General features: G+C 69.0%; 52 protein-coding genes and 3 pseudogenes (1 of these 55 cut by a window edge). 35 read left to right on the top strand and 20 right to left on the bottom strand.

Going from position 1 to position 56,890, the window contains the following annotated elements:
* The 5 genes and pseudogenes from ABZ453_RS35995 to ABZ453_RS35975 form a co-directional block, all read right to left on the bottom strand.
* A protein-coding gene (locus ABZ453_RS35995) for a hypothetical protein (RefSeq protein ID WP_359021800.1) crosses the window boundary here: on the bottom strand, positions 1–413 show its 5' portion. Its footprint begins 544 nt before the window's first position; 413 of the gene's 957 nt are visible here — the first part of the coding sequence; its start codon is at positions 411–413; the stop codon falls past the left edge of the window.
* Entirely contained in the window at positions 410–1,051 is a 642-nt protein-coding gene (locus tag ABZ453_RS35990) for a cytochrome b N-terminal domain-containing protein (protein ID WP_359021798.1), read from the bottom strand. The genes ABZ453_RS35995 and ABZ453_RS35990 overlap by 4 nt, the downstream gene beginning before the upstream one ends.
* Positions 1,048–1,236 carry a hypothetical protein gene (locus ABZ453_RS35985; protein WP_359021796.1) on the bottom strand — a complete coding sequence of 63 codons (189 nt, stop codon included), beginning with the start codon at positions 1,234–1,236 and terminating at the stop codon, positions 1,048–1,050. The genes ABZ453_RS35990 and ABZ453_RS35985 overlap by 4 nt, the downstream gene beginning before the upstream one ends.
* Positions 1,237–1,818: 582 nt before the next feature.
* Positions 1,819–3,264: pseudogene (locus tag ABZ453_RS35980) on the bottom strand (gluconate:H+ symporter).
* A 101-nt stretch (positions 3,265–3,365) separates the two neighbouring features.
* The gene (locus ABZ453_RS35975; protein ID WP_359021794.1) at positions 3,366–4,352 is read right to left on the bottom strand and encodes a tripartite tricarboxylate transporter substrate binding protein; all 987 of its coding nucleotides are present in this window, start codon (positions 4,350–4,352) and stop codon (positions 3,366–3,368) included.
* Between the two features lie 98 nt (positions 4,353–4,450).
* Here ABZ453_RS35975 and ABZ453_RS35970 point away from each other — a divergent pair, with 98 nt between their 5' ends.
* Positions 4,451–6,100, top strand: a complete 1,650-nt coding sequence (locus ABZ453_RS35970) for an ATP-binding protein (RefSeq protein WP_359021792.1) — start codon at positions 4,451–4,453, stop codon at positions 6,098–6,100.
* Entirely contained in the window at positions 6,097–6,789 is a 693-nt protein-coding gene (locus ABZ453_RS35965) for a response regulator (protein ID WP_359021790.1), read from the top strand. The genes ABZ453_RS35970 and ABZ453_RS35965 overlap by 4 nt, the downstream gene beginning before the upstream one ends.
* A 115-nt stretch (positions 6,790–6,904) precedes the next feature.
* On the opposite strand, the gene ABZ453_RS35960 is transcribed toward ABZ453_RS35965, so the two are convergent.
* Complete coding sequence (locus ABZ453_RS35960) at positions 6,905–7,588, bottom strand: NAD(P)-binding domain-containing protein (protein ID WP_359021788.1); 684 nt, start codon at positions 7,586–7,588, stop codon at positions 6,905–6,907.
* A gap of 73 nt (positions 7,589–7,661) precedes the next feature.
* On the opposite strand from ABZ453_RS35960, the gene ABZ453_RS35955 reads away from it, so the two are divergent.
* On the top strand, positions 7,662–8,120 hold the full coding sequence (locus tag ABZ453_RS35955) for a helix-turn-helix domain-containing protein (protein ID WP_359021786.1): 459 nt from the start codon (positions 7,662–7,664) through the stop codon (positions 8,118–8,120).
* Here ABZ453_RS35955 and ABZ453_RS35950 read toward each other — a convergent pair.
* Positions 8,025–8,713, bottom strand: a pseudogene (locus ABZ453_RS35950) (IS5 family transposase); the annotation flags it as partial. The gene ABZ453_RS35955 and the pseudogene ABZ453_RS35950 sit on opposite strands and share 96 nt — an antisense overlap.
* Positions 8,714–8,971: 258 nt before the next feature.
* Between ABZ453_RS35950 and ABZ453_RS35945 the strand changes: the two are divergent.
* The 15 genes and pseudogenes from ABZ453_RS35945 to ABZ453_RS35875 all read left to right on the top strand — a co-directional run bounded on the left by ABZ453_RS35945 (position 8,972) and on the right by ABZ453_RS35875 (position 24,111).
* Positions 8,972–9,973 (top strand): lytic murein transglycosylase, encoded by a 1,002-nt coding sequence (locus ABZ453_RS35945; RefSeq protein ID WP_359021784.1) that lies wholly within the window; start codon positions 8,972–8,974, stop codon positions 9,971–9,973.
* A 114-nt stretch (positions 9,974–10,087) separates the two neighbouring features.
* Entirely contained in the window at positions 10,088–11,107 is a 1,020-nt protein-coding gene (locus ABZ453_RS35940; protein ID WP_359021782.1) for a sigma-70 family RNA polymerase sigma factor, read from the top strand.
* Positions 11,108–11,626: 519 nt separating this feature from the next.
* The gene (locus ABZ453_RS35935) at positions 11,627–12,565 is read left to right on the top strand and encodes an ABC transporter ATP-binding protein (protein ID WP_359021780.1); all 939 of its coding nucleotides are present in this window, start codon (positions 11,627–11,629) and stop codon (positions 12,563–12,565) included.
* Positions 12,562–13,332 (top strand): ABC transporter permease, encoded by a 771-nt coding sequence (locus ABZ453_RS35930; protein WP_359021778.1) that lies wholly within the window; start codon positions 12,562–12,564, stop codon positions 13,330–13,332. Before ABZ453_RS35935 ends, ABZ453_RS35930 begins: the two co-directional genes overlap by 4 nt.
* Positions 13,333–13,335: 3 nt before the next feature.
* On the top strand, positions 13,336–14,139 hold the full coding sequence (locus ABZ453_RS35925; RefSeq protein WP_249839090.1) for an ABC transporter permease: 804 nt from the start codon (positions 13,336–13,338) through the stop codon (positions 14,137–14,139).
* A 5-nt stretch (positions 14,140–14,144) separates the two neighbouring features.
* Positions 14,145–15,377 carry an MCE family protein gene (locus ABZ453_RS35920; RefSeq protein WP_359021776.1) on the top strand — a complete coding sequence of 411 codons (1,233 nt, stop codon included), beginning with the start codon at positions 14,145–14,147 and terminating at the stop codon, positions 15,375–15,377.
* Positions 15,374–16,411 carry an MlaD family protein gene (locus tag ABZ453_RS35915; RefSeq protein ID WP_359021774.1) on the top strand — a complete coding sequence of 346 codons (1,038 nt, stop codon included), beginning with the start codon at positions 15,374–15,376 and terminating at the stop codon, positions 16,409–16,411. The genes ABZ453_RS35920 and ABZ453_RS35915 overlap by 4 nt, the downstream gene beginning before the upstream one ends.
* 203 nt (positions 16,412–16,614) lie before the next feature.
* Positions 16,615–17,655: an MCE family protein gene (locus tag ABZ453_RS35910; RefSeq protein ID WP_359021772.1), complete on the top strand. Its 1,041-nt coding sequence runs from the start codon at positions 16,615–16,617 to the stop codon at positions 17,653–17,655.
* An 8-nt stretch (positions 17,656–17,663) separates the two neighbouring features.
* Positions 17,664–18,770: an MCE family protein gene (locus ABZ453_RS35905; protein WP_359021843.1), complete on the top strand. Its 1,107-nt coding sequence runs from the start codon at positions 17,664–17,666 to the stop codon at positions 18,768–18,770.
* Entirely contained in the window at positions 18,767–20,044 is a 1,278-nt protein-coding gene (locus tag ABZ453_RS35900; RefSeq protein WP_359021770.1) for an MCE family protein, read from the top strand. Before ABZ453_RS35905 ends, ABZ453_RS35900 begins: the two co-directional genes overlap by 4 nt.
* Positions 20,041–21,318, top strand: a complete 1,278-nt coding sequence (locus ABZ453_RS35895) for an MlaD family protein (RefSeq protein WP_359021768.1) — start codon at positions 20,041–20,043, stop codon at positions 21,316–21,318. The genes ABZ453_RS35900 and ABZ453_RS35895 overlap by 4 nt, the downstream gene beginning before the upstream one ends.
* On the top strand, positions 21,291–21,815 hold the full coding sequence (locus ABZ453_RS35890) for a hypothetical protein (protein ID WP_359021766.1): 525 nt from the start codon (positions 21,291–21,293) through the stop codon (positions 21,813–21,815). Before ABZ453_RS35895 ends, ABZ453_RS35890 begins: the two co-directional genes overlap by 28 nt.
* A 41-nt stretch (positions 21,816–21,856) precedes the next feature.
* A complete protein-coding gene (locus ABZ453_RS35885) occupies positions 21,857–22,543 on the top strand; it encodes a hypothetical protein (RefSeq protein ID WP_359021764.1) in 687 nt (228 codons plus the stop codon).
* A 160-nt stretch (positions 22,544–22,703) separates the two neighbouring features.
* A pseudogene (locus ABZ453_RS35880) lies at positions 22,704–22,973 on the top strand (amidohydrolase); the annotation flags it as partial.
* Positions 22,974–23,310: 337 nt separating this feature from the next.
* A complete protein-coding gene (locus tag ABZ453_RS35875; protein WP_359021762.1) occupies positions 23,311–24,111 on the top strand; it encodes a TauD/TfdA family dioxygenase in 801 nt (266 codons plus the stop codon).
* Between the two features lie 32 nt (positions 24,112–24,143).
* Here ABZ453_RS35875 and ABZ453_RS35870 read toward each other — a convergent pair whose 3' ends face one another.
* Positions 24,144–24,749, bottom strand: coding sequence for a TetR/AcrR family transcriptional regulator (locus ABZ453_RS35870; protein WP_359021761.1), 606 nt, complete (start codon positions 24,747–24,749; stop codon positions 24,144–24,146).
* A gap of 708 nt (positions 24,750–25,457) precedes the next feature.
* On the opposite strand from ABZ453_RS35870, the gene ABZ453_RS35865 reads away from it, so the two are divergent.
* The 8 genes from ABZ453_RS35865 (at position 25,458) to ABZ453_RS35830 (ending at position 32,480) form a co-directional block, all read left to right on the top strand.
* The gene (locus ABZ453_RS35865) at positions 25,458–26,498 is read left to right on the top strand and encodes an aromatic ring-hydroxylating dioxygenase subunit alpha (RefSeq protein WP_359021759.1); all 1,041 of its coding nucleotides are present in this window, start codon (positions 25,458–25,460) and stop codon (positions 26,496–26,498) included.
* A gap of 9 nt (positions 26,499–26,507) precedes the next feature.
* Complete coding sequence (locus ABZ453_RS35860) at positions 26,508–27,542, top strand: PDR/VanB family oxidoreductase (protein WP_359021757.1); 1,035 nt, start codon at positions 26,508–26,510, stop codon at positions 27,540–27,542.
* A gap of 117 nt (positions 27,543–27,659) precedes the next feature.
* Positions 27,660–28,766 carry an ABC transporter substrate-binding protein gene (locus ABZ453_RS35855; RefSeq protein WP_359021755.1) on the top strand — a complete coding sequence of 369 codons (1,107 nt, stop codon included), beginning with the start codon at positions 27,660–27,662 and terminating at the stop codon, positions 28,764–28,766.
* 81 nt (positions 28,767–28,847) lie between these two features.
* Entirely contained in the window at positions 28,848–29,711 is an 864-nt protein-coding gene (locus ABZ453_RS35850; RefSeq protein ID WP_359021753.1) for an ABC transporter ATP-binding protein, read from the top strand.
* A complete protein-coding gene (locus ABZ453_RS35845) occupies positions 29,708–30,487 on the top strand; it encodes an ABC transporter permease subunit (RefSeq protein ID WP_359021751.1) in 780 nt (259 codons plus the stop codon). The genes ABZ453_RS35850 and ABZ453_RS35845 overlap by 4 nt, the downstream gene beginning before the upstream one ends.
* Positions 30,484–31,329 (top strand): ABC transporter permease subunit, encoded by an 846-nt coding sequence (locus ABZ453_RS35840; protein WP_359021749.1) that lies wholly within the window; start codon positions 30,484–30,486, stop codon positions 31,327–31,329. The genes ABZ453_RS35845 and ABZ453_RS35840 overlap by 4 nt, the downstream gene beginning before the upstream one ends.
* A 72-nt stretch (positions 31,330–31,401) precedes the next feature.
* Positions 31,402–31,686: a hypothetical protein gene (locus ABZ453_RS35835; RefSeq protein WP_359021747.1), complete on the top strand. Its 285-nt coding sequence runs from the start codon at positions 31,402–31,404 to the stop codon at positions 31,684–31,686.
* A 206-nt stretch (positions 31,687–31,892) separates the two neighbouring features.
* Positions 31,893–32,480, top strand: coding sequence for an NAD(P)-binding domain-containing protein (locus tag ABZ453_RS35830; RefSeq protein WP_359021745.1), 588 nt, complete (start codon positions 31,893–31,895; stop codon positions 32,478–32,480).
* 29 nt (positions 32,481–32,509) lie between these two features.
* On the opposite strand, the gene ABZ453_RS35825 is transcribed toward ABZ453_RS35830, so the two are convergent.
* From ABZ453_RS35825 to ABZ453_RS35800, 6 genes are all read right to left on the bottom strand, one after another.
* Positions 32,510–33,304: an aldolase/citrate lyase family protein gene (locus ABZ453_RS35825; RefSeq protein WP_359021743.1), complete on the bottom strand. Its 795-nt coding sequence runs from the start codon at positions 33,302–33,304 to the stop codon at positions 32,510–32,512.
* Entirely contained in the window at positions 33,301–34,083 is a 783-nt protein-coding gene (locus tag ABZ453_RS35820) for a fumarylacetoacetate hydrolase family protein (protein ID WP_359021741.1), read from the bottom strand. The genes ABZ453_RS35825 and ABZ453_RS35820 overlap by 4 nt, the downstream gene beginning before the upstream one ends.
* A 10-nt stretch (positions 34,084–34,093) precedes the next feature.
* On the bottom strand, positions 34,094–34,999 hold the full coding sequence (locus tag ABZ453_RS35815) for a dioxygenase (protein WP_359021739.1): 906 nt from the start codon (positions 34,997–34,999) through the stop codon (positions 34,094–34,096).
* Positions 35,000–35,366: 367 nt separating this feature from the next.
* Complete coding sequence (locus ABZ453_RS35810) at positions 35,367–36,500, bottom strand: FAD-dependent oxidoreductase (RefSeq protein WP_359021737.1); 1,134 nt, start codon at positions 36,498–36,500, stop codon at positions 35,367–35,369.
* A 2-nt stretch (positions 36,501–36,502) separates the two neighbouring features.
* Positions 36,503–36,697, bottom strand: a complete 195-nt coding sequence (locus ABZ453_RS35805) for a ferredoxin (RefSeq protein WP_359021735.1) — start codon at positions 36,695–36,697, stop codon at positions 36,503–36,505.
* 16 nt (positions 36,698–36,713) lie between these two features.
* Complete coding sequence (locus ABZ453_RS35800) at positions 36,714–37,895, bottom strand: cytochrome P450 (RefSeq protein ID WP_359021733.1); 1,182 nt, start codon at positions 37,893–37,895, stop codon at positions 36,714–36,716.
* A 171-nt stretch (positions 37,896–38,066) separates the two neighbouring features.
* Here ABZ453_RS35800 and ABZ453_RS35795 point away from each other — a divergent pair, with 171 nt between their 5' ends.
* Positions 38,067–39,077 (top strand): LysR family transcriptional regulator, encoded by a 1,011-nt coding sequence (locus ABZ453_RS35795; protein ID WP_359021731.1) that lies wholly within the window; start codon positions 38,067–38,069, stop codon positions 39,075–39,077.
* A gap of 333 nt (positions 39,078–39,410) precedes the next feature.
* Complete coding sequence (locus tag ABZ453_RS35790) at positions 39,411–40,544, top strand: PQQ-binding-like beta-propeller repeat protein (protein ID WP_359021728.1); 1,134 nt, start codon at positions 39,411–39,413, stop codon at positions 40,542–40,544.
* A gap of 287 nt (positions 40,545–40,831) precedes the next feature.
* Here the strand turns inward: ABZ453_RS35790 and ABZ453_RS35785 are convergent, their stop codons facing one another.
* The 5 genes from ABZ453_RS35785 to ABZ453_RS35765 all read right to left on the bottom strand — a co-directional run bounded on the left by ABZ453_RS35785 (position 40,832) and on the right by ABZ453_RS35765 (position 49,446).
* Complete coding sequence (locus ABZ453_RS35785) at positions 40,832–41,446, bottom strand: pyridoxal-phosphate dependent enzyme (protein ID WP_359021726.1); 615 nt, start codon at positions 41,444–41,446, stop codon at positions 40,832–40,834.
* Positions 41,447–42,055: 609 nt separating this feature from the next.
* On the bottom strand, positions 42,056–43,660 hold the full coding sequence (locus ABZ453_RS35780) for a carboxylesterase family protein (RefSeq protein WP_359021724.1): 1,605 nt from the start codon (positions 43,658–43,660) through the stop codon (positions 42,056–42,058).
* A gap of 140 nt (positions 43,661–43,800) precedes the next feature.
* Positions 43,801–46,254, bottom strand: a complete 2,454-nt coding sequence (locus tag ABZ453_RS35775) for a glycoside hydrolase family 3 C-terminal domain-containing protein (protein ID WP_359021722.1) — start codon at positions 46,252–46,254, stop codon at positions 43,801–43,803.
* 157 nt (positions 46,255–46,411) lie between these two features.
* Positions 46,412–47,806: a PHB depolymerase family esterase gene (locus ABZ453_RS35770; RefSeq protein WP_359021719.1), complete on the bottom strand. Its 1,395-nt coding sequence runs from the start codon at positions 47,804–47,806 to the stop codon at positions 46,412–46,414.
* Between the two features lie 170 nt (positions 47,807–47,976).
* The gene (locus ABZ453_RS35765) at positions 47,977–49,446 is read right to left on the bottom strand and encodes a citrate:proton symporter (RefSeq protein WP_359021717.1); all 1,470 of its coding nucleotides are present in this window, start codon (positions 49,444–49,446) and stop codon (positions 47,977–47,979) included.
* A 179-nt stretch (positions 49,447–49,625) separates the two neighbouring features.
* Between ABZ453_RS35765 and ABZ453_RS35760 the strand changes: the two genes are divergently transcribed.
* From ABZ453_RS35760 to ABZ453_RS35745, 4 genes are all read left to right on the top strand, one after another.
* Positions 49,626–50,552: a LysR family transcriptional regulator gene (locus ABZ453_RS35760; protein WP_359021715.1), complete on the top strand. Its 927-nt coding sequence runs from the start codon at positions 49,626–49,628 to the stop codon at positions 50,550–50,552.
* Positions 50,553–50,781: 229 nt separating this feature from the next.
* Complete coding sequence (locus ABZ453_RS35755; RefSeq protein WP_359021713.1) at positions 50,782–51,999, top strand: CoA transferase; 1,218 nt, start codon at positions 50,782–50,784, stop codon at positions 51,997–51,999.
* 25 nt (positions 52,000–52,024) lie between these two features.
* Positions 52,025–52,972 (top strand): CoA ester lyase, encoded by a 948-nt coding sequence (locus ABZ453_RS35750; protein WP_359021711.1) that lies wholly within the window; start codon positions 52,025–52,027, stop codon positions 52,970–52,972.
* 65 nt (positions 52,973–53,037) lie between these two features.
* Entirely contained in the window at positions 53,038–53,736 is a 699-nt protein-coding gene (locus ABZ453_RS35745) for a transposase (protein ID WP_359021709.1), read from the top strand.
* On the opposite strand, the gene ABZ453_RS35740 is transcribed toward ABZ453_RS35745, so the two are convergent.
* Positions 53,632–54,537 carry an AraC family transcriptional regulator gene (locus ABZ453_RS35740; RefSeq protein WP_359021707.1) on the bottom strand — a complete coding sequence of 302 codons (906 nt, stop codon included), beginning with the start codon at positions 54,535–54,537 and terminating at the stop codon, positions 53,632–53,634. The two genes, ABZ453_RS35745 and ABZ453_RS35740, sit on opposite strands and share 105 nt — an antisense overlap.
* 144 nt (positions 54,538–54,681) lie before the next feature.
* Here ABZ453_RS35740 and ABZ453_RS35735 point away from each other — a divergent pair, with 144 nt between their 5' ends.
* From ABZ453_RS35735 to ABZ453_RS35725, 3 genes are all read left to right on the top strand, one after another.
* The gene (locus ABZ453_RS35735) at positions 54,682–54,999 is read left to right on the top strand and encodes an antibiotic biosynthesis monooxygenase (RefSeq protein WP_359021705.1); all 318 of its coding nucleotides are present in this window, start codon (positions 54,682–54,684) and stop codon (positions 54,997–54,999) included.
* Positions 55,000–55,071: 72 nt separating this feature from the next.
* Entirely contained in the window at positions 55,072–56,100 is a 1,029-nt protein-coding gene (locus tag ABZ453_RS35730) for an alpha/beta hydrolase (protein WP_359021703.1), read from the top strand.
* Positions 56,101–56,175: 75 nt separating this feature from the next.
* A complete protein-coding gene (locus tag ABZ453_RS35725) occupies positions 56,176–56,799 on the top strand; it encodes an SDR family oxidoreductase (RefSeq protein ID WP_359021842.1) in 624 nt (207 codons plus the stop codon).
* Positions 56,800–56,890: the final 91 nt, after the last annotated feature.

The raw sequence follows: 56,890 nt of genomic DNA, 5'->3' as shown, positions 1-56,890 counted from the left end.
GCGGCGAGGGCCGCGCTGACGGCGGGCGGTTCGGGCGCGTCACGCAGCGGGCGCAGCACGAAGTCGTTCGCCGTGTCCACCGGGATGCGGACCCCCGCGGCGCTTTGCAGCCCGACCGGCCCGAGTTTCTGGGCCGCGCCTGGCGTGTGGTTGTACGGCGGCCCGTACTCGGCCGTACCGCTGGTCCCGCCGAGCTCGGACACGGCGGTCGTGGTGAAGTCGGCGCCGTCGGCCCTCGACCAGGAGGCCAGCGTCACCGGCTTGACGTCGGGCGAGGAGAAGATGGCGGCCAGGCCCACGGTGAGCAGCGCGACCACCACCAGCGCGATCGTGAACTCCTTGATCAGGTCGTACGGCCTGGCCGGAAAGGCGGCCGGGTCCGGCACGGCGGCTTTGCGCCTGCGTCGGTTCATCGCGCCGCCTCCTCGTCGGTTCCGTCCAGGGGAGGGACGGCGTCGATCGGCGGCACGATCCCGCGCAGCCGGACCAGCAGGATGTGCCAGACCGTCAGGAGGCCGAGGGCGAAAGGCAGCAGGACGATGTGCCACATCAGCATCTGGCCGAAGTCCAGCACGTTGAAGAACGCGCCGATGCCGACCGAGTTGAGCCCGTCCTTGGCCTGCCCGGCGATCCACTGGGAGTCGAAGTTCTGCTGGATCAGGTAGCCGGTGAAGGCCGTGCCGATCGAGGCGAAGAAACACACCGCACCGGTGACCCAGGTCAGCGCCCGCCGACCGCGCCAGGCTGCCATGAAGAACTTGCCCCACAGGTGGATGACCATGAAGAACATGAACAGCTCGACGCTCCACAGGTGCAGGCCGTTCACGTACTTGCCGGTTCCCGAGACATGCCACCATGCGGGCCCCTTCAGGGCGAGCACCCCGCCGGTGACCAGGACGACGATCAGTGCGGCCACGGTGAGCACACCGAAGACGTAGATCCATGAGGCCATGTACGCGGGCTGGGTGTCCGGCAGCAGCCTGTCCGGGGGCAGTGCCCGCACCGCTCGCCGCCGGACCGCTCCGGTCCAGCCTCCTCCCACCTCGCTCATCCTCGGCCTCGCCTCCGGGGGAAGGGCAGGAGTACGGCCGCCACGAAGACGACCAGCATCACCCCGATGACCACGAGGTTGGCGACAGACAGCTGCACCACTCCCCAGTGCACGTAGTGCCCAGTCCCGTTGAGATCGATGGGCGCGGAAAGCGCGCGCTCGACGGATGGCGGATGTCCTGTCATGGGCCGGCTCCCCTCGAAGTCCGAGAGCAAGTAGAGCGCCTTGTACGACCCTCGGCCTGCTGACCGGGCCGGCCATGGGCCGAACGGCTCAATCGCGCAACGGCAGCCCCGCGTACCCGGCGGCCACGCTGCCGCGGGCGCTGCCCGTGCCGGCCGGCACCAAGGTCGCCAACTGGCAGACGATCTTGTCCGCAGACAGCCGCCCGCGACCCGCACGAGGACACGATCAACAACCCACACCTGCCCCATGACCAGCAACTTCAGGTCGGCGAAGGCTCGCTCAACCCCGCCCTGCCCCTCGCGCTCGCCCTCTGGGTGGCACTGGCCGTCTTCCTGAAGCTGTGACCCCATTGCGAACCACGCCGATGCCACTGCCCGCACAGGCCAGCTCAACGAGAACGGCCGACTCCTCGACAGCCGCCTCACCCTGCACCAGGCCACAGCAAGTGCCGGTAGGGAAGGCGGTAGGGAGCCTTGTGAGCCGTTGGCCGCCGCATAGCTGGGCAACCGAGCCGAGGGCGCTTTTCCGATTGAGTCACTGAGCGGTGTGCACCCTTCACGATGCACACCGCTCAGTGGCCGTCAGGCGAACACGGACAGGAGGAGTGCCATTCCGAGGCCGAGCACGCTCACCAGGGTCTGCACCACGGTCTGTGTCTTCGTGGCCTGAGTGAGATCCATGCCGAAGGATTCCTTGACCAGCCAGAAGCCGGCGTGGTTCACGTAGTTCAGCCCGAGGGAGCCTGCCCCGATGGCCACCACGAGCAGCGATGCCTCCAGGCCGCCTCCGCTGACCATGGGGGCGATGATGCCGGTGGCGGAGACGATACCGACGGTGGCGGAACCGGTGGTCAGCGACAGCAGGAGTGCGATCAGCCAGCCCAGTACGATGACGTTCAGATGTGCCCCCTTGGCGGCGGAGGCGATCGCGTCGCCGATGCCGGAGTCCTGGAGAACCTGCTTGAACGCACCACCGCCACCGATGATGAGCAGGATGGCGGCGATGGACTTCAGGCTGTCCGTCAGGGATGCGCGGACCTCCTCGCCGGAGCGGCCCGTGCCCAGAGCGGTCACGCCGAGAGCGAAGAGCAGCCCGGCGAGCATCGCCACCACGGGCTCGCCCAGGAAGGTCAGCGCGGAACTCACGGTGCTCGTCTCGTCGAGCACCGTTTCGGCGAGGGTACGCAGCAGCATGAGGGCGACAGGGACGAGCACCGCGGTGACGGCCAACCCGGTCGGTATCCCGGAACGTGACGTGACGTCCGTTTCCGCCGATGACGCATTAGAGGCGCCGACCGTCACGCTGACGGGCGACCTCTCTCGGACAGACTGCGACGCACCCGTGAACTGCGCGACAAGAGCCTCGTCCGGGCGGACCTCGGCAAGGCGCGGCGCGATCCACCGGGCGTAGACGGGGCCGGCCAGGATCACGGTGGGGACGGCGCAGACGAAGCCGACGACCATGGTGAGGCCCAGGTCGGCGTGGAGACCGGTCATGGCGGTGAGCGGTCCCGGGTGCGGCGGCAGCATGCCGTGCAGGGTGGACAGCGCTGCGATGGCCGGTACGCCGAGCAGGACGTACGGGGAGCCCTTCGTGCCGCCCTAGGCCTCCAGCCTGCGCGCCACGCTGAAGATCAGCGGCAGCAGCACGATCAGGCCGACCTCGAAGAACATCGGGATGCCGATCACGAACGCCGCGGCCGTGACCAGCCAGGGCAGCCTGCGGGTGCTGGAGCGGTCGATCAGGGCGTGGGCGAGGGCGTCGGTGGCGCCCGAGTCGGACAGCAGGCGCCCGAGCATGGCGCCCAGGGCCAGTGTGATGCCCACGTCCCCGAGGGTGCCGCCGGCACCGTCCTCAAGGGAGGCCACCAGTTTGGCGGCGGGCTCACCGGCGGCGAGGCCGGTACCGACAGCGACGACGATGAGCGCGACGAACGGATGGATGCGCAAGCGGGAGTTGATGAGGCAGATCAGGGCCGTGATCGCGAGGGTGAGGATGAGCAGCAACCACCAGGTGTGCGTGGTCATGCGGGTGCCTTTCGACGGACGGTGACGGGCATGGCGAAGTGAGCCGCAGCGCAGAAGGGTCGTTGTGCGGCTGGTGTCAGGAGGGGCGGGCGGCAGCCCGGTCAGTCCAGTCCGAGATCCTGGACGAGACGGGCCACTGATGTGTCCTGTTCGGACAGGTACGCGGCGAAGGCGTCGCCGGTGCTGAACGCATCGGTCCAGCCATGGCGGCGCAGTTCCGCTTTCCATTGCCGGGACCGGTGCATCGCTGTCAGCGCTTCGATCCACCGCCTCCGGTCGGCGCCTTTGATGCCGGGCGGCGCCACGACTCCCCGCCAGTTGCTGAAGACCAGGTCGATACCGGACGCCTTGAGGGTCGGTACTCCGGGCAGTGCGTCGATCGGTCGTGGGCTGGTCACCGTCAGGACCCTGAGCTGACTGGCGTCGATCTGGTCGAGGAACTCGCCGAAGCCGGTGGTGGCGAAGTCGACCTTGCCGTCGAGGAGAGCGGGCAGCAGGTCGCCGCCACCGCCGCCGTAGGCGACGTAGCCGACCCGGTGCGGGCCGATACCGACGGCCTTGGCCAACTCCATGGCCAGCAGGTGGTCCGGGCCGCCAAGTGAGGATCCGCCCCCGACCTTCAAGCGCGCGGGGTTCCTCTTCCAGGCGGCGATCAGATCGTCGATCGACCGGTAGGGCGAGTCACGGCGCACGACCACCGCGCCGGCCTCCTCAACCAGCCGGGCCAGCGGAGTGGTCTCGATGATGGACGCCTTCGTGTGTGCCACGTGCGACGCACCGATCACTCCGAGACCCATCTGCAGGACGAGTTGGCCGTTGCCCCGCTCGTTCACGATGCGCTGCAGGCCGACCGTGCCGCCTGCTCCCGGCAGGTTGAAGACCTGCACGCCGGAATCCACGCCGGTCTCCTGCAGCACACGGGCCACTGTCCGGGCCGTGGTGTCGTATCCGCCACCAGGGGTGTTCGGAACCATGATCCGCAGCCCGGTGTCGGCCGATTCCCCGTCGGGCAGCACCTGGCACCCGGCAAAGAGAAACAGTGACAGCGCGAGGAGGGCGCCGCGAATGGCGTGCGATCGACCTCTCATGGCACCTCTCTTCCGCTGCCGTCACGATGGACGTCATGATTGTGCGGCCCGTGGTGCGAGCCGCCCAGTTTGTGTCAGCAGTAGAGATTGAGTTCGTTGTGGTCATCAGTTTTCGGCGTCATACCCTCGCGGGCCAGATGCTGGCGCTGCAGCTCGCCATCGTCGTGGTCGTGCTACTGGCGGTCGCGGCACTCTCGCTCGCCCAGTCGGAGGCCACCTTCAGCCGGGTCGAGGGCCGCCGCGTGAGTGCGCTGGCCGAGCAGTTGGCTGCCAATCCACTGGTGCGCAACCAGCTCCCGCGACCGGCGCCGGAGGAGACGCTGGCCCCGCTGACGCATTCCACGCTGGTGCAGTCCGGGGTCACTTCCGTGACGATCGCCGACTCCTCCGGTCGCATCGTCAGTTCGACCAACCCGACGGTCATCGGTGACCGGCTGCGGCTCGGACCGGGGGTGGCCCGCGGACGAGGCTGGTCCGGCTCGCTCACCTGGGACGGCAGCCGCGAACTGGTGGCGCAGGTGCCGGTGCTTGGCGCGGCGAGCGGTGACCTGGGGCGGACCCTGGGCATCGTCATGATCGGGGAGGCCTCCCCGACGGTGTGGCAGCGGCTCAGTGGTGCGTCTTCCTATCTCCTCGCCTACCTGGGCATCGCCAGCGGGCTGGGCCTCGCCGGCTCCTGGCTGCTGGCCCGACGGGTCAAACGGCAGACGCTCGGTCTGGAGCCGCGAGAGATCACCGGGCTCGCCGAACACCGCGAGGCCATGCTGTACGGGATCGCCGAGGGCGTGGTCGCCTTGGATCCCCAGCAGCGCCTCACCCTGGTGAACGAGGTGGGCAGGCAGCTGCTCGACCTGCCCGAGGAGTGCGTGGGCCGGACGCTGGACGAGCTCGGCATCGACGGCCGTCTGCACGACGTACTCACCGGCACCCGGCCCGAAGCGGAGCACGGACCAGACGAAGTGGTCATACGGCACGGTCGCGTGTTGGTGATGAACAGGATGACCGTCACGAAGAACGACCGCCTGCTCGGCTCGGTCACCACGCTGCGGGACCGCACCGAACTGGCCCGGCTGGAACGCGAGATCGGCTCCTTCCGCAGCACGTCCGAGCTGCTACGGGCCCAGACACACGAGTTCGCCAACCAGCTGCACACCATCTCCGGACTCATCCAGATCGGCGAGCAGGACGAGGTCGTACGCTACGTCCGGGCGCTCACCCGGCGCCGCCAGTCCCTGGACATGGCCATCGGCCGCCGCATCCACGATCCCGCCATCGCCGCCCTCCTCATGGCGAAGGACTCCCTCGCGGCCGAACGCAAGATCACCCTGAAGATCTCCGACGTCACCTCCCTCGGCCGGCTCGCCTCGGAGGACGCCGCCGACGTGGCGACCGTGGTCGGCAACCTGGTCGACAACGCCATCGACGCCGCAGCCGGAAGCGACCTCGACGACCGGCAACCCTGGATCGAGGTCGAACTCCGGCAGGACGCCTCCAGCGTGGAGATCGTGGTGTGCGACTCGGGCCCGGGCGTAGCTCCCGAACTCGCCCAGGAGGTCTTCCACCACGGTTTCACCACCAAGGCCGCCGCGGAGGGCGAGCGGGGCATCGGCCTGGCCCTCACCCAGCTCGTCTGTGAACGACGTGGCGGGGAGATCAGGGTGACCAACACCGCCGAAGGCGCCCGGTTCACCGCGCGCATGTCCGTGAGCCACTCAACGCGAGCGATCGAGGAAGCAGCAGCACATTGACGGACACCTCCGGCACGATCGACGTTCTCGTCGTCGACGACGACTTCATGGTGGCTCGGGTCCACCGCACCTTCGTCGAGAGGGTGCCTCCGTTCAGGGTCGTCGGCACCGCGGGCACTGGTGAGCAGGCCATCACCGCCGTCGACGAACTGCGCCCGGATCTCGTTCTCCTCGATCTTTATCTGCCCGATGTCTTCGGCCTGGACGTCATCCCGCGGCTGCGCACCGCGGGACACGACTGCGACATCATGGTCATCAGCGCCGCGCGCGAGGCCGACACCGTGCGCGGCGCGGTCCGCCACGGTGTTGTGGACTACCTGCTCAAACCCTTCGACTATGAGGACCTGAAGCCCCGCCTGGACCGGTACGCCGCACGGCGCGGCCGGCTTCTCACCACGGTGGTGCGCGGCCAGGCCGACATCGACCGGGCTCTGTCCGCAGGGCCTGTCCCCGCTGCTGTCGCCAGACTCCCGAAGGGCCTGAGCGTGGAGACCGCCGAGCTCGTCGAACGCACGCTTCGCGATGCGGACGGCACCCTGTCGGCCGCCGAATGCGCGGCCGCCACCGGTATCTCCCGTGTCAGCGCCCGCCGTTACCTGGAGCACTTCCACACCACCGGCACAGCGGATGTCTCCCTGCGTTACGGCGCCGCCGGCCGGCCCGAGCGGCGCTATGGCTGGCGAGACTGAGCGATGGGTGCTGCCGAGCGTACGTTCACGCGGGCACCCCATAGGGGCGCCTGGACGGAGGAGCCCACCCAGCAGCCAGTTGGGCGCTACCTCCAAGCCCGGTCCTTTAGAACCCCTAACAAAAGGACTTTTCGACGTCTTCTGGCTCCTCGTGTCTCGGTCCGGTGGCATAGGCCAGCGGGGGTGCGATTGCTTGGACATCGGCTCCCTCCCCGACCCATAGCCCGATGAAGACCGCGGCGGTCGCTTCCAGGAGTCCGGCTCGTTCGAGACCGCCGCCGGCCACGGGCTCGCAGCCGGCATGCCGCACCAGCTGGTGCACAAGCGCGAGGGCCGTTTCGTCGTCTCCGCAGACCGGAACGGCCAGTGGTCGCCCGTCGAAGATGGGTGGGGACATGCGCCACACGTCTTCGTGGCAGAGATTGAACGCCTTGATCACATGAGTTCCCGGGGCCGCCGCGGCCAGTTGCTGTGCGGCCGAGAGCCCACCCTGTGTCAGCAGCCGGAAGCCCGGACCAACCGGATTGGAACAGTCGATCAGCACCTTGCTGTCCAGGACCGCCCGCAGTTCCCTCGCCACGCTCGCCCCCGCGCCGAAGGGCAGCGCGGCCAGAACCACTTGGCCGAACTCGGCCGCCGCGCGGAGACCAGCAGGCTTCGCGCTGCCCCCGAGGCGCCTCGCGAGCCCCTCCGCCTTGTGCACGTCCCGGCCTCCGATGGCCACGTCGTGCCCAGCCCGGACCCAGTGGGTGGCAAGCGCGTCCGCCATGCTGCCCGTGCCCAGTACACCGATTCTCATCACGCATTCCTCCCAGGACCTGCTCGGACCGTTTGCACCGACGCTAGAAGGTCAGTCGGGCACCATTTGGTACGTGACGACCGACGCTTTCCTCGCCGACTGCCGTGCCCGCCTCGCCTTCGACCTCCTCTCCAACACCTGGAACCCCGTCCTACTCTGGGCACTGCGCGACGGTCCCAGACGCCCGGTCGAATTACGCGAGCAGATCGGGGGAATCAGCTCCAAGGTCCTCACCGAGACGCTGCGACGCCTGCAGTCCAAAGGACTGGTGGACCGGCAGGCTCATCCCGGAGCGCCGCCGCGAGTTGAGTACCAACTCACCAAGCTAGGGCGGACTTTGCTGGCACCCATCGACGCTGTCGGAGCATGGGCCTTCGACCACGGCGACGAGGTCATGGCCGCCCAGGAAACCGAATGCACCGCCTCCCAGTCCCCCTCAGAGGGAGCGCAGGCGCCGCCAGCAGATGAGGGCGCATCCGAGGGTGAGGAAGGCTTCGTGGATGTCGTCGCGGATCTCCCAGCGGATGCGTAGGCGGCGGAACCAGTGCAGCAGCGCGAAGCTCTGTTCGACCACCCACCGGTGCACGCCGAGACCGGATCCGTGTTGGGTGCCGCGGCGGGCGATGATCGGAGTGATCCCGACCGCTTTGACCTTCTTGCGGTACTTGTCGTGGTCGTAGCCGCGGTCGGCGTACAGCGCCTCGGGTCGTCGGCGGGGCCGTCCGCGACGGCCGCGTACCGGCGGGACGGCCTGGATCAGCGGCATGAACTGGGTGACGTCGTTGCGGTTGCCGCCGGTCAGCGTCACTGCCAGCGGGATGCCGTGCGCTTCGGTGATCAGATGGTGCTTGGAGCCTGTTCGGGCACGGTCGACCGGGCTCGGTCCGGTTTTGGGCCGCCCTTCATGGCCCGCACGTGGGAGCCGTCGATCACCGCCCTGAACCAGTCCAGTGCGCCAGCGGCGTTCAGTTCGGCCAGCAGTGATTCGTGCAGACGCTGCCAGACTCCCGCGTCGTTCCAGTCACGCAGGCGGCACCAGCAGGTCATGCCAGAGCCGAAGCCCAGTTCCTGCGGCAGGAACTCCCACGGAATACCGGTGTAGAGCACGAACAGGATGCCCGACAGGATCTTAGGGCCGGGTCAAGTTGACGGTAGGGCCTGCCCGGCGGATCAAGCCGGGCGCGAGTAACCGAGCCTCTCAGCCTCTCCAAACGGGGTCATGGGGCTACCCCCGCTCGAACGAAGCCGAGAGGTGGGGAAGCGTGCCGCTGCAATGCCGAGGAGGCTGATCCGCGGCAGGCCCTGAGCACACCGACGGACGTGCCGCCCATCCCCGTAGAGCAGTCGAGAGCAGCTCACCGCTCATCGGGAGGAGATCGGGACATGGCAGGGCAGAGGGTCAGACGTGTCAGGGCTACGGCGGTCGCGGCGGCGGCGATGGCAGCGCTCACGGCGTCGCAGGCGCCAGCGGCGACCGAGGCGCGGGCCGCCGTGCCGACTCTGGAGACCGCAGAGCACGGGCCGAGCGTGTCCGGTGACACTCCGTACCGCACGGATCTTCCGCCGCTCACACGCAGGCACCAGGGCACGGCGTCGGTGGCGACAGGCGGAGCGGTGCCCGCCACCGTCTTCGCCGCCTACCGGCACGCCGAGGCCGAGCTCGGCCGCACCGCTCCCGGCTGCGGGCTGCGCTGGCAGTTGCTGGCCGCGATCGGTCAGGTGGAGTCGGGGCAGGCGGGCGGTGGGCGGGTGACCTCCGACGGTACGACGGTGACGCCGATCCTGGGTCCGCGGCTGGACGGCGGTGCCTTCGCCGTCGTGCGGGACACGGACGGTGGTGCCTACGACGGGGACGCGGTGTACGACCGGGCGGTGGGGCCGATGCAGTTCATCCCGTCGACGTGGGCGCGGTGGGGTGCGGACGGGAACGGCGACGGGCGGTCCGACCCCGACAACGTCTTCGACGCGGCGCTTGCTACGGGGCGGTATCTGTGCGCGGCCGGACGGGACTTGTCCGAGGCCGCCGGGCTGGACCGGGCGATCCTCGGCTACAACCACTCGGCGGCGTATCTGCGGACAGTGCGGGCCTGGTACGCGTACTTCCTGGAGGGGCATCGGGTGGTGCCGGACGGTTCGACGGGTACGGCGGATCCGGCGCTGCGGACCTCGACGGGCCCCGAGCCTTCACGGCCGAAGCCGAAGCCGAAACCGTCCCCTCGCCCGAGCACCACCCCTTCCCCGGCCCCGACGCCGTCCGTCTCTGCTTTGCCGACTCCCTCCAACTCCCGCCCGGCGAGCGGGAGTACGGCGGAACCGGTCGCTCCCGTACCCACCCCGAGTATCGACCTCCCCGTCGGTGACGTGCTCCCCAGCACCGGCCCCTGACCAGTAACGGCGCGGACTCGATGGCCTCCTCCCCCTCCACAAGCGCGGCTACCCGGCGGTAATGTCGCAACCCGCCGGACCGGGACACCGGCGAGTGAGCGCGAAGGGGCCCTCATGGCGACGGAGATACCTGCGGAGATGGATGCCGCCGACGAACGTTGGCGGCGCATGTGGAGCCACCGCGAGCAGTTGCTCAAGGTGGCTCGGCGCAGGTCGATGAGCCAGGAGGACGCCGAGGACGCCGTGCACGACGCGATGCTGCGCGCGGCCGAGCGGCCGGATCTCGACGAGGAGCGGCTCGGTGCATGGCTGACGACGGTGACCATGCGGCTGTGCGTCGACCGGTACCGGCAGGTCAACCGCGAGGCCGAGGTCCGCGTCAGCCCGAGGTTGATAGCGCCGGATCCGGTGCCGGTGGAGGAGACGGTGTGCGACCGGGCGGAGGCGAAGTGGCTTGCGGTGCGCAGCGGTGAGCTGCCCGCCCGGCAGGCGGAGGCGCTGTGGCTGAAGTCGGAGGACCTGGACGTCGGCCAGGTCGCCGTGAAGATGGGACTGAGCTACCGCACCGTTGAGTCTCTGCTCGCCCGGGCCCGCCGAACCCTGCGCAACTCCCTGGCCGCGACCCTCGGCTTTGTGCTGTTCCTGCTCGGCCGGGGGCGCCTCAAGGCCGGCGGCAAGGCACAGGCTGTAGCGGTCGCGTCGACGGCGGCGACGCTGGCGGTGGCGGGGTTCGTGCTGCCGTACGCACTGGACGGGGGCCGCACCACCACGACGGCTCCGCATCCGTCGGTGACTCCCGGCGCGGGGGCCCTGCGGAGCGATGGCACCAGCACGAGCCGGGCCCGGCAGGCACCGGCCTCCTCGGCCACGTCGACCACTCCCCCGGCGGCCGAGTCCCCAAGCGACGGAACGCAGGTGGTACCGCTGTCGGTCCCGCCTCTGCCGCAGGTTTCGGCGCCGACGGTCCCGAAGGTGCCCGGGATACCCAGCGTGCCCAGGGTGTCCGCACTGCCGACGGTGACGGAACTCCCCGACCTGCCCACCACGCCGGTCGCGCCCGCTGTCCCCACCCCCGCGGTGCCGTCCGCCTCACTGCCGACCTCCGCCCTGAGCGCGCTCCCGTCGGCCCCTTGACGTGCTCCCTGGCCCAAAGTCCAGGGATTCCGGCCTGAGTCGTCCGACCCTTCCGAGGGCTGCCTGCTTCACCGCGCTGTGCCGGGACTTTCGTCCTGGTCTTACCGGCGCTCCACGCGGCGTCTAGTGTCTCCGCCCGTCCGGCGGCGACGATGCGGCGTCCTTCGAAGAGGACGTTGCGTGCTGCTTCGTGGTCGCGGTCGTGCACGGTGCCGCGTGCGCCGCACGTCCACACACTGACCTGCAGGGGCTTGGGGCCGTCCCGGAATCCGCGGGCCGAGCAGACCTGTGCCGCGATCCCTCCTGCATCAACACCACAAGGCCACCCGAACCGCCCCTGCGGGCCCGCTCGAACGGTCCGCGGGCCGTGCCCGAACCGACCCGCAGAGCCCCCTCAGACCCGCCCAGACTCCGCCCCGCAGACCCACCCGAAAAAATCTCCCTTCCGAGCGACGGACCGCCCGCCCCTCCCCGTAGAGCAGATGTCGGAGCAGCTCCACGGGCCGAGAGGTGGACCGGATGGGTGTCGAGATCTGTGTGGAAGGGCTGACCAAGTCCTTCGGTCACCAGGTCATCTGGCAGGACGTGTCGCTGACGCTGCCCGCCGGGGAGGTGTCCGTCATGCTCGGCCCCTCCGGCACCGGCAAGTCGGTGTTCCTCAAGACGCTCGTCGGGCTGCTGAAGCCGGACCGCGGCAGCGTGCGCATCGCGGGGCGGGACATCACGAAGCTTCGCGAGCACGAGTTGTACGAGGTGCGGAAGCTGTTCGGCGTGCTGTTCCAGGACGGCGCACTGTTCGGCTCGATGAATCTCTACGACAACATCGCGTTCCCGCTGCGCGAGCACACCCGCAAGTCCGAGAGCGAGATCCGCCGCATCGTGCTGGAGAAGATGGAGATGGTCGGGTTGATCGGGTCGGAGCGGAAACTCCCCGGCGAGATATCCGGCGGGATGCGGAAACGGGCCGGGCTCGCACGCGCCCTCGTCCTCGACCCCGAGATCATCCTCTTCGACGAGCCCGACTCCGGCCTCGATCCCGTCCGAGTCGCCTATCTCAACCAGCTCATCGTCGACCTCAACGCGCAGATCCACGCGACCTTCCTGATCGTCACCCACGACATCGCCTCTGCCCGCCAGGTCCCCGACAACATCGGCCTGTTGTTCCGGCGCGAGCTGGTCATCTTCGGCCCACGGGAAGAACTGCTGACCAGTGACGAGCCGGTCGTGCGGCAGTTCCTGAACGGGCGTATGCAGGGCCCGATCGGCATGGCGGAGGAGAAGGACGCCGCCCAGATCGAGCAGGAGCTGGCCCAACTGGGCAACACACAGACTCCCGGCAGCCAGGCTCTGACTCCCCGCCTGCTGCCGGGCCCAGGCATCCTCCGACCGCCCCGCTGGGACGCGATCGCCGAGCGAGAAGCGGAGCTGCGGCGGCGGAAGGCGGTGGCGGACCTATGAGACTGTCACCGACCGGTGCGCTGCGGCAGTCGGGAAACCTGTTCGCGATGGCGCTGGACGTCGCCCGGACGATGCCCCGACGGCCGTTCCAGGCAAGGGAGTTCATCCAGCAGGCCTGGTTCATCGCGAGCGTCACCATCCTGCCGACCGCCCTCGTCTCCATCCCCTTCGGCGCCGTCATCGCGCTGCAGATCGGAAGTCTGACGCGACAGCTCGGCGCCCAGTCGTTCTCGGGCGCCGCCTCGGTCCTCGCCGTACTGCGCGAGGCCTCGCCGATCGTCACCGCGCTGCTGATCGCGGGCGCGGGCGGCACGGCGATCTGCGCGGACCTCGGGGCACGGAAGATCCGCGAGGAGATCGACGCGATGCAGGTCCTCGGCATCGACCCCGTCCACCGGCTGGTCGTGCCGCGGGTGCTCGCGTCCATGGTGGTCGCCGTACTGCTCAACGGTCTGGTGTCCGTGGTCGGCGTCGCCGGCGGCTACTTCTTCAACGTCGTTCTGCAAAACGGCACGCCGGGCGCTTACCTCGCCTCCTTCACCACCCTCGCTCAGCTCTCCGACCTGTGGGCGGCCGAGATCAAGGCACTCGTCTTCGGGGCGATCGCGGCGATCGTCGCCTCGTACAAGGGACTTACCGCGAAGGGCGGCCCGAAGGGTGTGGGCGACGCCGTGAACCAGTCCGTGGTAATCACCTTCATGTTGCTGTTCGTGACGAACTTCGTGATGACCGCGGTGTACTTCCAAGTCGTCCCACAGAGGGGCTGAGGCATGGCGCTGTTCGACACTCTCGAGGCGCTGGGGCGCCAACTCTCCTTCTATGGCCGCTCATTGGCCTGGACGGGCCGCACGCTGCGGCGCTACAAGAAGGAGATCCTGCGGCTGCTCGCCGAGGTGAGCTTCGGCCGCGGCGCCCTCGCGGTCGTGGGCGGCACGGTCGGCGTCATCGCGTTCCTGTCGTTCTTCACCGGGACGGAGGTGGGCCTGCAGGGATACGCCGCGCTGAACCAGCTGGGCACCTCCAATTTCGTGGCGTTCCTGTCGGCGTACTTCAACACTCGGGAGATCGCACCCCTGGTGGCCGGACTCGCGCTCTCCGCGACCGTCGGCGCGGGCTTCACCGCCCAGCTCGGCGCGATGCGGATCAGCGAGGAGACCGACGCCCTGGAGGTCATGGGCGTGCCCTCGCTGCCGTTCCTGGTGACCACGCGGATGATCGCCGGTTTCGTCGCCGTGATCCCGCTGTATGTGATCGGCCTGCTGTCCTCGTACCTCGCCGCCCGCACCATCACCACCGGTTACTACGGCCAGTCGGCGGGCACCTACGACCACTACTTCTCCCAGTACCTGCCGCCGGTCGACGTCCTGTGGTCCTTCGGCAAGGTACTCGTCTTCGCCGTCCTGATCATCCTCGTGCACTGCTTCTACGGCTACTACGCGAGCGGTGGCCCGGCGGGCGTCGGCGTCGCGGTGGGCCGCGCGGTGCGGACCTCGATCGTGGCGATCAACGTCCTCGACTTCTTCCTGTCGCTGGCGATCTGGGGCGCCAACACGACCGTACGGATTGCGGGGTGACGCGTATGAGGGTAGTGAGACTGCGGTTGTACGGCGTGGTGTTTCTTGCCGTCCTCGCACTGTTGCTGTCGCTGTCCGTCGCGGTGTATCAGCAGGCGTTCACCCCGGTCGTGCGGATCAAGCTGGAGGCCGACGGCCTCGGCAACCAGCTCGACCCGCACGCCGACGTCAAGCTGCGCGGCCTGCTGGTCGGCGAGGTGCGCTCGGTGCACGCCGACGGGACGAAGGCGACGCTCGACATCGCGCTCAAGCCCCAGTACGTCGCCGACATCCCCTCCGATGTGCGGGCACGCCTGCTGCCGAAGACGCTGTTCGGCGAGAAGTACGTCGACCTGGTCGCGCCCGCGGACACCTCGGCCCGGTCCATCCGCGCCGGCGACGTCATCACCCAGGACCGCACCCGCGTCGGCATCGAGGTGCAGCAGCTGATGAACGACCTGCTGCCGCTGCTGCGGACCGTGCAGCCCGGCAAGCTCAACGCCACGCTCTCCGCTTTCGCCACCGCCCTCGAGGGCCGCGGCGACCGGATCGGCGACAACCTCACACGCGTGGAGGTCTATCTGCACCGCCTCAATCCCCATCTGCCGTCCCTCACCGAGGACTTCGCCCGTCTGGCCGACGTCGCGAAGGTGTACGGCGATGCGGCCCCCGACTTGATGGACATCCTGCGCAACACCGTCACCACCAGCCGCACGCTGGTCGAGGAGCGGGACCGGCTCGCGACCGCGCTCACCACGACGGCGACGGTCGCGGACACCGCGGACGACTTCCTCGACGCGAACGGCGACCGGCTGATCACCCTCGGCCGGGTCTCCCGCCCCACCCTGGAACTCTTCGCCCGCTACTCCCCCGAGTACCCGTGCCTCCTGGCCGGCTTGGTCCACGAGGAACAGGTCTCCGATCAGGCATTCCGGGGCGGCAGGATGCACATCACGCTCGAAGCCGTCCGACAGCGGGGCGCCTACCAGCCCGGGGAAGAGCCGCATTACGGCGAGCACTCGGGGCCGAACTGCCGTGATCTGCCCAGCCCGCATGTGCCGTCCCCCGGAGCGCACCTCAACGACGGCTCGAAGCAAGACAGTTCGTCCCTGCCCGGCGTCTCCGCCACCCGGGCCGAGCAGCGGGCTGTCGGATCGCTGGTGTCGCCGGTGATGGGCGTGCCGGCCGACGAGGTGCCGCCGGTCGCGACCCTGCTGTTCGGGCCGATGGCGCGCGGGACGGCGGTGAGTGTGGCATGAGGACCACCCCGGCGCGGCAGACCGCGGCCCCCCTCGTCAAGTTCAGCGTCTTCGCGCTGGTCACGATCGCGGCGACGGCCCTGTTGGCCGCCACCATCGTCAACGTCTCCTTCACCCCTGAGCGCACGTATCGTGCCGTCTTCAGCGATGTCACCGGCCTGGAGAAGGGCGACGACATCCGGGTCGCCGGGGTGCGGGTCGGCGAGGTCGAGGGCATCCGGATCAAGGACCGGACGCTGGCGGAGATCACCTTCACCGTCGGCGCGGACCGGCCGCTGCTCACCAGCACCCATGCGGTCATCCGCTACCGCAACCTGGTCGGACAGCGCTACGTCGCCCTGACCGAGGGCGCGGGCGACGGCACCCGGCTGAGGCCCGGGGCCACCATCCCGCTGAAGCGCACGCAGCCCGCGCTGGACCTCAACGCCCTGCTGAACGGCTTCAAACCGCTGTTCGCCGCGCTCAGCCCGCAGGACGTCAACCAGCTCGCCACCGAGATCATCAAGACGCTGCAGGGCGAGGGCGGCACCGTCAACAGCCTTCTGGTGCACACGGCTTCGCTCACCACGACGCTCGCCGACCGCGACAAGCTGATCGGCTCGGTGATCGACAACCTCAACACCGTGCTGGGGACGCTGGACAAGCGCGGCACCCGCTTCTCCGGGCTGCTCAAGCAGCTGCGGCGGGTGATCTCCGGACTGTCCGCAGACCGCAAGCCGATCGGCGAGTCGCTGGTGAACATCGGCGATCTGACGGACGCCACCTCGGGGCTGCTCACGGACGCGCGGCCGCCGCTGAAGACCGACATCGCCCGACTGACCGATCTCACCGCGACGTTGAACGACAACGACAAGACCGTGGAGGGCGTGCTGAAGCGGCTGCCGAACAAGCTCAACGCACTGACGGGGACCGCGTCGTACGGCTCGTGGTTCAACTTCTATCTCTGCGACTTCGACGGCCGGATCGTGCTGCCGAAGACGATGCAGGTGCTGAGCCCCGACATGCACGTGGCGAAGGCGAGGTGCGGATCGTGACGCGCAAGCAGCGCCCAAAGCCTCTGATGAAGGTGCGCATCGACCCGCCGAAGCTGCCGACCCTGCGGCTCCCCCGTCGGGCACCTCGCCGTAGCAGACCGGAACCCCTGATGAAGGTCCGCATCGACCCGCCGAAGCTGCCCAGACCACGGCTTCCCCGGCGTGCACCACGCCCCGGCAAGCCGCAGCCGAAGCCTCAGCCGATGATGAAGGTCCGCATCGACCCGCCCAGGCTCCCGCGCATACGGCTCCGGCGCCCCCGCCTGATCCCCTTCCGCGAGCGCAACCCGGTCGTCATCGGTGCCGTGGGTCTCACCGTCCTGGCGCTGCTGACGGTGGCCGCGTTCAATGCCGACAGCCTCCCCTTCATCGGTGACGGAAAGACGTACAGCGCGGCCTTCTCGGAGGCCGGCGGTCTCAAGCCCGGCGACGAGGTGCGGATCGCCGGAGTGAAGGTCGGCAAGGTCAAGGACGTCGACCTGGACGGCGACCACGTCAAGGTGACCTTCAAGGTCAAGGGCGACCCGGCTTTCGGCACGCAGACCGGTGCGTCGATCCGGGTCAAGACGATCCTCGGCGCGAAGTACCTGGCCCTGCAGCCGAAGGGGCCGGGCCAGTTGAGCCCCGGCAGCGAGATACCGCTGCGGCGCACGGTGGCGGCGTACGACGTCGTGCAGGCCTTCAGCGACCTCACCACCACATCGGAGAAGGTCGACACCGAGCAGTTGGCGAAAGCCCTGGACACCATCTCCACCACCTTCCAGGACTCGCCCGCCGAGGTACGCGCCTCCATCAAGGGCCTGTCGCGGATCTCCCGCACGGTGGCCTCGCGCGACAAGGCCCTCGGTGAACTCCTCGACCACGCCAACGGCACCACCGGTGTACTCGCTGACCGCTCCCAGGACTTCACCGCCCTCGTCAAGGACGGCAACAGCCTGTTCAAGGAGATCAGCAAGCGCGGTACGGCGATCCACAAGCTGCTGAAGACCTCGGCCACGCTCGGCATCGAGCTCTCCGGCCTGGTCGACGACAACGACAAGGAGATCGGGCCCGCCCTCAGGGGCCTGAACCGTGTGGTGCAGATGCTCGAACGCAACCAGTCCAGCCTGGATCGCAGCGTGAAGCTGCTCGCGCCGTACGTCCGGGTCTTCACCAACACCCTCGGAAACGGCCGCTGGTTCGACTCCTACGTCCAGAACCTCGTCGCCGCTCCGGTGGTCCCGAAGACGGGAGACGGACAGTGAGGAGGAACCTGGTTCTGGTCACCGTAGTGGCGCTGATCGCCGCGCTCACCTACGCGCTGTGGCCGCGCCCCGGGAAGATCCACGTCACCGCGTACTTCCCGCGCACCGTCGGCATCTACCCCGGCTCGGACGTCCGTGTCCTCGGCGTCCGCATCGGCGAGGTCCAGAAGATCACTCCCGAGGGCGGCAGGGTGCGCGTCGACTTCGAGTACGACGAGGGGCGCAAGGTCCCCGCCGACGCGAAGGCCGCGATCATCAACTCCTCGGTGGTCAGCGACCGTTACCTGCAGCTGCTGCCGGTGTACCGCAAGGGCCCGGTCCTGCACAACGGCGCCGTCATCCCCGAGAAGCGCACCGCCGTACCCGTGGAACTGGACCGCGTCTTCGACAGCCTGCACACCACGGCGGACGCCCTCGGCCCCAAGGGCGCCAACAAGGACGGCTCCCTGTCACGGCTGCTCGGGGTCAGCGCCGACAACCTCGGCGGACAGGGCGAGAACCTCAACCAGACGGTCCAGGACCTCTCGCAGGCGGTCACCACACTGTCCGACGGCCGCACGGACCTGTTCGGCACGGTACGGAACCTGCAGGTTTTCACGGCGGCGCTGGCGGCCGACGACAAGAGCGTGCGGTCGTTCAACACCAGCCTCGCCAAGGTCGCCGAGCAGCTCTCGGGCGAGCGCAAGGACCTCGCGGCGGCGCTCGCGAACCTCGCCACGGCGCTGGGCGACGTGTCCGCCTTCGTGAAGAAGAACAAGAAGTCGCTGACCTCGGACGTGAAGGGCCTCAGCAAGGTGACCAAGGTGCTCGTCACCCAACGGGCCGCGCTGAACGAGCTGTTGACGGTCGCGCCCGTCGGTCTGTCCAACCTGAACAACACCTACAACCCGTCCTCCGGCACCCTCGACACCCGCAACAACGCCCAGCAGGCCCAGGATCCGGCCTCGCTCCTGTGCTCCCTGCTCAGGACGACGGGCGACGAAGGCGGCAAGAACCCCGACTGCAGGGAGCTGACGAAACTCTTCGACTCCCTGCCCGAACCTCCCACGCAGGGCACCGCGGTGACGGGCACGACCGACAGGACGCTCGGCGGGATACTGGGGGCGAGCGCATGAGCATACGACGCACGGCGGGACCCTTCGCCTGGGCGGCGGTCGGCTCGCTGCTGCTGTCCGGCTGCGCGTTCAACGGCTGGTACGACGTCCCGCTGCCCGGCGGTGCCGCCGACGACGGGCACGCCTACCACGTCACCGTCGAGTTCCGCGACGTCCTGGACCTGGTGCCGCAGTCGGCAGTGAAGGTCGACGACGTGACCGTGGGCGCGGTCGAGAAAGTGCAGCTGGACGGCTGGCACGCGCGTGTACGGCTCAGGGTCGCCGACTCGGTGAAGCTGCCCGCCAACGCGGTCGCGGAACTGCGGCAGACCAGCCTGCTCGGCGAGAAGTACGTGGCGCTCGCCGCCCCGACCGGCACGCCCCCCGTGGGCCGGCTGCGCGACGGCGACCGCGTCCCGCTGTCCCGCAGCGGCCGCAACCCTGAGGTCGAGGAGGTGCTGTCCGCGTTGTCCGCGCTGCTCAACGGCGGTGGGGTGGCCCAGCTCAAGACGATCACCGTGGAGTTGAACAAGGCCCTGGACGGACGGGAGAACCGGGTCCGGTCGCTGCTGAACGAGCTGAACACGTTCGTCGGCGGACTGGACGAGCAGAAGGCGGACATCGTCCGCGCGATCAAGGCCGTCGACCGGCTCGCGGGGCGGCTCGGCAAGGAGAAGGTGACCATTGCCCAGGCCGTCGACACGATGCCGCCCGCGCTGAAGGTCCTGGCCGGCGAGCGGCGCGACCTGACGAAGATGCTCACCGCCCTGTCAAAGCTCGGCACGACCGGCACCAAGGTGGTCGAGGCCTCGCACGACGACACGGTCGCGAACCTCAAGAACCTCCGGCCGATCCTGCAGCAGCTGAACAAGGCGGGCAGCGACCTGCCCAACTCCCTGGAGCTGCTGACGACTTACCCGTTCCCGCGCAACGCCACGGAGGCGGTCAAGGGCGACTACGTCAACCTCCACCTCACCGCGGACCTCGACCTCGCGGACCTGTACGGAAACATGGCGGGCCGCAACTCCGGTGGGAACAGGGGTGGTTCGCAGCCACCGAGCACGCCCGACATGCCGGATCTCCCGAACGTCCCGAACGTCCCGGACCTGCCGAGCATCCCCACACCGACCGCGCTGCCGAGCACGCCGGGCCTGCCGACCCCCTCGGCCCCCTCGGGCGGCGGCGACGTGCTGTGCCCGCCCGTGTGCACAAGCGCCTACGCCACCGGCGCCCGCGCACCCGAGGGCATCGACCTCGCGCTCGCCGAGCTGATGCTGAAGGGGGTCCAGCCGTGATCACCCGTACCGTCAAGGCACAGTTGCTCGCCTTCGCCGCCGTCACCGCTGTCGGGGTGTCGTACATCAGCGCCGAGTACACCGGCCTGGTGGACAGCCTCCTGGACCGCGGCTACACCGTGCGGGCCGACTTCGCCGACTCCGGGGGCATCTTCCCGGGCGCCGAGGTCACCTACCGCGGGGTGCCGGTGGGCCGCGTGGGCTCGCTGGGACTGACCAGCGACAACGGCGTGTCGGTCGCCCTCGACATCAAACGCGGGGCGCCGCGCATCCCGGCGGACACCCTCGCCGTGGTCGCCAACCGCTCGGCGGTGGGTGAGCAGTACGTCGACCTGCAGCCGCGCACTTCGCACGGCCCGTACCTCCTCGACGGCAGCGCGATCCCGCGGGGCAGCACCCGGGTGCCGCTGCCCACCACCGACCTCGTCCTCAGCCTGGACCGGCTGGTGAACTCCGTCGGCCAGGACGATCTCCGGGGCACCGTCGACGAGTTGGGCAAGGCCTTCAACGGCACCGGCCCCGACCTGAGCCGGCTGGTGGACTCCGGCAACGCGCTCGTCGAGTCGGCATCCGACTCGCTGCCCCAGACGATCTCGCTGATCGAGGACTCCCGCAAGGTCCTCAAGACGCAGGCCGACCAGGGCTCGTCGATCAAGTCGTTCGCGCACGATCTGGCGCTGCTCACCCAGCAGTTGAAGTCGAGCGACGGAAACCTGCGCAAGCTGATCGGCAATGCCACGCCGGCCGCGCAGGAGGTCAACTCCCTGCTGAAGTCGACCGGCCCGCAGCTTTCGGTCCTGCTGGCCAACCTGATCAGCGGCGGCCAGGTCACACTGGCCCACCTGCCCGGCGTCGAGCAGTCACTCGTCACCTTCCCGGCGCTGGTCTCGGGCAGCTACACGGTCGTCCCGGGCGACGGAACCTTCCACTTCGGCCTTGTGGTGAACGCCGACGACCCGGCGCCGTGCACCCAGGGATACGGCACGCCCCGGCGGGACCCCTCGGACACCGCAACGCGCGCGGCGAACACCGACGCGCGCTGCACCGCCCCGCGCGGCAGCAAGACCTCGGTACGGGGCGCGCAGAACGCCCCCGGCGCACGCTCGGCTTCGGGCGGCGCGAACCAGGCGGCGTACGTCACGCCGTACGACCCGGAGACCGGCACCGCGACCGGCCCGGACGGAAGACCCGTCGAGATCGGCTCGACGGGCGGACAGCAGACGGTGTTCGGAAAGGAGTCGTGGCAATGGCTGCTCGTCGGTCCTATGGCCTGACCGTGAAGGAACTCGGCGGGAACGGGAAGGCACTCACGGTCGGACTCGTCGTGGCGACCCTCCTGACCACGGCAGCCGCTCTCTGGCTGAGCCTGCGCCTCCACGACCAGCACGAGAAGGACATGCGGCGCCAGGACATCCTGTCCGCCGCCCGCCAGTCAGCGCTGAACTTCACCTCGCTCGACTACCGGCACTACGACCGGGACAGCGCCAACGTCCTCGATGGCGCCACCGGCGACTTCAAGAAGCAGTTCAGCGCGCAGACCCAGGACCTGACCAAGCTCGTGGCCGAGAACAGGTCGGTCTCCGAGGGGCAGGTCCTCGACGCCGGCATCGTCCGCTCCGACGCGCACTCGGCCCGCGTCCTGGTGGTCGCCGACAGCAAGGTCACCAACACCGCCGTGCCCAAGGGGGAGACACGCACCTATCGGCTGCAGCTCGACCTGGTCCACCGGGCCGGGCGCTGGCTGACCTCCGACGTCGAGTTCGTGGGCTGACCCGCACCACCGGTCACGCACCACCAGTGAGGAGTACGACGATGGCGAACCCCACAGCCCGCAGCCGCGCAATGAACGCGGCCGCCCGTGCGGCGGCCAAGCGCACCCGGCGGGTCGAGGACCCGAAGCAGCCCGAGGAACCCCTCACCGGGCGCACCCTGACGATCGACCCGCCGGCCGCGGACGGCTGGGAGGACCCGCCGGAGCCGTCACCCGAGGACCTGACGGACGAGGCGCCGACCCGCCCGTCCCGGCGGTGGCTGCTCACCGCGGTGCTCGGCGCCCTCCTCGTCATGGGCCTGGTCGCGGTCTCAGTGCTCGGCTGGCAGTACGGGCAGGAGCGGCATGCCGAGAGCGCCCGGGCGCAGGCTCTGACGGCCGCGCGCAAGGCGGCGCCGGTCGTGCTGTCGTACGACTACCGGCATCTGGACCGCGACTTCACCCGGGCGCGTGATCGGCTGACCGGGCACTTCCGGGACGAATACGGGAAGACGACGGCGAGTGTGGTCGGGCCGACGGCGAAGAGGTACCACGGGGTGGTGAAGGCGTCGGTCACCGCGGCCTCCGTCGTTTCGGCGGCACCGGACAGGGTCACCGTCCTGCTCTTCGTCAACCAGGTCACGCAGAGCACCCAGGTCTCGGGCTCGCGCCTGGACCTGAACCGGGTGCGGATGACGATGAGCCGTACCTCCGACGGTTGGAAGGTGATCGCGTTGGACGCGCTCTGAGCAGCCTCTTCGGCCCGCCCCCGCGCCCTCCGCGCGGGGGCATTCATGTGTGCGCTTTCCTCACCGCAGGCAGTCTGCCATCAATGGTGGTGGCGGCTGCCCCGTGTTCACCGTGGTGGCGACGCGGCTGCACGGCACCCGGCGGCCGAAGAACATCATGGGCGCCTGCACCAACGGCCTGGCCGCCGTCACCGGCTCACTCACCCCGGGCAAGAAGGCCGACCTGCTGGTCATCCAGGCCGAGGACCTCAACAGCATGCCGCTCGACGACCCGATCGGAACCGTGCTACTGGGCTCCGACGCCCGCAACATCAGCGCCGTACTCATCAACGGCGAGCCCCGCAAATGGAACGGCCACGTGCTCGACGTCGACCTGTCCGCTCTGCGCAGCGAGGTCAACGCCTCGCGCGAGTATGTGCTGAACACCCCGCCCCCGGCGGGCCCTCGGCCGATCGTGGCGCGCGCCATCGCACGGGGGGCTACCAGACGTCGCTTTGCCCCTCCGGCAGCTGATCACCCGGGCCACAACGGCCGGGTCCGCATAAACCCCTCGCAGTGCTGGATCAAGTTCAAGCCGTGCATGGCCCAAGCCCAGGGCTGGTTGAACCCCAGGGCCCGCGCGGCAACTGAAAGCACGCGGGTACGTCACTTTGGTGAAACACGCGGCTCCTACCCTGATTGAACCGGTTGGTTCAATCAGGCTTCGTTCCGGGAACTCAGGAGGCGCCGTGCCGGACGTCAGCTCCGCAAGTTTCATCCCACGCAAAGTGAGCGGCCCACAGGAAGCGGCAGAGGTGCTCGCCGCCGAGGGCGCGGCCATCGTCACCGGGCTGGCGGACGAGGCGAAGGCGGTCGCGATGGGCCACGCGATCATGGGGGACCGGGCTGTGCGCTGCGGCACCCAGTTCGAGGCGACGAAGGAGAACGCCCGGGTCGAGGCGATGAAGATGAAGGCACAACCCGCCGACAGGCGCGGCCGCAAGCGCGATGCCAGCGGCTCGTCCGAGGAGCGGATGGTCGCCCACAACGACGGCTTCGCTTTCGGTGACTACGCCCCCGACCATCTGTTCCTGTGGTGCGAGCGGCCCGCGGCCAGCGGCGGCGACTCCTTCCTGATCGACACCTCCCGGCTACTGGACCTGCTGGCCGCTGTTCCCGCCAGCGCCGCGCTCGCCGACTTCTGCCGGACTGTCGACATCGACCACTCCGAGCCCAACTACCCGCAGCACGGCTTTTCGCCGATCGTCCGGCGGACCCCATCGGGCCGCTTCCAGGGCCGTCACCATCCCTATCTCGCGCCGGTCGAGGGCCCCTTGGAGCCGGAGCACTGGACGTATGTGCGCGCCTGGCAGGAGGCGGTCACCGCGGCCCGTGACAGCGGGCCGATGTTCCGGGTGGGCCCGGGTGAGATGATCTGCATCGACAACTATCGGGTGCTGCACGGCAGGGACGGGTACAGCGACCCGCTGCGCAAGGTCTGTTCGATCTGGGGCTGGAGCCAGGACGCGGTCGCGGTCCCGGACGGTCCGCTGGACATTGTCGTCCCCCGGATCCCGATGGCATCTTGAAACCCGTCGTTCCAGGGAGATGTGACGGACTATCAGGATCCGGGAACGGCGGCGGCCGCCGCCGCCCGCCGGGCGATCGACTCGGCGGCGGACGCGATCACCCGATCGGTCCCCGCCCGGTCGCCCGAGGTGATCAGGTCCAGTTGCAGGCCGCGCCACAACGCGACCAGTTCCTGGGCCAGGTCGTCCGCGGCGGCCGTCGGCACGCCGCCGCCGTGCAGCGAGGCCGCGAGTTGTTCGCGCCACTCGCTGCCCACCGACCCCAGGAAACTGTCGAACCGGCCGCGTTGGTGCGCGGCCAGGCCCAGCACCTCGAAGAACGTCCGGTGGAACGGCAGGTTCTCGTCTGCCGCCACAGCGTCCCAGGCCGCGGTGATCCGCTCGCGCAGCGGGCGCAGCTGGTCGTCCATGATGACGAACGCCTGGCTGAGAACCGGGAAGCGCCCGCTCGCCTCGGCCAGCGCGGCGGTGATCAGCTCCTCCTTGGACCCGAAGTAGTAGAGCAGCATGCGATTGTTGGTGCCGATCGCGCTGCCGAGCTTGCGCAAGGTCAAGTCCGCGACGCCGTGCTCCAGGACGTAGTCCGCGGTCAGCCTCAGCAGGCGACCACGTTCGGACAGGGCCGGGGTATCGGGCATGGCCGGCACATTACCCGCAGCTCAATGGGCGTGACCGAGCGGCTCGGGGTCCGACGGGACACTCAGGACACGGCCGCCATTCCGCTACCGCGCCGGCATCAGCGCCCAGGCGCTCTCCTGGCCACGCACCACAACGGCGAGTCCGCTTCCGGGGGGAATGCGACCACCACAACATCGGTGCCCCGTGGGCGAGTGTCGCGGTCCTGGGTCATCGGGGCCATTCCCATGCTTCCGAGGCACTGACAACAGCATTGCCTCCCGCGATTCCGCGGGTGCTCGCCGCCCCGGGCGAAAGCCGGGCATGGAATCCGTAAGTAACAAACACGGAATGACCGGGCAATCTCCGTGCGCCAGTCTCGGCTTGGTCGTCCGGCGACAGACAGTCGGTACTGAGCACGGAGGGATGCGCGATGAGCTTTGTCAGCGCGTGCAGCACGGACCTCCGGTGCCGTGCCCACCAGTCGGCCTGGACGCGTGGACGCGTGGCGCACGGTTCACATCCGGAGGCCGAGGGCTCTCACAACTGACCCCGTGCCGATGACCGCGGCCGGTGTCCTGCCCGGTCTGCGGTTCCACGGTGCCTCAGGCCCGGGAACGGCTTGTGGCCGCACTCTTCCGCCTCGCAGGTGTCCCACGCCGTCGTCCTGGCGCGCGCCTGACAGGTGTCCATGTGGCCGTTCCTATCCGCGCTACGCAGAAGGATTTCGCATGACCGCTGCTCCACCCCAGCCTGCTCTGCCCCGGGACTGCACGTTCGATGCCGACGACTGGGCGATCCTCGCCCAGCACTGGTATCCGGTCGCCCTGTCGAGCGAGATCGGCGACGCCCCGGCCGCCGTGCGCCTGCTCGACGAGACTCTGGTGGCCTATCGAGTGGACGGCAGCGTGGTCGTGGCCCACGACATCTGCCCGCACCGCGGGGTGCCGCTGAGCCTCGGCCGCAGCGAGGGGAACGGCATCACCTGCGCGTATCACGGGCTGCGGTTCGGCGAGGGCGGGCGGTGCGTGCAGGTGCCGGCCCATCCGGAGTCGAAGATCCCGTCCCGGCTGAACCTGCGGACCTACCCCGTCGTCGAGCGGTATGGGTTGGTATGGACCTGCCTGCGCCCCGAGCCCGGCGCGGCCCCGGTGATCCCTGCCATGGCCCACTGGGACGAGGCGGGCTTCCAGCAGATCAACTGCCCCTGGATCGACATCGCCGCCTTCGCCGGGCGCCAGGTCGAGGGCTTCCTCGACGTCGCCCACTTCGGCTTCGTCCACCTCGACTCCTTCGGCGACCCCGGCAACGTGGAGGTTCCCGACTACAGGCCGGTACGCCACCGGTACGGCCACTCCGTCGACTACTGGAGCACCGTCAGCAACTACCCGCACGGCACCAAGCAGGCCCCGCCCGGCTTCCGGTGGCTGCGCCACTTCGACGTGCACCTGCCGTTCACGGCCACGCTTGTCGTGCACTTCCCCGACGGCGGGCTGCTCAACATCATGAATGCCGCCTCCCCCGTCTCCGCCCGCCAGACCCGCATGTTCGCGCCCATCGCCCGCAACTTCGACACCGACCAGCCAGTCCAGGAGGTATACGACTTCAACCGCACGGTCTTCGAGGAGGACCGCGCCGTCGTCGAGGTCCAGAAACCCGAGAACCTCCCCCTCGACCCGAGACTCGAAGTCAACATCCCCGCCGACCGCAGCTCCATCGCCTACCGCCGCGGCCTGCGCGACCTGGGCCTGAGCCACTTCTTCACCGCGTAAGGGCCCGCCGTGCAGAGACTCGACGTCATCGTCCACACGATCTCCCTCGCCTCCGGCACCAGCCGCGGTTACGAACTCAGGGCGGCGGACGGCGGGGCCCTGCCGTCATTCGAGAACGGCGCCCACATCGACGTTCATCTCGGGCCCGCCCTCGTCCGTCAGTACTCCCTGTGCACCTCCCCCCGGGAAAGGAACCGTTACCTGAGCTGCGTACGGCGCGACGACAGCAGCCGGGGCGGCTCCCGCACCCTGCACCGCGACTTCACCGTGGGCCGACGGCTGCGGATCTCTCCCCCGCGCAATCACTTCCCGCTCGTGGCGGCCGGGCATCATGTGCTCCTCGCGGGCGGTATCGGCATCACAGCCCTGCTGTCGATGGCCGAAGCCCTGGCCGCGCGGGGAGCGTCGTTCGTCCTGCACCACTACACCTCCAGCGCGGCGGAGGCCCTCCTGCTGGAGTGGCTCCAGACCTCCGCTGTCGGCGAGCGTGCAGTGGTCCACCACAGCGACCGGGGGGACACCGTCCGCGCGGGGCTGCCCGCCGAACTACAGGTCCCGGAACCGGACGCGGCCATCTATGTCTGCGGGTCCGACGGCTTTATGACCCACGTCGTGGCCGAGGCGACCGCAGCGGGCCGGCACCCCGGGCAGCTTCACTCCGAACGCTTCGCCCCTGCGGCTCCGCCGTCCGCCGAAGCCGGAGACGGAGCGAAAGCCGGAGACCGAGCGAAACCCGGAGACGGAGCGAAAGCCAAAGTCGCCACCGCATTCACCGTACGGATCGCGAGCCCCGGCACCGGTTATCGCGTCCCCGCCGACCGCACCATCGCCGGGGTCCTCACCGCCCACGGCGTCGAGGTCGAGCTGTCCTGCGAGCAGGGCATCTGCGGTGCCTGCCTCACCCCCTGTCCTGGCCGGCGAACCCGACCACCGCGACGGGGTCCAGACCCCGGACGAGCGCGCGGCCGGCGACCGGATCACAGTCTGCTGCTCCCGCGCCCGCACCCCCGAACTCCTCCTCGGTCTCTGACCCGGGATCCCTGATCCCGGGCCGCCGCCCGACCGGAGACCGGCCCGGCACCGTCCGGGCCTCGCCCCATCCACGTTCCACATGTCCGCCAGGAGCCGGTGCCGACCCGGCCAGTGAAAGGAAAGCGCGCCATGACCACAAGTACGAACAGTGACGACAGAGCGCTCGCCGCCACCGACCGCCGTCTCTTCCTCAGGCGGGGACTGCAACTGGGCGGTGCCGTACTGCTCGGCGGCCCGCTGCTCGCCGCGTGCGGCGGTTCCGACTCGTCGTCCTCTTCCTCCTCCCCCTCATCCTCCGGTTCCAAGAGTTTCGGTGAGCTGACGCTTCGGCTGTCCTGGATCAAGAACGTCGAGTTCGCGGGCAGCTACATCGCGGACAGCAAGGGCTACTACACGGACGAGGGCTTCTCGAAGGCCACGCTGATAGGCGGCGGCCCGTCCGCGACACCGATGGAGACGGACGTCGTCACCAAGAAGGCGCTCGTGGCGATCAGCGCCCCCGATATCACAGGCGCGGCCGTCGCCAAGGGCGCACCACTGAAGATCATCGGTGCGCAGTATCAGAAGAACCCGTTCTGCATCATGTCGATGGCCAAGGCCCCGATCGCCAAGCCGGAGGACATGTACGGCAAGAAGATCGGCGTCCAGGCGGGCAACGAGTCGGTGTGGGCGGCGTACATCAAGGCGACCGGGCTGGACGAGTCGAAGATCACGAAGGTACCGGTGCAGTTCGACCCGCTGCCCCTGACCCAGGGCACCGTGGACGGCTGGTTCTCCTTCGTGACGAACGAGCCGAACACGCTGCGTCTGAAGGGCTTCAAGGTCGCCACGATGCTGCTCGCCGACACCGGCTACCCGCTGGTCTCGGAGACGTACTGCGTCCGCCAGGACACCATCGACAAGCAGCGTGACCTGCTCAAGGCGTTCCTGCGCGCGGAGATCAAGGGCTGGAAGGCGAACATCGCCGACCCGGCGCTCGGCGCGAAGCTCGCGGCCGAGACCTACGGCAAGGGGCTCGGGCTGACGACCAAGGAGCAGACCCTTGAGTCCAAGGACGAGAGCGAGCTGATGGTGAGCGCCGACACCAAGAAGAACGGCCTGTTCACGATCACGCCGGAGCTGGTCAAGGAGAACCTCAAGACGCTGAAGTACGGCGGCCTCGACCTCACCGCCGCCAAGCTCTTCGACCTCTCGATCATCGAAGAGGTCTACAAGGAGGACCCCAGCCTCATCTGAGGCTCCGACGGTACCGGTGCGGCCCCGTCGGCCCGCCGGTACCGGCTTCCCACTACCCGCACCGCACACAGAGGTCATCTGATGAGTACCGCAGCAGCTGTTCCCGACGCCTCCGACGACCCCGGAAAACAGGCCGGCTCCGGCACCGGGCTGTCCCTGCGCGGGCTGAGCAAGGAGTTCAAGCTCGGCCGGCAGCGCGTACCCGCACTGGCCGGCGTCGACCTGGACACGGCCGAGGGCCAGTTCCTCACGCTGCTCGGGCCGTCGGGCTGCGGCAAGTCGACCGTACTGCGAATCCTCGCCGGTCTCGACAACCCCACCTCGGGTACGGCGCTCGTGCACGGCGAGGATCCGGAGGCGGCCCGCAAACGGCACCACCTGGGCATCGCCTTCCAGGACGCCGCACTGCTGCCGTGGCGCTCGGTGTCCGCCAACATCCGGCTCCCGCTGGAGATCAGCGGCATCAAGGCAGACCCGGCGGCGATCTCCGACCTCATCAAGCTGGTCGGCCTCGAAGGCTTCGAGAAGGCCCGCCCCGCCCAGCTCTCCGGCGGCATGCGGCAACGCGTCGCCATCGCCCGCTCGCTCGTCGTCGACCCCAAGGTGCTCCTGCTGGACGAACCGTTCGGCGCACTGGACGACATGACCCGCCAGCGACTCAACCTCGAACTCCAGCGCATCTGGCAGGCCCGCGCGGTGACCACCCTGCTGGTCACCCACTCCATCAACGAGGCCGTGCTGCTGAGCGACACCGTCGCGGTCATGTCGCCCCGTCCGGGCCGGATCGTGCAGAAGGTCACCATCGACCTGCCCCGTCCCCGCACACCGGAGATGATGCGCTCGCCCGAGTTCCATGCCTACGCCGACCAGTTGTCGGAACTCCTGTTCGGCCGCGCGGAAGCTCCCGCCGACGCCGCCGCAGAGCCCGCGGCGGAGACGTCATGAGTGCGCGCCGCTCGGCCTGGGCCGGAGGGGCCACCGGCATCGCCGCTCTGATCGGAGCGTGGTCGCTGCTGTCCACCACGGTCGTCGGCACCGCAGACGGTGTGCCCACCCCCTGGGCGGTCGTGGCGAGCGTGTTCGACGACGGCTGGACCTTCTACGGCCCGCACATCACACAGACCGTCGGCGAGGCCCTGACCGGCTATCTGCTCGGCAACGCACTGGCGGTGGGCCTGGCAGTGCTGGTCCTGCTTGTGCCCGTGCTGGAGCGGGTGATCACACAGATCGCGGTGGCCTCCTACTGCCTGCCGATCGTCGCGGTCGGCCCGATCCTGTCCCTCGTTCTGGACGGTGACAAACCGATGTCCGCGATGGCCGGACTGTCGGTCTTCTTCACCACTCTGATCGGTGCCCTGCTCGGACTGCGCTCGGCCGACCCGGCCTCGCTGGACCTGGTTCGAGCCTATGGTGGCGGCCGCTGGCATCAGATGCTGCGGGTCCGCCTGATCGCCGCGCTGCCCAGCACGCTGGCCGCACTCAAGATCGCCGGGCCGGCGGCGCTGCTCGGCGCGATCATCGGCGAGTACCTCGGCCGCGTCGACAACGGCCTCGGTATCGCCATGACCATCGCTCAGCAGCAGCTCGACGTGCCCCGCACCTGGGGCATCGCCCTGGTCTCGGGCGCGGTGGCAGGCGTCGCGTACGGGGTGGTCGGGCTGGTCGCCCGCTACGCCCTGCCGTGGTCGCGCACGACGACAGTGGAAGGCGGAGGCGCATGAACACCGCGACGGAGACGGGGACCAGGACGCAGACGGCCCCCGCGTTGCGCTTCGCGGCGGGCGTGCTGCGCCCGCTGCTGAACGTGATCGTGACGATGGCGGCCGTCATCGTCCTGTGGATCGTCTTTCTGAAGGTCTACGACCTGGACCCGCTGGTGGCCAAGTCACCGGTCGACATCTTCCACTACCTGTTCACGGGCGCGGACGCGAACGCCCACCGTTCCCTGGTCTCCTCCGGTCTGGGCCGCACGCTGCTCGACGCCGGGTCCGGCTTCGTGGCCGGGCTGGCGACGGCGGTAGGGGTGGCGGTTGTCTTCGTCCTGTCCCGGAGCGTCGAGCAGGCGCTGCTGCCGATGGCGGTCGTCCTGCGATCGGTGCCCCTGGTGGCGATGACCCCGCTCATCACCCTCGTCTTCGGACGGGGCCTGATGGCCACCACCGTCATCAGCGGCCTGGTCGTCTTCTTCCCCGCCCTGGTCACCATGACCTTCGGCCTGCGCTCCGCGTCCCGCCAGGCGGCCGACCTGTGCCGCGCCTACGGCGCCGGTGACTGGACCGTCGCCCGCAAGGTCATGCTGCCCAGCGCGGTCCCCGCGTTCTTCGCCAGCGCCCGCGTCGGCGTCCCCGGAGCCCTGATCGGCGCGCTGCTCGCCGAATGGCTCTCCACCGGGCAGGGCCTCGGCTACGCCATGCTCAAGGACTCCTCCACCTTCGACTACGACCACCTTTGGGCGTCGGTCGCGGTCCTCACCGCGGTGTCCGCGCTCGCGTACAACATCATCGCGGCCGTCGAGACCGTCGCCCTGGCCCGCTTCGCGCCGAACATCCAGCAGGGCACCTGACATCCGGGGATCAACTCGGCTCAGATGCCATGCCAAGGACCGACGGCCTTCGTCGCTGATAGCTTCGCGTCCGTGATCGTGTATCCGCTGTGGCATGTGGGCCACAAGAACCAGGCCGGCGACGACGGCTCGACAGTGCACGTCGATGAAAGCGGCGTGTTCTGCGACGAGGCGGACGGCGACGACGTAAAACTGCTCGGCATCTACTCAACCCCCGAACGGGTTGAAGAGCGAAGGTGTCAGGCTCGGCTGCTGCCAGGCTTCCGCGATGAACCGGAGTGCTTCCACTTCGACGGCTATGAGCTTGATGAGGACCATTGGGCTGAGGGCTTTGTTCGACTTCCGCCGGGCGAGTAGGCCGGTGGGCACAGTCCGGTGCGATGCCGTTTCCGTGGTCACTTGTCGTGCTCCCTGGTCTGAAGTCCAGGGAGCACGTCAAAAGCCCATAGGATGACCGCAGTGTTCCCGGGTGATTCATCGTCTCCAAGTGACCGGACGGCGGCGGTCTCTCGGGTGCGCCGGAGGGAAACGTCAGACGCAACGACTGTCATGGCGGTGATTCTTTGCCCTCGCGCATAGCCCTCGTCGGTGCCGGCCGAATGAGGACACCTCTGTGTGGAGGCTTCGTTTCGGGGGGCCACACGGTGACCGTTTCCGATCTGCGTCCCGAACGGGAAGAAGTGGTGCGCTCGTTGGGTGCGAACTGGGTGCCCTCCGTCCCGATCACCGCAGCCGGGGCGGATGTACTGGTCACCGTGGTTCCTGGACCCGATGAGGCTGCGGCAGCTCTTCCGGATGCCGTGTTCGCCGCCCTGGCCCCTGGGGCGGTGTGGATCGACATGACGAGCAACGCCCCCGCAGCCGCGCGGGAGCTGCGGGATCGAGCCGGGGACCACGGCGTCGATGTCCTCGAAGCGCCCATGGGCGGCAGTCCGGACGACGCCGAACACGGGCGCCTGCGGCTGTTCGTGGGCGGTTCTGCTGAAGTCCTGGACCGGTGCAGGCCGCTGTTGGCGGCGGTGGCGCCATCGGACCGGATCCGCCACATGGGCGGCCCGGGAACCGGTCCCGGCGCGCACCGAAGGTGCGCTGAGCCGCTGACCCGCGTGGTCCAGGGACTCCGCTCGCTGGGACATGGGAGTGGCCATTGAACGAACAACGGCGAAGCGACCGGCGGGAGTTATGGCTGCGCGAACGTTCTGGCGACGGCGTCGGCGCCCCGTGCGAGCAGGCCCACGTCCACGCCGACGGCGGTGAAGGTGCTCCCAAGGTCGATGCAGCGTCGGGCGAACGCGGGATCGGACGTGAGCACGCCGGCCGGTCTGCCAGCCGCGCGTACCCGTACGATCGCGTCCGCCACCGCCTCGACGACGCTCGGCGCGTTCGGCTCTCCGGGGTGGCCGAGGCTGGCGGCGAGGTCGCCGGGGCCGATGAAGATCCCGTCCACGCCGTCGACTGACGCGATCCGCTCGATCTGAGTGAGGGCCTGCCGCGACTCGACCTGGACCAGCACGCACAGTTCGGTGTGTGCCAGGGCGGCGTAGTTCTCGACGCGGCCGAACCGGGTGGCCCGGGTCAACGCGGACACGCCTCGGATGCCTGTGGGGGCGTACCGGGTGGCGGCGACGGCGGTCCGCGCCTCCTCGGCCGACTCGACCTGTGGTATCAGCAGTGACTGTGCGCCGATGTCCAGGAGCCGCTTGATCACGACGGGATCGTTGACCGGAGGGCGCACGACCGGTGAGCAGGGGTAGGGGGCGACCGCCTGGAGCTGTGCGAGCACGGTCGCGACATCGGCGTGCGAGTGTTCGGTGTCGAGGAGCAGCCAGTCGAAGCCGGCGCCGGCGACGATCTCCGCCGGGTAGGGGTCGGCAAGCGAGCACCACAGGCCGGTCATCGGCTCGTCCCGGGCGAGCGCCGCCTTGAACGCGTTCGGCGGGAGGGGCCACCGGCCCGGCGCGGGCCGCGCGCTCACCGGAACGACACCCCGATCGCGCCCAGCGGGCCGTAGTCGGCGTGGATGACGGTGTTCGGTTCGACCGACACGGGCCGGGTGAAGGAGCCCGACAGCAGCAGTTGACCGGCTTCGAGGTGCTCGCCGACCGCTGCAAGCTTGTTCCCGAGCCAGGCGATGCCCGCGGCCGGATGTCCCATGACGGCGGCCGAAACGCCGGACTCCTCGATGACGCCGTTCTTCGACAGGGTCGCGGCCACCCATCGGACATCGACGTCCATCGGGCGTACGACCCGGCCGCCGACGACCATGGCCGCCGCGGCGGCGTTGTCCGCGATGGTGTCGGTGATCGCGCGCGGCACCTCGGTGCGGTAGTCGATGACCTCGAGTGCGGGGACGATGTACTCCGTTGCCCGCAGGACGTCGTGGACGCGCAGGTTCGGGCCGTGCAGGTCGGCGCCGAGCACGAAGGCGAGTTCGACCTCAAGGCGGGGCTTGAGGTAGCGGGTGGCGTCGAGTGTGGCGCCGTCGCCCACGATCATGTCGTCGGTGAGGAAGCCGTAGTCGGGTTCGGTCATCTTCGAGGCCATCTGCATGGCGCGGGACGTCAGTCCGATCTTGTGCCCGACGAGCCGGGCACCGGCCGCCACCCGCTCCGCCGCCCAGAGCTGCTGGATGGCGTAGGCGTCGGCGATCTCGAGACCGGGATGGGTGCGGCTGAGCTGGACGATGGGCTGCCGGTCACGGTCGGCCCTCATGAGGGCGGCGGCCGCCGCACGACGTTCCGCTTCGGTGATCACTGGGTTCCTCTCAGTGGCCGCGCTGTGCGGACACGGGCGGGGTCGGCAGCCAGGCCTCGCCCGGCTCGACGACGAAGGTGAACTCGAGGCTGTACCAGGGCTCGGTCACGTCCGGGGCGGGCGCCGGATCGCTCTCGTGGCGCACATATGTACCGATGAGGCTCTGTACGACGCCGAACTGGGCGTCGGTGTCCAGGATGGGGTCGTCGTGGCTGTAGAGCTGGGACGCGATCGTCTTGTAGCCCTGTTTGTGGATGAGCGCGTGGAGATGCGCCGGCCGGAAGGGGTGGCGGTCGAGCGCGGAGAGGAGGTCGCCCACGGGGCCACCGGTCGGTATCGGGTAGCCGGAGGGCTTGATACTGCGGAAGGCGAACAGGCCGTCGTCGTCGCTGAAGAACTTCCCGCGGAGGTTCCACTCGGCCTGCTCGGGGTCCTGGTTCTCGTAGAGGCCGGCCGGTGAGGCGTGCCAGACGTCGACCTCGGCGCCGGTGACCGGGTTGCCCTTGGTGTCGACGATCCGGCCGGTGAAGAACAGCGGCGGTCCCTCGGTGGGCGAGCGGACGATCGAGTCGCCGTTGTTCATTGTGGGGCTGCCCTGACGCCAGAACGGGCCGAGGAGGTTCGCCGAGGTCGGCTCGTCCTCGGTGCCGTTGTTCATCAGGGCGACCAGCGTGGACAGGCCCAGTGTGCCCGCCATCAGTCTGACCTCGTTGTGGCTGGCAGTGGTCAGCCGGCCGAGCCGGGTCACGATGGTGAGGGAGGTGTCGAACTCCTTCTCGGTCAGCCGTACTTCGCGGGCGAAGTCGTGCAGGTGGCGTACCAGTGCCCGGACGATCTCCCGGACACGTGGATCACCGGCCCGCTCGGTCTCGGCGAGTACGGCCGCGGTGAGCTGGTCCTCGTCCTGGATGATCACGTCAGTCTCCCTCTCATGACGGTCGGCCACCGACCCCCCGGCGAGTATCCGAAGGGCTTCCGGCCGACACAGCCCCCCTGTCCGTCCAGTGAACAACCAGGCACGAACAACGGTCCGGCTGTGCCACAAGCCGCCGCTCCGACGGAGCCGCGCGTGTCCGACCGGGCTGTCGGCTCCCTCCTCGGCACGAACCCGGACGGCACGCTGCCGTACGGCGCCCGCGCACACCGTCCGACGGACGCGGCGACCGTGCACACCGTCTGCGCGCTCCACGACAGCAACGGGCTCGCGCCCGTCGCCGCCGCGTTCCTCGAGCCGGTCGGCCTTCTCTCGATCGCGCTCACTGAGATACACCGCCCAGCGCCCGCTATCCCTCCGCGGCAAGCTTCCGCAACTTGGCCACAGGGATGCGGTAGTTGAGCGCGGCGGCGGCTGTCGGTCTGTCGTGGTCACGCCACAGCAAGAGCGCGGGACCGGCTTGTGGGTCGCCGTCCAGGACCCGTGGTTCCCCCGACTGGGGAATCGTGCCTGCGATCTTGAGGTCGATGCCGAACTGTTCGGTCCAGAAGTACCGCTGGTCCTCATGAGCCGCGCTGTCGGCGTTGAGAAGACTGCAGGCCGCTGTCTTCGCCTGTGCGACGGCATTCGCCCAGTGCGGGAGCCGCACATACGTACCGTCGGTGTTCCTTCGGACCGTCACGTCTCCGGCTGCGGTCACCCACGCGGCTGCGGTGCGGCAGCGTTCGTCTATGACCAATCCGTTCCGTACCGGCAGCCGCGACGTCATGAGCCATTCGGTAGCGGGTATGTCGCCGACGGCGGTAACTACGAGGTCGGCGTTCGTGATCCCTCGGCCATTGACGCTCACGCCGTGAACAGGATCCCCGACCAGGGTGGCGCCGTCGGAAGACACGATGACTTCGAGGCCGCAGGCCACTGCTCGGCGGGTGAGGAGGCTTGCAAGCCATTCACCGAGCTGTCGCTTTTGCGGCAATGCCTGGGAAACGAGCGAAACGCGAACGCCGCGGGAGATCAGCGTCGAAGCCACCTCCATCGCAAGGAAGCCCGAGCCAACGACGACGGCCGAATTGGCATGAGGAATGCGCGCACAGATATCTCTGGCATCCGCCAGCGTCCGAAGAACGAACTCGCCTCGTTGGCCGCGGTGCGCCAATCGTCGCGCGTGGGATCCGGTTGCGATCACAGCGCCCTCGAATACGACTGCGCGCCCGTCACTGAGACTCACCGTGCGGTTGGAGACGTCCAGGCCAGTAGCGGACGCGCCCCGGATGAACACCACGTCGTCTGACATCTTGGACAACGCGGCGCTCTGCGGATCACTCGTGCCGGCGAGCACCCCTTTCGACAGTGGAACCCTCGAGTACGGATCTTCATGCTCTTGGGAGATGACGGTCAGCTCACCGTCCCAGCCTTGAGACCGAAGCACTCCAGCAGCGGTTACAGCGGCAATCGACCCACCAACGATGACAATCCTGCGCATTGTCATTCCCGGACCACGAGTGCGGCGACAGGACAGACACGGGCACCCGCACCCGCGAGTTGCTGAAGCTCCGGGCTGATCGGTTCTTCGACCTTGAGACGGACGTAACCCTCATCGTCCAACTCGTAGACCTCGGGTGCTGTCTCGGCGCACAGCCCGTAGCCCTCACACGCGGGAGTTCTGATCTCGATTTCCATTTCTTTTCCTCGCGCGCTAAATCGCCTTGACGGTCAGCGGGACCGCGTCGAGGCTTCGGACGACGGGGTTCTTTCCACGGACAACTGGCCCGGAGAGTTCGAATTCCTCAACGAGAGGGATGAACGCCTCGAAGAGCGCCGTCATCTCGAGGATCGCGATGCCGCGTCCTGGGCAGCCGTGAGTTCCGTACCCGAACGCGAGGTGGTCGAGCGGATTTCGATGCAGGTCGAACGTGTCCGGATCCGGGTAATGCCGCGGGTCGCGGTTCGCCGCCGCCCAGTGCAGCATGATCCTTCCGCCTGCCGGGATCGGCGTCCCGTCTATCTGGATGTCGCGCGTCGCGATTCTGAAGAATCCTGTGACCGGACTCTCCAGGCGCAGAACCTCCTCAAGAACCTGTCGCAGCAATCCCCGATCCTCGCGCACCGCGCTCCAGATCTCGGGACGCCCCGCGAAGAGCGCAAAGGTCGCGCTCAACGCGTTGACAGTCGTGTCCATGCCCGCGGTCAGGTAGGCGTTGAGGCTCGCCACGGCGTCATCCAGCCCGATTCGGCCTTCGTCGACCGCATCCAGCATGACGGCGCCCCATTTTCCCGGGGTGAGCTTGCTACGGTCGGCCATGGTGGGTATCCACTGCTGGTAGGTCACCATCTCTTGAAAGTGTTCCTCAAGGTACTGCGTAATCGGCCCGAAGCCGGCGAAGGTCGCATCTGCTCCTGGATGAAACTTCTCCCGCTCTTCGATGGGGAGACCGATCAAGTCCGATATGACGTTGATGGGATAGACCGCGGCGACGTCTTTGTAGCCGTCGAAGTTCCCCTTGTAGGTGTGTTCGGCGGCCACAACTGTGGCATATTCCTGAATATCGTCGCGGACGTCCTTGAGCGCTCGTGGCGCCAGCTTGTCCGACAAGATTGCTCGCAGGCGGTCGTGTTCCGGCGGGTCATTGGCCAGGACGCCGCCCTTGAGGAAATCATTGAAGTCCTGTCGCAGGGCGACGCCGCGTGCAGAGGTGAATGCTTCCCAGTCGCCCGTAGCCTCCCGCACGTCTTCGTACCGGGAGAGGAGCCAGAAGTCGTACTTCGACATGTACACAGCCGCAGACTTCTCCCGAATTTCGGCAAGCACGGGGAAGGGATCGGCAACGACGTCAGGACTGAATAGGTCGACATCGCTCTCGACGTGAGGTTCGCTCATGGCGGTGGGTCTCCTCAGAAAACGGTTGAACAAGGCCGATGACACCGATGTGGTCACAGCCGCAAGAAGTTTCTGATTGAGTAAACAGCCCAGGAAGTGGGCCCCGGAAGCACAGTGCAGCAGATTCTTTTGACTGCCAGCCATTGACGACATCAATAGTCTCCGCCGAAGGTGGACGAACCGGTCGCCCAGCGCGAGCGGGCTACCGCGATCGAAGGGTTGCCCATGGATCTCAGCCGCATCGACTTGAATCTGCTGGTCGCGCTCGACGCCCTCCTGGCGGAACGAAACGTGACCCGGGCCGCCGCACGCCTGTCGGTCGGTCAGTCGGCCATGAGTTCAACGCTCGGCCGTCTGCGTCGCCTCTTCGATGACCCGCTCCTTGTACGCGAAGGTCGACAACTGCAGCCGACACCCTTCGCCGAGTCCATCCTCGGGCCCCTGCGCGAAGCGCTCGCCCAGGTCGATCAGGTTGTCAACAGCAGTCGTTCGTTCGACCCCCGAACGACGCACAGGACATTTTCGATCATGGTGACCGACTACATCACGCTGATCTATCTCTATCCGCTCCTCGACCGGCTTTCGCGGGAAGCCCCGCACGTGTCCTTGCAGTTCTTCCCAGTCAGCCCTGACGCGTCGGATCAGTTGTGGATTCGCGAGGTGGACCTGCTCATCCATCCGCTGGAGACGTTGCCGAGCGCCGAGCGTTTCAGATGCGTAGCGCTGTATCGCGATCGCTATGTTGCCGTGACCGACGGGACGTCCTCGCATGTCGGCGCGGAGTTGGCGCCTTCGGATCTGACCTCACGACCATTCCTCGCCACAACGATCGCCAACAGAGCCGCCTACGGCGACGTGCAGCTGGAGAACCTCGGCATCAAGACCAACCAGGTCATCGTGGCCAGCTGCGTTCTCGCTCCCTTCCTCATCCGTGGGACCTCGCTGCTGACTTTGCTCCCCGAGCATCTGGCGCAGTACGCCGCCGCGCAGGTCGACGTCCGGCTCCTTGAACCGCCGGTCGACCTGGCACCGGTGACAGAAGCGATGCTTTGGCTGCCGCGCTATGACAGCGACGAGGCGCACCGCTGGTTGCGTGACACCTTTCGTACGGTCATACAGACATTCGACATGACCAGCTGGAACTGGGAGACGGGCAGGCCGCTGGAGCGCACCGGGAACTGACGCGCGGCCCCAAGGCTCCGCGTGTGCGTCGGAGGCGGACAGCCGCTGAATGGGCCGGAGGGTGGTCCGGGCCGAAGTCACCCGGTCACCGCACGGGCCGTCCCGACTGGCCGTCCACGGTGCGCCGACTTCGCCGGCGTCGTCTGCCCGGCAAGGACATTCGAGCCGGTATCCGCCGTTGACGGTTTTCCGTAAACTTGGTCAATTCAGCAGCCGGATGATCATATGTTGTCGGTCATGCTGCTTCGAGGCCTTCGTGCCAAGGGAACTCTCGAGCTTTTTGTGGCCAGTTGCTCAGGACTGGGCTGTATCGCTGCGCTGATAGCAGTCGTCATGGGTCAGTTGACCCCGTGGTGGGTGCTGGTCCTGGTGCCCCTGGGGCTGTTCAACGCGATCGAGGTCATCGGCTACTTCGCCTACCTGCCGGTTGTCGTGAAACCGTACGTCCTGGGTCCCGCCCGAGCCGCCGACGGTGACCGGAAGGGGCGGGAGGAAGGGCAGCGACGCGGCGCCTTGCTCTGGCAGCTGGATACCGGCGGAGCCGTGAAGGAATCATCACCAGTCGTGGTCGACGGTACTGTCTACGTCGGCAGTTGGAACCACCTGCTGTGGGCCGTCGACGCCGCCTCCGGCGAGGAACGCTGGCGCTGCAGGACCGGCGGCGTGGTGGCGGCCTCCCCGGCCGTCGTCAACGGGACGGTGTACATCGGCAGTTGGGACAAGGATCTGTGGGCGGTGGACGCCGCCTCGGGTCAGGAGCGGTGGAGGTTCGCAACGGCCGGCCTGGTGCGGTCCACGCCGGTGGTGGCGGACGGCATGGTCCTCTTCGGCAGCAACGACGGTTACTTCCGCGCGGTCGACGCCGCTACCGGCGAGGGCCGGTGGCAGGTCGGCGTCGGCAAAGGCGTGCGCTCCTCACCCGCCAGGGTGGGGAACTCGGTGTATGTCAGCAGCAACGACGGCTTTCTGTGGGCGCTGGACACCGTTTCCGGCCAGGTACGGTGGCGGCTGAAGACGCTGAGCGGGCTGTGGTCCTCGCCGGTGGCGGCCGAGGCAACCCTCTACGTCGGCAGCGCCGACCGGCACCTGTGGGCAGTGGACGCGGCGACAGGTCAGGTCCGGTGGAAGCTCCCGGCCGGCAGATGGGTGAAGTCCACCCCGGCCGTGGCCGACGGCATCGTCTACTTCGGCACCACCGACGGGTATCTGTGGGCGGTCGACGCGGTGTCCGGGGAGAGCCGGTGGAGACGCAGGGTGGGGGTCTGGGTGCGATGGGCTCCGCTGGTGGTCAACGGCACGCTGTACATCGGGACCAACGACGGCCGCATCTGGGCGTTGGACGCGCTCTCGGGCGACGAACAGTGGACGGCGCAGACCGGCAGCCCCCTCTTCTCCACCCCCGCGGTGGCCGACGGCGTCCTGTACTTCGGCCTCCAAAACGGGCGCCTACTGGCTGTCCGCGCCTGATCAGAGATGGACCGGGGCGCGGCAACGGGACCTGGCTACCTTTAGTAATGCCCTGCCAGACCACCTCTCCGTGACAGTGAGCCACCAAGGGGTGCCGAACCAGCGCCGCACGGCGTCGCCCAGCAGCTGCCGAACGATGTCAGCCTGCTTGGCGTAGCAGCAGCGCACGGCCTGAGGTAACGCCAGGGGCTTGGCCTGGGGTCTTGCCGGTATTGCTGCTGGATTGAACGGTAAGTGCGTGATGAACCGGACCGGGATGCCAGTCTCTCCGCTACGGCAACGTCTCCTCAGCAGCCCATACTCGACGAAGGTGCTGTGTTGGCCCCTGAGACGACGACGGTCGCCCCGTCCGGGAAGCGTTCGGGGTGGGCGAGCAGCGCGGCGAGAGCGGTGGCTCCGCCGGGTTCGGCCACGATCCGTAGCCGCTGCCAGAGGAGTGCGCGGGCGGCGATATCCTCGTCCGCGACGGTAAGGGTCTTCATGCCGAGCGAGAGGCCGACAGCGGTGGCTATGCGGCCCGCCCGGCGGGCACCCAAGCTGTCCAAGGCAATCCCGCCGACTTCCACGTCCACGGGTTCCCCTGCCTCCAGCGCCGCTGTGAGCGAGGGCGCTGAGGACGGTTCAGCTGCGGTCACGCGGTTGCGCCCATCCAGCGCCAGGGCGACCCCTGCGCACAAGCCTCCTCCCCCGCAGCCGACCAGCACGGGCTGCCCTTCCGGTACCTGCTCGGCGAGCTCCAGGCCGAGCGTGCCCTGCCCTGCCACCGTCTGCGGGTCGTCGTAGGCGTCGATGTGGAAGGCGCCCTCGTGCCGGGCATGGTCCTGGCCGGCCGCCAGTGCGTCGGCGTAGAAGCCTTCGAACACGGTGGCGGGCAGGCCCGCTTCGCGCGCCGCCCAGGCCACGGCGGCCCGTGGTTGCCTCCCGACGCGCAGCAGACGCCGGCGGTCGGGGCGCCGCCTTCCGCGGCGCGCAGGAGGGCGAGCGCGTTGGACGCGCCGCGGACTTTGAAGGAGCCGCCAAACGATGCCTCACCCCCGCGAGACGTCGCGGATCAATCCTGGATCACGGCAGGCGAACACGGGTCGCCGCCCGACGAGTTGTCGTCGGGGCCCCGTCGAGACACCTTGCCTGGAGTTTCACGTGTTTGTGTACCCATCGGGCATCGGTCTGTCCGGTGCGCAACGACGGCTGCGTCCACACCGAGTCCTGGTCGGGGACCCCAACGTGCTGGCGCGGTGAGGATGGCGGGCGGTGGACCGGTCAGAATGCGAGGAGTGCCCAGCGCTTGGGGGTCCGTAGTGCGCCGGCCGTGGCATCCAGCACATTCAGTCGCCGTGGAACTGTCCGAGGCGTGATCGGCGGCAAGCCCGCGCGCCGGCGGGACCACCCGCGGCGGAACGGGAATGGAGGCGCCCAGCGTGCGGCGCCTCCACTCCGGCAGCGAACGCGCCGACAGCTTCCTCACTGGACGGGCAGCGGACGGCTTGCTCCGCTTCCACTCCCCCATCGGGTCATGAGGGCTGTGTGCCCGGCATCGTGTCCCAGAAGGCGCACTGGTGTTCCGCCGAGTACTGGGCGTCGTCGACAAGGACGCTCCGGCCTCCCGCCCGCAGCGACAGCATCAGGCCCTTGTCCTGGTGATAGCCGGGCCAGACCGTCTGCCCGGCGACGGACGGCCGGCCGGTCGTCGTGAACGCGCCCCAGTACCGCGTCATCTCGCGGGCGAGCCGGCGCTCGGCGGCGTTGAACAGCGGCGCGATGGGGGTGCCGTTGTCGAAGCTGGGCCAGATGTAGGCGAGTTCAGCGGCGTGGCCCGCCCCCCAGACGTAGCCGGGGATCTGCGTGAGGCCGGGGCCGGTCCGGTGGTCGAACTCGTACGCATAGGTGGGGGTGTACCGCTCGATGGTCCGGACAAGTGAGCGCAGCCCGCACCCGCCGATCCCCGAGATCATCCCCGAGTCGGTCATGATTCCGCCGATGAGGTACGCCGCGGTGAACCGGTCGGACGTGCCCGGCCAGGGGTAACGGGCGAGGACCTCGTCGGCGCGGGCGCCTGCGATGCCCTGGACGAAGGCGAGGTAGGCATCCCTGCCCGCGCCTATGTAGCCCGCGGCGAAGGTCCGGCCCTCGTCACGGTTGGCGCCGACGACCACGGGCACACGGGCGAATTCCCCGCGCTCCAGCGCCTCGCGTACTCCGGTCGGGAACGTCGGGGTCCCGTCCACGAAGCCGGCCGAGAAGGTCCGGCTCGCGTCGAGGAGGGTGCCCACCGAAGCCGACCGGAGACAGTCGAGGACGGCCGCCTGGGCCGTGCCGTCGCAGCCCGCCTGGCGGGCGAAGGCGGCCCCGGCGGCCTCAGCCCTGGCCTGCGGCCCGCTGGGACACGAACCGCTCTGGATCATGGCGCGGGCGAACAGTCCGCGCGAGCCGGGCGCCACCAGATGACCGCAGACGGACCAGCCGCCCGCGGACTCGCCGTCGATGGTGACCTCACGGGGGTTTCCGCCGAAGGCGGAGATGTTGCGCTGCACCCAGCGCAGCGCGGCCTGCTGGTCCATGAAGCCGTAGTTGCCGGACTCGCCGCCCTCCTGGGTGAGGGCGGGCAGGCCGAGGAAGCCGAAGACGCCGAGTCGGTAGTTGAGGGAGACGCCGATGACACCCGTCTCCTTGACGAGCTTCGACTCGTCGTTCTGCGAGCCGCTGCCGTTGGTCAGGCCACCGCCGTGGATGAACACGTGCACCGGAAGGCGGGCGCCGGCCCGCACGCCCGGCGGACGCCACACGTTGACGTCGAGGCAGTCCTCGGTCTCGCTGCGTGGTCCGTTGCCGCTGGGCAGGACGGGGCAGGGATTGCCGAAGTCGGCCGCCTCCCGAACGCCGCTCCAGCGCGCGGCGGGCTGTGGCGGCTTCCAGCGCAGGGAGCCGGTGGGCGCCGCCGCGTAGGGGATGCCGAGGAACCTCTCGACGCCGTCCGAGGTGGCGCCGCGCACGACGCCCTTGTCGGTGGGCACCACGGTCGGCGCACTCGCGGACGCCGTCGCGGGGAGCAGTCCGACGACGGCGAGGGACGTGGCCAATGCGCCGCCGAGGACAGTACGGATTCTGCTGGCAGTCATGGATGGGGACCGACCTCTCTGGCCGGGTGCCGGCCGCTACGGTGCGGCCGGCACCCTTGCTGGTGGGGGAAGGAGCCGGGTCGGGGCCGGCCCGGCATCAGGCATCGTTGGTCACCCGGCCGATGGGGCGAACCAGGCGGTCAGCGGGTGACGTCGACGCCGCCGTGCAACGGGAGTGTCCGAGACGAGGAGCCGACCCACACCTCCCGGTGCCCGGCGCCGAGCACCCAGGAGTGGAAGGACGTCTTCCAGTACTTCAACTGCTGTGCGTCGACCCGGATGCGTACGGTTTTCGACTCACCGGCGCGCAGACGCACCTTCTGGTAGCCGCCGAGCGAGCGCACCGCCTGGGGCGCGGTGGTCTTCGGGCTCGCGCCGACGTAGACCTGGGCGACCTCGTCACCGTCGCGGGTTCCGGTGTTCTTCAGGGTGAAGGAGACCGTCAACTCGCCGTGGTGCTGGTGGACCGCGAGGTCGCGGTAGGCGAAGGAGGTGTACGACAGGCCGTAGCCGAAGGGGAACAGTGGAGCGGTCTTCTCCTTGTCGTACCAGCGGTAGCCCACGTAGACGCCCTCGGAGTAGTTCTCCTGGTTGTTCACTCCGGGGTACTTGAGCGGGTCGCCGGCGACCGGTGTGGCGGACTCGCTCGCGGGGAACGTCTGGGTGGTCTTGCCCGACGGGTTCACGTCGCCGTAGAGCAGTCGGGCGGTGGCCTCGGCGCCGTTTTCCCCGGGGTAGTACGTGTCGAGTACCGCCTTGACCTTGGACAGCCACGGCATGGTGAGCGACGATCCCGTGTTGAGGACGACGATGGTGTCCGGGTTGGCGTCGGCGACGGCGGAGATGAGCCCGTTCTGGTCGGCCGGCAGGGAGAGGTTCTGACGGTCGAAGCCCTCGCTGCCGTCGTCGTAGGCGAAGACGATGGGCGTCTTGACCTGGCGGGCCAGGGCCACGGCCTGCTCCCTGGCGGCCCGCGCGGCCTGCGGGGTGACCCAGTTCAGTCTGATTTTGGCGGGTGCGCCCTGGATCGCGAGGGCGCCGGCGGCGAGGGTGTGCGTTCCCGCCGTCAGGTGCACGGTGGCACTGCTGGAGGCAAGGAAGCCCGTAATGACGCTCTGGCCGTCGATCTTCAGCGTGCCGTATGCGGCGGGAAGGTCGTAGACGAAGGAGTACTCGCCCTCGGCCGGCACGGTGAGCGTGCCGCTGTAGGTGAAGGAGGCGTCCGGTGTGACCGTGATCGTGCCGTCCGAGCCGACCGGCAGGGCGGGGCTGAGGGCCGTCGCGGGAATGGCGGCGCCGCTGTTGTCGACGCCCGCCGCGTAGCGCACCGTGGCATTCCGGCCGGCCCGCCGCGTGATGGTGGCGAGCGGCGACGCCGCGGAGTCCGGTACGACGTGGGAGCTGCCGCCGCCGGTGACCTTCGGCGTCTTCGCGGTCGGGCCGATGAGTCCAATGCGGGTGTTCTTCGCGGTCAGCGGAAGCGCCTTGCCGGTGTTCTTCAGCAGGACCGAACCGGACTCCGCCACCTTCTGCGCGACCTCGGCGCCGCCCTTCGGATCGCGGGTGGGCCGCCGGCCCGCGGTGCCGTCGAGGAGACCGAACTTCTGCATCTGGCCCAGGATGCGGGCGACGGAGTCGTTCAGCTCCGAGACCGGGATGGTGCCGTTCGTGATCGCGGTCTTCAGTTCCTCGCCCAGAAAGACACCGCTCGGCATCTCCTGGTCGAGGCCGTTCACGATGTCGGTCGTCGCGTGGGCCGCTCCCCAGTCCGACATGACCCAGCCCTCAAAGCCCCACTGCTCCTTGAGGATCGAGTCGAGCAGTTCTTCGCTGCCGCAGCCGTGACTGCCGTTCACCGCGTTGTACGAGCACATCACCGCACCGGCGCCGGCCCTGACGGCGGCCTCGAAGGCGGGCAACTCGATCTGACGCAGGGTCTGCTCGCCGACGTTGACGTTCACCCCCATGCGGTTGTCTTCCTGGTTGTTCTCCGCGTAGTGCTTGACGGTGGCGATCAGACCCTGGCTCTGTACGCCCCCGATCTCGCCGGACACCATGCGGGAGCTGAGCAGCGGGTCCTCGCTGAAGGTCTCGAAGTTCCGCCCCGCGTACGGCACCCGGATGATGTTCGTCATCGGTGAGAGCAAGACGTCCTGGCCGAGCGCACGGCCGTCGCGCCCGACGACCCGGCCGAACTCACGGGCCAGTCGGTCGTCGAAGGACGAGGCGAGCGCGACCGGCGCCGGCATCGCGGTGGCGTGCGCGTTGACCCGGACGCCCGCCGGACCGTCGGTGAGCCGCAGTTCGGGGATGCCGAGGCGGGGAACCCCGGGGATGTACCCGGCCTGCCCCAGCGCACGGGGATCGGTGCCTCCATGGACGAAGGACAGCTTCTCGTCCAGCGACATCCGCGCGATGAGGGCGGCGACGCGGGGAGACACGCCGACGGTGACCCGGGCGTCACCCGCGCCAGAGGCGCCGGGGGCCACGGCCGTGCCCACGGCGAGGAGCATGGCGCTCGCTGCCGCGATCAGGGCCGTGCGGCGCAGTCGGCCCCTCCTGTCACGTCGTACGGATGCCCGATTGAACTCCATGCGGACTCCTCACCTGTATGAGTGCTCGACGATGCGGCTCTGAACGATTCATCTCTGCGCTGGACGGAGCAGGGTCGGCGGATCGGGCTGACGGCCGGCGCAGCGAGCGCCGCCTCCTGCCCCCACGGTGGCCCGAGGGGCCGCCGCGTGCGGCCGGCTACCGGGACTGTTCGAAGAGCCAGTCGATGACCACGTCGTTCTCGTACGTCTGCGCCCAGGCGAAGTGCGGGCTCACCGGTGTCGTTCCCGCCGTATAGCTGGTGAACAGGACGTGGCTGCGCGCGGCCCGGGCCTGCCGCAGGAGCTCCCGTGACCGTGCCTCGAACTGCGCCTTCGGCAGATCGTTGGCCCACTCGCCGCGGGTGACCGGTGCACCGGCGGTCTCCAGCGCGTTCATCAGTGTCCAGGTGCCGGGTTTGCCGAATCGGCCCTCCCGGTAGGGGACGACCGGGTCGTCGACGGAGTGATCGGCCCATATCGGAATGTGCGTGATCCTCTCCATGGCGGCCGCGTCGCCCCAGCCGGCCGTGGGCAGGGCTGCCGCGAACACGTCGGGTCGTTTCGCCAGCAGGCTGTAGATGCCTCGCCCGCCCGAGGACAGGCCGACGACGTAGAGCCGGTCGGTGTCCACGCTGCGGGAGTGCTCGCCCACGAAGGTGTCGATGAGCTCGATCAGCGCGGCCTGGACCTTGGCGTCGGTCCAGTCCGTGCCGTCCGGTCCGTCCATGGGGCGGGGCAGGGGGATCTGCGGAGACAGGACGAAGGCGGGGTTGCGATGCTGCCTTTCCGGTTTGGCGAACGTGACCGCGATCCGGTTGGCCGTCACCTGGGTCACGTTGTTGTCCGCGACTTCGCCACCACCGTGCAGGGTGACGACGAGCGGGTACGGCCTGCGCGCTCCGGGGTCGCGTACGAACCCCTCCGGCCTGTACAGCCGGAAGCCCAGTTCGAAACCCGCCGAGTCCGTGAAGGAACCGGCGGCGAAGTCGTCGACCACAGGAGTGATGACGTCGGCGTTCCGGCTCGCGAACGAACCGGCCCTGAGCACCGGTTCACCTCCCGGTGTGCGTACGTCCGCGACCTGTCTGACGGAGTAGGCGCGGTCGAGCGGAAGGGGATCGGTGCCGGCGGCCCGCGCATCGGGGTCGTTCGGGTCCAGCTCTACGATCAGGCGGTCCCCCGGCCGTCCGGGTACGGATCGGTCGTCCACTTCGGCGGCGGTGTTGGAGTAGACCCGGGTCACCGTGCGAGCCGCTGTCCGCCCGCCCACCGTGGCCTTGACCTGGAAGGTGGAGGGCGGGATCATCCCGCCGCGTAAGTCGATGCGATGTGAGTACTGGATGGCGACGGCCGTCACCAGCCAGTTGTGCCTCGGCGTCACCCGCGTGACGAGGTCCGTTCGCACGACCGTATCGGGCTCGCGGGCCGCCTGTCGTCCTTCGGATGCGGCTGTCGCGGTGTCGGCGGCCGCGGTGGTCGCCGGGGGCACGGCCGTTGACGTGAGCGCGCCTGCCGTGCCGGTGAGCACCGTGCGTCTGGTGATCCCTCTCATCGGTCCTCGTCTCGGTTGGTGGGGCACCCTGACGGGGTGCCTCTGTGTGGATCAGGTCGCCGGGCTCAACACCACGGAATCGGGCGGCGGGTTGTGGGCCTGAGCGGCGGGTGCGGTGGCTGCCGGGAGTCCGCGGCCGGCGGAGGTTCCGCTCGGGCCCAGGACGCCGGTCACAGGGAGAAGGCGCCGGTCACCAGGGCGCCGACGGTCATGACGAGGGTGGTGGCGAAGGCCCAGCGGAAGATGAAGCGCTGATGTTCGCCGAGGGACACACCGCTCATGCCGACCAGGATGAATGTGGACGCGGTGAGCGGGCTGAGCGGGAACCCCGTGGTCATCTGGCCGAGGACGGCCGCCCGGGCCACCTCGGCCGGGTCCGTGCCGAATCCGTGCGCGGTCTCGGCGAGCACCGGCAGCACTCCGAAGTAGTAGGCGTCGGGAGTGAAGAGCAGGCTCAGCGGCATGCCGGTGACCGCCACGGCGACAGGCAGGTGCGAGCCGAAGGAGTCGGGGACGACGGACACGAGCGCCTCGGCCATCTCGTCGAGCATCTTGGTGCCGCTGAGGATCCCGGTGAGGACGCCGGCCGCGAAGATCATCGTGGTGACCAGGACCACGCTTTTGGCGTGCTTGTCGAGCAGCGCCTGTTGCTGTTCCCATGTGGGGTGGTTGGACAGCACCGCGATCGCGAACCCGAGGACGAACAGCACCGGGAGTGGCAGCACTTCCTCGATCAGGCAGACCACGAGCGCGACGGTGAGCGCGAGATTGAAGAGGTTCAGCCAGGTACGCGCCAACGGCGGGACCCTGACGGTGCCGGGCCCGTCCCCGGGGGATCGCAGCGCCGGCCGCTCGTGCCCGTCGGCCGTCGTGGGAGTGACCTGCCCGCTCGACTCGGCGGCGGCGGTACTGGTGGCGGTCTTCGCGGTCTTGGCGCTCTTGGTGGTCGTCGAGGCGGCGGGTTCACGGTCGTCGCACTCGTCCTCGCCCCTGCGCCCGCCCGTGGCCGGGCCCTGCGCGGACAGCGCGCGGAGACGGTTGCGCTCCCGGCGGCCGAGCAGGTAGGAGGCCACCAGCACCCAGGCGACGCCGAAGCCCATCGCGGGCAGCACGGGATTGAAGACGTCGGAACTGTCCAGTTTCAGGGCCGCCATGGCGCGTACGGTCGGGCCACCCCAGGGGATCATGTTCATCACGCCCGCGCCCAGACAGACCACCCCGGACAGCACCAGGGGGTTCATGCCGAGTCTCTTGTAGACCGGCAGCAGCGCGGAGACGGTGATGAGGAAGGTGGAGGCGCCGTCGCCGTCCAGAGCCACGCACAGTGTGAGGACGGCTGTGGCGAGGGTGATGCGTAACGGGTCGCCGCGCGCCACGCGCAACAGACCGCGGATGAGGGGGTCGAAGAGCCCGGCGTCCACCATCAGACTGAAGTACAGGACTGCGAAGGCGATCATGATGCCGGTGGGGGCCACCTTGGACAGCCCGCCGAGAATCAGCTCGCCGAGATCGCCCGCGAAGCCGCCGATGAGCGCCGCCACTACGGGAAGCAGGATGAGAGCGACCAGCACCGAGACGCGTCGGGTCATGGTGAGCAGCAGTACGGCGGCGATCGTGGCGAAGCCCAGGGCTGCCAGCATGGCGGCGCTCGCTTTCTCGGGGGACGGCCCTCGGCGGCGGTGGACGGGGCTGGCGGGGCAGACCGAGGTGTTACGCGAGAGTTTCGAAGCACCGACGGATCGGTGTCCAGCATCAGACCGAGATCTGTCCATGCGATGAGTGCATCAATTGGCTGCGATCGCGCCTATGCTCGCGGGCCATGGAGGCCACCACCTTGCGTCAGTTGGCGGCGTACACGGCCGTCGCCCGGGCAGCGAGCTTCACCGCGGCCGCCGCAGAGATGCACGTGTCCCAGTCCTCGCTCAGCCGCGCGGTCGCGGACCTGGAGCGGCTGCTCGGCGTCCGGCTCCTCGAACGGGACACCCGCAACGTGCAGTTGACCGCTGCAGGCGTCGAGACCCTGCGTATCGCGGAGCAGATCGTCACCGCTCACCGGGCGGGCATGAAGGAGCTCAGACGATTCCTGCTCGGCGAATCGGGAACCGTCGTCGTGGCCACCCTTCCCTCGGTTGCCGCGGTGCTCCTGCCGCAGGTGATCTACGACTTCCGCGAGCGGCGTCCGCAGGTGGCGGTACGCCTCCTCGACGGCCTGGAGCGACTGGTACTGGACCGGGTCCTGTCCGGTGACGCCGACTTCGCCATCACCACGGTCGGGCACCCGCCCGAGCAGTTGGAGCACCGCCCCCTGGTCAGGGACCGCTTCGTCGCGGTACTGCCGGAAAGCCACCCACTCGCCGACCGCGACGAGATCACCTGGGACGACCTGGCTCGTCAGCCGTTCCTGGCCGTCGGGCGTGACTCAAGCGTGCGCCGGCTCACCGATGCGGCGTTCGCCCAGATCGACGCGCACGCGGTACCGGCGGCCGAGGCGGGCAGTATCGCCACCGTGGGCGGGCTGGTCGCCGCCGGCCTCGGGGTATCGGCGATGCCCGCCCTCGTGCTCCCGCTGATGGGCGCCGGGCCCGTCGTCTGCCGTCCCCTGGTGGACCCCGTGGTGTACCGCCGCCTGGACATCGCGCTGCGCGCGCGGCGAACACTCCCCACCGCAACGGAACGGTTCCTCGAGACGCTCGAGGAATTCCGCCTCCAGGGCCGTGCTCTTCCACCCGGGGTTTCCTGGGCATGAGGCTGCCTGGAGCGTGCCGGGGCACCGGGCTTCTCCCCACCCGGGCACCCAACGCACCCGCCCCTTCCCCATTCATGCGTTCTTCGCATTGATTGATGGTCTTCTGTTGCTCGACAGGCATTTCTCGGCTCCTGCAATCTGAAGGCCCCCACCGCGACGACCGAGTCGTACCACCGGAGACGACGTGGCCGGGAACCAAGGCGAACTGCACGGATGAGGGAGCACATCGGTGTCGGACGACAAGCACAAGGCCACCGGACGCGGGCAGTTGAAGGGGCTGAAAGTGGTCGAGTTCGCCCACGTGGTGGCCGGACCGCTGGCAGGCTCGATGCTCGCCGACCAAGGGGCCGACGTCGTACACGTGGAACCCCCCGGCAGCGGAGACGCGGCCCGCGCCATGGGACCGCAACGTGACGGTGTTCCTCTGTGGTTCAAGGTCGCCGGCCGCAACAAACGCTCGGTCACCCTCGATCTGCGCCGGGAGGCCGGCCGGACCGTCGCCCGCCGGCTCGTCGCCTGGGCTGACGTCGTCATCGTCACCCTGCGCGCCGGACGCCTGCGCAGCTGGGGACTCGACTGGGACTCCGTACACCGGATCAACCCCCGGGCCGTACTGCTGCAGATCTCCGGCTTCGGCGCCACCTCATCCCAGGCGGACGCACCGGGCTTCGGCAAGATGGGTGAGGCACGCAGCGGAGTCGTCCACCTGACCGGCTTTCCCGACGGCCCGCCCGTCCACACCGGCTTCTCGCACGGCGACGCCGTGACCGGCCTGATGGGTGCCTACGCCATCCTCGCCGCCCTCCACCGCCGTGAGCACGACCCCGGGTTCGACGGCGAGTGGATCGATCTCGCACTCTTCGAGTCCCTGTTCCGTCTCGTGGAGTGGCAGGTCATCGTCCACGACCAGTTGGGAGAAGTGCCCGAACGCCTCGGCAACCGGCTGGCGGTGGCCCCGGCGGCCGTGATCAACACCTACCGCTCCCGCGACGGCGAGTGGATCACGGTCACCTCCGCGACGCTGCGGTCGGTCCGCAACATCGCCTGCCTGCTGGGACTTCCCGAGAAGGAGTTCGCCACGGCACGGCAACAACACGACCGGCGCGGACAATTGGACGAGGGCCTGCGGGAGTGGGTGGCGCAGCGTGGCACCGCAGAGTGCCTCGATGAGTTCGCCCGCGCCGAAGTCGTCGCCTCACGGGTGTTCGACGCCGCGGACATCGCCGCCGACCCTGTCTATGCCGAACGCGAGGACATCGTCACCGTCGATGACCCCGACCTCGGTCCGGTGCGCATGCAGGCGGTGATCCCGCATTTCCGGCGGCGGCCCGGCCGGGTCTGGCGGACGGGTCCCTCCCTCGGGCAGGACAACCGCCTCGTCTACGGGCAGTGGCTCGGATTCAGCGAGAACGAGCTGGCCGACCTGGAGAAGAGCGATGTCATCTGAAGCACCTGCGCCAAGCCTTGCCGAGGTGGACGCGGGAACGGTCGACCGGCCCCCGCTGCGCTCCCTGCTCTTCGTCCCCGGCACCAGGACCGACTGGCTGCCCAAGGCCCGCGCGGCGGGCGCCGACGCGGCCGTCCTCGACCTGGAGGACGCGGTGACCGCCCAGGACAAGCCCGCCGCCCGTGCGCAGGTGGCCGATGCCGTCTCGCGGGCCGCCGCGCCTACCGATCAGGCGGGAGAGATGGCGCTGTTCGTCCGTGTCAACCCGCTGGACGGTTGGGCGGGGGCCGAGGAACTGCGCGCGGTCCTACGGCCGGGGCTCGCCGGTATCGTGCTCCCCAAGGTCCGCTCCGCCCAGGACGTCAGGCTGGCCGACCAGCTACTGCGCTGGTGCGAACAGGACCAGGGGCTGTCCCCGGGACAGGTCGCCCTGGTGCCCCTGCTGGAGACGGCCCGTGGCTTGCGCGAGGCCTACGACATCGCCCGAGCTGTCCCGCGTATCGCCTACTTGGGCGCTCTCACCGCGCCCGGCGGAGACGTGCAACGGGCCGTCGGTTACCGCTGGAGCCCAGAGGGCGACGAGACGCTGGCACTGCGCTCCCGTGTTCTGCTGGACGCCAGGGCGGCCGGGGTGCCGTGCCCGGTCAGCGGATTGTGGACGCGCATCACCGACCTGGCGGGACTCCGCGCCTTCGCCGAACAGAACCGCTCCCTCGGCTACGAAGGGATGATGGCGATCCATCCGTCCCATGTCCCAGTGATCAACCGGGTGTTCTCTCCCAGCCCCGGCGAACTGGACCACTACGCACAGCTGATAGCGGCGGTCGAGGCGGCACAGGGCGCCGGCAAGGGCGCCGTGACCTTCCGAGGCGAGATGGTCGACGAGGCCATGGCCTCTACAGCACGCCTTGTTCTCGCACGACACAGGGCACGGACGCGGATGGCTGACGAACTCCCGCCGCCCGGCCTGTGATCAGCAAGCGCCGCCGCCCGCTCCGGGAGAGGAGACGATCTGGCGGTCGAGGGCAGCCGTTCGCCATGGCGACAGCCGTTGGTATCAGCGGTCGAGTCGTCGCACCTCAGACCGGCGTCTGGCAGGCAGGCCCAGCGCAGGCGGCCGCCGCCCCCGGACGCCCCGCAACGGGGGCAGGCAGCGGTAGACGCGGTGCGGGCCGGAGAGTTCAGGGTGCAGAGATCATGGAACGGCACGTCGATTCGGCCGTCCGTGAGGGTGTGGGTACTCGGCCGTGGATCGTGGGTGACGACTTGTGGGTGCTGATCGAGCCGTTGCTGCCGCCGTGGCCCGAGAAGGCGCCGGTGCCGCGGCCGGTGGCGGACCGGCTGTGTCTGCAGGGCATCCTGTACGTGCTCCACAACGACCTGGCCTGGCAACTCCTTCCCCTGGAGCTGGGGTTCGGCTCGGGGCAGACGTGTTGGCGCCGTCTGGAGCGGTGGCAGCTGGCGGGGGGGCTTCGGCCAACTGCACCGCATCCTGCTCGCCGAGCTGAACGGGGCCGGCGAACTCGACTGGTCCCGCGCGTGCGTGGATGGCAGCGTTTGACTTGCTCCTCAGGCTTCAGCCCGAGGAGCAAGTCCACCCTTGCACGATGCTCTATCGGAGCCCAGTCCGGATCAGGGAAGGACACCCGAAGAAGTACGCACGGCCTGACGCAGTCGGACGGCGTCCTTGCTGGGGGGCGCTCCGAACTGGCGGCGGTATTCGCGGCTGAACTGTGACGGGTTGTCATAGCCGACGCGGTGGCCGACTCCGGTGACGTCGCCCGGATGGGTGGCGAGCAGCAGTCGCGCCTCCTGCAGCCTGATCTGTTTCTGGAACTGAATGGGGCTCATCGCGGTCACCGCCTGGAAGTTGCGGTAGAAAGCGGAGACGCTCATCCCGGACATCCGCGCCACGTCCTCGACCCGGAAGGGCTCCGCGAAGTGCTCGCGGATCCAGCCCACGGCCCGGGAGACGTGGCTGAGGCTGCTGTCGGCCAGGCCGAGTTGGCGGACTGTGGCACCCTGGTCGCCGGTGATCAGGCGCCAGAGGATCTCGCGTGTGACCAACGGGGCGAGTACGGCCCGGTCGCGGGGCTCGTCGAGCAGGCGCAGCAACCGGACCACCGCATCGAGCAGCGCGGCCGGAGCATCGCTGACGATGATCCCTGACGGCGCGCCTCCGCTGGTGCGGGGGGTGTCTCCGGGCCCGGCCTGCAACAGCAGCTCGGCGACAACCGGCGGTTCCAGCAGGAGTCCGAACCCCAGCGCCGGCTGCTCGGGGTCGGCCCGGGTGAACTGCCCGCTGACGGGCAGGTCGACGGATGCGACCAGGTACTGCCCGGCGCCGTACTCGTACACGCGGTCGCCCAGGGCGAGTCGCTTGGAGCCCTGGGCAATGACCGCCAGCACGGTGCCGGACATCGAGGGCTCCGGCGGATCCGACCGGTCGACCTTCGAGATCAGGACGCCGTCGATGGCAGTGGTCCAGTCGGGCCGGGCGTGCCGGGTCAGCAGGCTGCGGAGCTCTTCGAGGTGCATGTGTCCATTGCAGCACCATTCCGCACTGCGGCTCCCATGACCGCGAGGATCGTGCAAGTGCAAGCGAGCATCGTTCTAACGTTTTCGCAGGTCATCTCGGTTGAATGGAATCACCTCACTCCACTACCGAGAAGAAGGCACTCAATGATCGCCAACTACGGCTTCAACGCCACCCTGACCGCCAAGCCCGGCATGGGCGACCGACTGGTCGACCTGCTGTTGACCGGTCTGGACAAGGGCAGCCCGGGCGCGAGCGAACTCTGCGTCGTCTACCTCGTCTCCCGTTCCGCGTCCGACCCCGACGTCGTCCACGTCACCGAGGGCTGGACCAGCGAGGAGGACCACCACCGGATCTTCGCCGGCGAGGCCGCTCAAGCCATCGTGGCGCAGATCGACGGACTGCTGGCCAAGGAGTCCGAATACACCGACTACGTGCCGGTCCGAGGCAAGGCCGCCTTCTGACCTGCCGATCGCCCCACGCCCGGGGCCCGGCCTTCCCCGACCTCCGACACAACCCCCCGAAAGGCGGCGATCATGACCGCGGCACGACCCGACCTGGACCCCGAACTGCGTGAACTGCTGGCCGACATGCCCCTCATGTCGCAGCTCAGCCGAGAAGTCCTCGCGCACCTACGCCAGCTCCCCTCTGCACCGGTCGACTCCCTCCTCGCACACCGGCCAGTCGACCGGCGCGAGATCACCGTGCCCGCCAAGGACGGAGCCCCGATCCCTTTGTCGGTCTTCAGCCCCGCGAACACCGATCGCACCACCGCCGCACCCTGCATCTACTGGATGCACGGCGGCGGGATGGTCATGGGCGACCGCTTCTCGCAGATCGACATCCCGCTGGAGTGGCTTGACGAGTTCGGCGCGGTCGTGGTCTCCGTGGACTACCGGCTCGCACCGGAGGCCACCGGCACTGCCCTGGTCGACGACTGCTATCAGGGACTGCTCTGGGTCGCCGAACACTCCGCCGAACTGGGCATCGATCCCGCTCGGATCGTCGTCGCGGGCGCCAGCGCGGGCGGCGGCCTCGCTGCCGGCATCACCCTGCTGGCCCGCGACCTCGGCACCCCGGCGATCGCCGCGCAGGTGCTGATCGGCCCCATGCTCGACCACCGCAACACCAGCGCCTCCAGCTGCCAGTACGGCGACGGGCCCGGCGTCTGGACCCGGGAGATGAACGAGTTCGGGTGGCGCTGCGTCCTCGGTGACCTCACGGATGACCAGGTACCTGCCTATGTGTCACCCGCGCTGGCCGACGACCTCTCGGGCCTGCCGACCACCTACATCGACACCGGCTCCGCCGAAGTCTTCCGCGACGAGGACGCCGACTACGCCCTCCGCATCTGGGCGGCCGGCGGTCAGGCTGAACTCCACGTCTGGGCAGGCGGCTTCCACGGGTTCGACGCCCTGTACCCGCGGGCCCACATCTCGGCCACGGCCCGCCGGGTACGCACAGACTGGCTCGCCCGAGTCCTGCCCCCGAACTCCGCCGCACAGCGCAGCCCGCGCAGTCACACACAACCCACGCACGACCCCATCCCAGGAGGAACACCATGAAGGTCGCCATCGTCACGGGCGCCAGCTCCGGCATCGGACGACAACCCGCAAGGAGGGCAGGAGACGGCCGCCGCCATCGAGAAGGAGGGCGGCACGGCCGTCGCACTGCCGCTGGACGTCGGCGAGACCGCCACCTTGGCGGCCTTCCGCGACACGGTGGCCGACGTGCTGCGCGACGCCTGGCAGCGCGACACCTTCGACTACCTGGTCAACAACGCCGGTTTCGCGCAGACGTCGTTGATCGAGGACACGACCGAGGAGGCGTTCGACAGCCTCATGCGGGTCCTGCTCAAGGGACCGTACTTCCTGACCCAGAGGCTGCTGCCCCTGATGGCGGACGGCGGGGCCATCGTCAACACGAGCAGCAACGCGGTGGCGACGGCCGGACTGGAGCCCGGCTATGCGGCATACGCGTCGATGAAGGGCGGCCTGGTCGTGCTGACGCGGTACATGGCCAAGGAATTCAGCACGCGGGGCATCCGTGTCAACGCGGTCTCGCCGGGATCGACCCGCACGCGGATCGCCGACGATGCCTTCACTCGGTTCCCTGAGGTTGTTCCCGCCCTCGCCGCGAGAACCGCACTCGGCCGGGTCGGTGAACCTGACGACATCGGCGGCATGATCGCCTCACTGGTCTCCGACGAGAGCCGCTGGGTCACCGCTCAGAACATCGAGGTATCGGGCGGCTACAACCTCTAGGGAGCGTATTGCGTTGTGATCATTGGGTGGTCCGGGTGAGTTCTCTGAGCCAGATCATCGAGCCGCGGAGGTGAAGGCCGGCGAGGTAGCT

This window comes from Streptomyces sp. NPDC005799 (assembly GCF_040630525.1).
Lineage (GTDB): Bacteria > Actinomycetota > Actinomycetes > Streptomycetales > Streptomycetaceae > Streptomyces > Streptomyces griseorubiginosus_B.
This window is presented reverse-complemented; position numbering and strand designations above follow the sequence as displayed.

Bases quoted from the DNA above. Each gene is read 5' to 3' on its own strand.
- ABZ453_RS35990 (WP_359021798.1), bottom strand. From the start codon at position 1,051: ATGAGCGAGGTGGGAGGAGGCTGGACCGGAGCGGTCCGGCGGCGAGCG.
- ABZ453_RS35985 (WP_359021796.1), bottom strand. From the start codon at position 1,236: ATGACAGGACATCCGCCATCCGTCGAGCGCGCGCTTTCCGCGCCCATC.
- ABZ453_RS35975 (WP_359021794.1), bottom strand. From the start codon at position 4,352: ATGAGAGGTCGATCGCACGCCATTCGCGGCGCCCTCCTCGCGCTGTCA.
- ABZ453_RS35960 (WP_359021788.1), bottom strand. From the start codon at position 7,588: ATGAGAATCGGTGTACTGGGCACGGGCAGCATGGCGGACGCGCTTGCC.
- ABZ453_RS35945 (WP_359021784.1), top strand. From the start codon at position 8,972: ATGGCAGGGCAGAGGGTCAGACGTGTCAGGGCTACGGCGGTCGCGGCG.
- ABZ453_RS35940 (WP_359021782.1), top strand. From the start codon at position 10,088: ATGGCGACGGAGATACCTGCGGAGATGGATGCCGCCGACGAACGTTGG.
- ABZ453_RS35935 (WP_359021780.1), top strand. From the start codon at position 11,627: ATGGGTGTCGAGATCTGTGTGGAAGGGCTGACCAAGTCCTTCGGTCAC.
- ABZ453_RS35930 (WP_359021778.1), top strand. From the start codon at position 12,562: ATGAGACTGTCACCGACCGGTGCGCTGCGGCAGTCGGGAAACCTGTTC.
- ABZ453_RS35925 (WP_249839090.1), top strand. From the start codon at position 13,336: ATGGCGCTGTTCGACACTCTCGAGGCGCTGGGGCGCCAACTCTCCTTC.
- ABZ453_RS35920 (WP_359021776.1), top strand. From the start codon at position 14,145: ATGAGGGTAGTGAGACTGCGGTTGTACGGCGTGGTGTTTCTTGCCGTC.
- ABZ453_RS35915 (WP_359021774.1), top strand. From the start codon at position 15,374: ATGAGGACCACCCCGGCGCGGCAGACCGCGGCCCCCCTCGTCAAGTTC.
- ABZ453_RS35910 (WP_359021772.1), top strand. From the start codon at position 16,615: ATGATGAAGGTCCGCATCGACCCGCCCAGGCTCCCGCGCATACGGCTC.
- ABZ453_RS35900 (WP_359021770.1), top strand. From the start codon at position 18,767: ATGAGCATACGACGCACGGCGGGACCCTTCGCCTGGGCGGCGGTCGGC.
- ABZ453_RS35890 (WP_359021766.1), top strand. From the start codon at position 21,291: ATGGCTGCTCGTCGGTCCTATGGCCTGACCGTGAAGGAACTCGGCGGG.
- ABZ453_RS35885 (WP_359021764.1), top strand. From the start codon at position 21,857: ATGGCGAACCCCACAGCCCGCAGCCGCGCAATGAACGCGGCCGCCCGT.
- ABZ453_RS35870 (WP_359021761.1), bottom strand. From the start codon at position 24,749: ATGCCCGATACCCCGGCCCTGTCCGAACGTGGTCGCCTGCTGAGGCTG.
- ABZ453_RS35865 (WP_359021759.1), top strand. From the start codon at position 25,458: ATGACCGCTGCTCCACCCCAGCCTGCTCTGCCCCGGGACTGCACGTTC.
- ABZ453_RS35855 (WP_359021755.1), top strand. From the start codon at position 27,660: ATGACCACAAGTACGAACAGTGACGACAGAGCGCTCGCCGCCACCGAC.
- ABZ453_RS35850 (WP_359021753.1), top strand. From the start codon at position 28,848: ATGAGTACCGCAGCAGCTGTTCCCGACGCCTCCGACGACCCCGGAAAA.
- ABZ453_RS35845 (WP_359021751.1), top strand. From the start codon at position 29,708: ATGAGTGCGCGCCGCTCGGCCTGGGCCGGAGGGGCCACCGGCATCGCC.
- ABZ453_RS35840 (WP_359021749.1), top strand. From the start codon at position 30,484: ATGAACACCGCGACGGAGACGGGGACCAGGACGCAGACGGCCCCCGCG.
- ABZ453_RS35810 (WP_359021737.1), bottom strand. From the start codon at position 36,500: ATGCGCAGGATTGTCATCGTTGGTGGGTCGATTGCCGCTGTAACCGCT.
- ABZ453_RS35805 (WP_359021735.1), bottom strand. From the start codon at position 36,697: ATGGAAATCGAGATCAGAACTCCCGCGTGTGAGGGCTACGGGCTGTGC.
- ABZ453_RS35800 (WP_359021733.1), bottom strand. From the start codon at position 37,895: ATGAGCGAACCTCACGTCGAGAGCGATGTCGACCTATTCAGTCCTGAC.
- ABZ453_RS35790 (WP_359021728.1), top strand. From the start codon at position 39,411: ATGGGTCAGTTGACCCCGTGGTGGGTGCTGGTCCTGGTGCCCCTGGGG.
- ABZ453_RS35780 (WP_359021724.1), bottom strand. From the start codon at position 43,660: ATGACTGCCAGCAGAATCCGTACTGTCCTCGGCGGCGCATTGGCCACG.
- ABZ453_RS35775 (WP_359021722.1), bottom strand. From the start codon at position 46,254: ATGGAGTTCAATCGGGCATCCGTACGACGTGACAGGAGGGGCCGACTG.
- ABZ453_RS35770 (WP_359021719.1), bottom strand. From the start codon at position 47,806: ATGAGAGGGATCACCAGACGCACGGTGCTCACCGGCACGGCAGGCGCG.
- ABZ453_RS35765 (WP_359021717.1), bottom strand. From the start codon at position 49,446: ATGCTGGCAGCCCTGGGCTTCGCCACGATCGCCGCCGTACTGCTGCTC.
- ABZ453_RS35760 (WP_359021715.1), top strand. From the start codon at position 49,626: ATGGAGGCCACCACCTTGCGTCAGTTGGCGGCGTACACGGCCGTCGCC.
- ABZ453_RS35745 (WP_359021709.1), top strand. From the start codon at position 53,038: ATGGCGACAGCCGTTGGTATCAGCGGTCGAGTCGTCGCACCTCAGACC.
- ABZ453_RS35740 (WP_359021707.1), bottom strand. From the start codon at position 54,537: ATGCACCTCGAAGAGCTCCGCAGCCTGCTGACCCGGCACGCCCGGCCC.
- ABZ453_RS35735 (WP_359021705.1), top strand. From the start codon at position 54,682: ATGATCGCCAACTACGGCTTCAACGCCACCCTGACCGCCAAGCCCGGC.
- ABZ453_RS35730 (WP_359021703.1), top strand. From the start codon at position 55,072: ATGACCGCGGCACGACCCGACCTGGACCCCGAACTGCGTGAACTGCTG.